General features: G+C 72.1%; 51 protein-coding genes, 2 pseudogenes and 1 riboswitch (1 of these 54 cut by a window edge). Of the genes and pseudogenes, 31 read left to right on the top strand and 22 right to left on the bottom strand.

From position 1 onward, the window contains the following. Both GTY67_RS00265 and GTY67_RS00260 read left to right on the top strand, forming a co-directional pair. Window positions 1–655 carry the 3' portion of a carbohydrate ABC transporter permease gene (locus GTY67_RS00265; protein WP_176727623.1) on the top strand. It extends 296 nt beyond the left edge of the window, so 655 of the gene's 951 nt are visible here — the last part of the coding sequence; the start codon falls outside the window, past its left edge; it ends in the stop codon at window positions 653–655. A 149-nt stretch (window positions 656–804) separates the two neighbouring features. Beyond that, entirely contained in the window at window positions 805–2,406 is a 1,602-nt protein-coding gene (locus tag GTY67_RS00260; RefSeq protein ID WP_161277330.1) for a glycoside hydrolase family 13 protein, read from the top strand. Between the two features lie 85 nt (window positions 2,407–2,491). On the opposite strand, the pseudogene GTY67_RS00255 reads toward GTY67_RS00260, so the two are convergent. After that, window positions 2,492–3,227 (bottom strand): annotated as a pseudogene (locus GTY67_RS00255) (aminoglycoside phosphotransferase family protein). A 238-nt stretch (window positions 3,228–3,465) separates the two neighbouring features. On the opposite strand from GTY67_RS00255, the gene GTY67_RS00250 reads away from it, so the two are divergent. Both GTY67_RS00250 and GTY67_RS00245 read left to right on the top strand, forming a co-directional pair. Beyond that, window positions 3,466–4,134 carry a lysophospholipid acyltransferase family protein gene (locus GTY67_RS00250; RefSeq protein ID WP_161277329.1) on the top strand — a complete coding sequence of 223 codons (669 nt, stop codon included), beginning with the start codon at window positions 3,466–3,468 and terminating at the stop codon, window positions 4,132–4,134. A 98-nt stretch (window positions 4,135–4,232) separates the two neighbouring features. Continuing rightward, on the top strand, window positions 4,233–5,036 hold the full coding sequence (locus GTY67_RS00245; RefSeq protein WP_161277328.1) for a VOC family protein: 804 nt from the start codon (window positions 4,233–4,235) through the stop codon (window positions 5,034–5,036). Window positions 5,037–5,052: 16 nt separating this feature from the next. Here GTY67_RS00245 and GTY67_RS00240 read toward each other — a convergent pair whose 3' ends face one another. The 4 genes from GTY67_RS00240 to GTY67_RS00225 form a co-directional block, all read right to left on the bottom strand. Further along, window positions 5,053–5,901, bottom strand: coding sequence for an endo alpha-1,4 polygalactosaminidase (locus GTY67_RS00240; protein WP_161277327.1), 849 nt, complete (start codon window positions 5,899–5,901; stop codon window positions 5,053–5,055). 72 nt (window positions 5,902–5,973) lie between these two features. Beyond that, window positions 5,974–7,353: a HAMP domain-containing sensor histidine kinase gene (locus tag GTY67_RS00235; RefSeq protein ID WP_161277326.1), complete on the bottom strand. Its 1,380-nt coding sequence runs from the start codon at window positions 7,351–7,353 to the stop codon at window positions 5,974–5,976. Beyond that, window positions 7,350–8,012, bottom strand: a complete 663-nt coding sequence (locus tag GTY67_RS00230; RefSeq protein ID WP_161277325.1) for a response regulator transcription factor — start codon at window positions 8,010–8,012, stop codon at window positions 7,350–7,352. The genes GTY67_RS00235 and GTY67_RS00230 overlap by 4 nt, the downstream gene beginning before the upstream one ends. An 87-nt stretch (window positions 8,013–8,099) precedes the next feature. After that, window positions 8,100–9,014: a LysR family transcriptional regulator ArgP gene (locus GTY67_RS00225; protein ID WP_161277324.1), complete on the bottom strand. Its 915-nt coding sequence runs from the start codon at window positions 9,012–9,014 to the stop codon at window positions 8,100–8,102. A gap of 66 nt (window positions 9,015–9,080) precedes the next feature. Here GTY67_RS00225 and GTY67_RS00220 point away from each other — a divergent pair, with 66 nt between their 5' ends. Then, the gene (locus GTY67_RS00220; RefSeq protein WP_093694465.1) at window positions 9,081–9,692 is read left to right on the top strand and encodes a LysE/ArgO family amino acid transporter; all 612 of its coding nucleotides are present in this window, start codon (window positions 9,081–9,083) and stop codon (window positions 9,690–9,692) included. A 9-nt stretch (window positions 9,693–9,701) separates the two neighbouring features. On the opposite strand, the gene GTY67_RS00215 is transcribed toward GTY67_RS00220, so the two are convergent. Beyond that, window positions 9,702–10,340 carry a ScbR family autoregulator-binding transcription factor gene (locus tag GTY67_RS00215; protein ID WP_161277323.1) on the bottom strand — a complete coding sequence of 213 codons (639 nt, stop codon included), beginning with the start codon at window positions 10,338–10,340 and terminating at the stop codon, window positions 9,702–9,704. 237 nt (window positions 10,341–10,577) lie between these two features. Here GTY67_RS00215 and GTY67_RS00210 point away from each other — a divergent pair, with 237 nt between their 5' ends. The 3 genes from GTY67_RS00210 (at window position 10,578) to GTY67_RS00200 (ending at window position 13,256) form a co-directional block, all read left to right on the top strand. Next, complete coding sequence (locus GTY67_RS00210) at window positions 10,578–11,447, top strand: ScbA/BarX family gamma-butyrolactone biosynthesis protein (RefSeq protein WP_272925725.1); 870 nt, start codon at window positions 10,578–10,580, stop codon at window positions 11,445–11,447. A gap of 83 nt (window positions 11,448–11,530) precedes the next feature. After that, window positions 11,531–12,391 (top strand): NAD(P)H-binding protein, encoded by an 861-nt coding sequence (locus GTY67_RS00205; RefSeq protein WP_161277321.1) that lies wholly within the window; start codon window positions 11,531–11,533, stop codon window positions 12,389–12,391. A gap of 178 nt (window positions 12,392–12,569) precedes the next feature. After that, window positions 12,570–13,256: a ScbR family autoregulator-binding transcription factor gene (locus GTY67_RS00200; RefSeq protein ID WP_161277320.1), complete on the top strand. Its 687-nt coding sequence runs from the start codon at window positions 12,570–12,572 to the stop codon at window positions 13,254–13,256. A 23-nt stretch (window positions 13,257–13,279) separates the two neighbouring features. Here the strand turns inward: GTY67_RS00200 and GTY67_RS00195 are convergent, their stop codons facing one another. Beyond that, entirely contained in the window at window positions 13,280–14,194 is a 915-nt protein-coding gene (locus GTY67_RS00195) for a helix-turn-helix transcriptional regulator (protein WP_161277319.1), read from the bottom strand. 153 nt (window positions 14,195–14,347) lie between these two features. On the opposite strand from GTY67_RS00195, the gene GTY67_RS00190 reads away from it, so the two are divergent. Next, window positions 14,348–15,388, top strand: a complete 1,041-nt coding sequence (locus tag GTY67_RS00190) for an NAD(P)-dependent alcohol dehydrogenase (protein ID WP_161277318.1) — start codon at window positions 14,348–14,350, stop codon at window positions 15,386–15,388. A gap of 73 nt (window positions 15,389–15,461) precedes the next feature. Here GTY67_RS00190 and GTY67_RS00185 read toward each other — a convergent pair whose 3' ends face one another. Continuing rightward, a complete protein-coding gene (locus tag GTY67_RS00185) occupies window positions 15,462–15,827 on the bottom strand; it encodes a metalloregulator ArsR/SmtB family transcription factor (RefSeq protein ID WP_161277317.1) in 366 nt (121 codons plus the stop codon). Window positions 15,828–15,983: 156 nt separating this feature from the next. Between GTY67_RS00185 and GTY67_RS00180 the strand changes: the two genes are divergently transcribed. Continuing rightward, window positions 15,984–17,117 (top strand): NADH:flavin oxidoreductase/NADH oxidase, encoded by a 1,134-nt coding sequence (locus GTY67_RS00180; protein ID WP_093694473.1) that lies wholly within the window; start codon window positions 15,984–15,986, stop codon window positions 17,115–17,117. A gap of 55 nt (window positions 17,118–17,172) precedes the next feature. Further along, window positions 17,173–19,491, top strand: a complete 2,319-nt coding sequence (locus tag GTY67_RS00175; RefSeq protein ID WP_161279905.1) for an FUSC family protein — start codon at window positions 17,173–17,175, stop codon at window positions 19,489–19,491. On the opposite strand, the pseudogene GTY67_RS00170 reads toward GTY67_RS00175, so the two are convergent. Continuing rightward, a pseudogene (locus GTY67_RS00170) lies at window positions 19,454–20,892 on the bottom strand (FAD-binding oxidoreductase); the annotation flags it as partial. The gene GTY67_RS00175 and the pseudogene GTY67_RS00170 overlap by 38 nt on opposite strands. Window positions 20,893–20,932: 40 nt before the next feature. On the opposite strand from GTY67_RS00170, the gene GTY67_RS00165 reads away from it, so the two are divergent. Continuing rightward, the gene (locus tag GTY67_RS00165; RefSeq protein WP_161279906.1) at window positions 20,933–21,316 is read left to right on the top strand and encodes a helix-turn-helix domain-containing protein; all 384 of its coding nucleotides are present in this window, start codon (window positions 20,933–20,935) and stop codon (window positions 21,314–21,316) included. Window positions 21,317–21,381: 65 nt separating this feature from the next. Here GTY67_RS00165 and GTY67_RS00160 read toward each other — a convergent pair whose 3' ends face one another. Further along, window positions 21,382–23,280: an RICIN domain-containing protein gene (locus GTY67_RS00160; protein ID WP_161277316.1), complete on the bottom strand. Its 1,899-nt coding sequence runs from the start codon at window positions 23,278–23,280 to the stop codon at window positions 21,382–21,384. Window positions 23,281–23,461: 181 nt separating this feature from the next. On the opposite strand from GTY67_RS00160, the gene GTY67_RS00155 reads away from it, so the two are divergent. Together GTY67_RS00155 and GTY67_RS00150 are read left to right on the top strand one after the other, a co-directional pair. Continuing rightward, on the top strand, window positions 23,462–24,124 hold the full coding sequence (locus tag GTY67_RS00155; protein WP_343238735.1) for a TetR/AcrR family transcriptional regulator: 663 nt from the start codon (window positions 23,462–23,464) through the stop codon (window positions 24,122–24,124). A gap of 78 nt (window positions 24,125–24,202) precedes the next feature. Continuing rightward, window positions 24,203–24,318: riboswitch (cobalamin riboswitch) on the top strand. 140 nt (window positions 24,319–24,458) lie between these two features. Further along, the gene (locus GTY67_RS00150) at window positions 24,459–24,947 is read left to right on the top strand and encodes a DUF4430 domain-containing protein (protein WP_161277315.1); all 489 of its coding nucleotides are present in this window, start codon (window positions 24,459–24,461) and stop codon (window positions 24,945–24,947) included. 57 nt (window positions 24,948–25,004) lie between these two features. Here the strand turns inward: GTY67_RS00150 and GTY67_RS00145 are convergent, their stop codons facing one another. Beyond that, complete coding sequence (locus GTY67_RS00145) at window positions 25,005–25,628, bottom strand: TetR/AcrR family transcriptional regulator (RefSeq protein ID WP_161277314.1); 624 nt, start codon at window positions 25,626–25,628, stop codon at window positions 25,005–25,007. A gap of 202 nt (window positions 25,629–25,830) precedes the next feature. Between GTY67_RS00145 and GTY67_RS00140 the strand changes: the two genes are divergently transcribed. Next, complete coding sequence (locus GTY67_RS00140) at window positions 25,831–26,601, top strand: SDR family oxidoreductase (protein WP_161277313.1); 771 nt, start codon at window positions 25,831–25,833, stop codon at window positions 26,599–26,601. Between the two features lie 18 nt (window positions 26,602–26,619). On the opposite strand, the gene GTY67_RS00135 is transcribed toward GTY67_RS00140, so the two are convergent. Next, the gene (locus GTY67_RS00135; RefSeq protein ID WP_161277312.1) at window positions 26,620–27,651 is read right to left on the bottom strand and encodes a MerR family transcriptional regulator; all 1,032 of its coding nucleotides are present in this window, start codon (window positions 27,649–27,651) and stop codon (window positions 26,620–26,622) included. Window positions 27,652–27,744: 93 nt separating this feature from the next. Here GTY67_RS00135 and GTY67_RS00130 point away from each other — a divergent pair, with 93 nt between their 5' ends. Beyond that, entirely contained in the window at window positions 27,745–29,262 is a 1,518-nt protein-coding gene (locus GTY67_RS00130) for an alpha/beta fold hydrolase (RefSeq protein WP_161277311.1), read from the top strand. A 26-nt stretch (window positions 29,263–29,288) separates the two neighbouring features. Here the strand turns inward: GTY67_RS00130 and GTY67_RS00125 are convergent, their stop codons facing one another. Then, on the bottom strand, window positions 29,289–29,699 hold the full coding sequence (locus GTY67_RS00125) for an Ohr family peroxiredoxin (RefSeq protein WP_093694481.1): 411 nt from the start codon (window positions 29,697–29,699) through the stop codon (window positions 29,289–29,291). Between the two features lie 116 nt (window positions 29,700–29,815). Here GTY67_RS00125 and GTY67_RS00120 point away from each other — a divergent pair, with 116 nt between their 5' ends. From GTY67_RS00120 to GTY67_RS00110, 3 genes are all read left to right on the top strand, one after another. After that, a complete protein-coding gene (locus GTY67_RS00120; RefSeq protein ID WP_161277310.1) occupies window positions 29,816–30,304 on the top strand; it encodes a MarR family transcriptional regulator in 489 nt (162 codons plus the stop codon). Window positions 30,305–30,367: 63 nt separating this feature from the next. Next, the gene (locus GTY67_RS00115; RefSeq protein ID WP_161277309.1) at window positions 30,368–30,994 is read left to right on the top strand and encodes a hypothetical protein; all 627 of its coding nucleotides are present in this window, start codon (window positions 30,368–30,370) and stop codon (window positions 30,992–30,994) included. Beyond that, window positions 30,991–31,827, top strand: a complete 837-nt coding sequence (locus tag GTY67_RS00110; protein ID WP_161277308.1) for a class I SAM-dependent methyltransferase — start codon at window positions 30,991–30,993, stop codon at window positions 31,825–31,827. Before GTY67_RS00115 ends, GTY67_RS00110 begins: the two co-directional genes overlap by 4 nt. Window positions 31,828–31,841: 14 nt before the next feature. Here GTY67_RS00110 and GTY67_RS00105 read toward each other — a convergent pair whose 3' ends face one another. Together GTY67_RS00105 and thpR are read right to left on the bottom strand one after the other, a co-directional pair. Beyond that, window positions 31,842–32,708 carry an isocitrate lyase/PEP mutase family protein gene (locus tag GTY67_RS00105; RefSeq protein ID WP_161277307.1) on the bottom strand — a complete coding sequence of 289 codons (867 nt, stop codon included), beginning with the start codon at window positions 32,706–32,708 and terminating at the stop codon, window positions 31,842–31,844. Between the two features lie 237 nt (window positions 32,709–32,945). Further along, window positions 32,946–33,566 (bottom strand): RNA 2',3'-cyclic phosphodiesterase, encoded by a 621-nt coding sequence (thpR, locus tag GTY67_RS00100; protein WP_161277306.1) that lies wholly within the window; start codon window positions 33,564–33,566, stop codon window positions 32,946–32,948. A gap of 443 nt (window positions 33,567–34,009) precedes the next feature. Here thpR and GTY67_RS00095 point away from each other — a divergent pair, with 443 nt between their 5' ends. The 3 genes from GTY67_RS00095 (at window position 34,010) to GTY67_RS00085 (ending at window position 36,128) form a co-directional block, all read left to right on the top strand. Then, window positions 34,010–35,248, top strand: coding sequence for a cytochrome P450 (locus GTY67_RS00095; RefSeq protein WP_093694487.1), 1,239 nt, complete (start codon window positions 34,010–34,012; stop codon window positions 35,246–35,248). Between the two features lie 5 nt (window positions 35,249–35,253). Next, window positions 35,254–35,451 carry a ferredoxin gene (locus GTY67_RS00090; RefSeq protein ID WP_093694488.1) on the top strand — a complete coding sequence of 66 codons (198 nt, stop codon included), beginning with the start codon at window positions 35,254–35,256 and terminating at the stop codon, window positions 35,449–35,451. 89 nt (window positions 35,452–35,540) lie between these two features. After that, entirely contained in the window at window positions 35,541–36,128 is a 588-nt protein-coding gene (locus GTY67_RS00085) for a DUF998 domain-containing protein (RefSeq protein ID WP_093694489.1), read from the top strand. A gap of 47 nt (window positions 36,129–36,175) precedes the next feature. Here the strand turns inward: GTY67_RS00085 and GTY67_RS00080 are convergent, their stop codons facing one another. Both GTY67_RS00080 and GTY67_RS00075 read right to left on the bottom strand, forming a co-directional pair. Beyond that, complete coding sequence (locus GTY67_RS00080; RefSeq protein WP_161277305.1) at window positions 36,176–37,360, bottom strand: SGNH/GDSL hydrolase family protein; 1,185 nt, start codon at window positions 37,358–37,360, stop codon at window positions 36,176–36,178. A 122-nt stretch (window positions 37,361–37,482) separates the two neighbouring features. Beyond that, window positions 37,483–38,055 carry a TetR-like C-terminal domain-containing protein gene (locus tag GTY67_RS00075; RefSeq protein WP_093694491.1) on the bottom strand — a complete coding sequence of 191 codons (573 nt, stop codon included), beginning with the start codon at window positions 38,053–38,055 and terminating at the stop codon, window positions 37,483–37,485. A gap of 82 nt (window positions 38,056–38,137) precedes the next feature. On the opposite strand from GTY67_RS00075, the gene GTY67_RS00070 reads away from it, so the two are divergent. After that, the gene (locus GTY67_RS00070; protein WP_161277304.1) at window positions 38,138–38,629 is read left to right on the top strand and encodes an FBP domain-containing protein; all 492 of its coding nucleotides are present in this window, start codon (window positions 38,138–38,140) and stop codon (window positions 38,627–38,629) included. 57 nt (window positions 38,630–38,686) lie between these two features. On the opposite strand, the gene GTY67_RS00065 is transcribed toward GTY67_RS00070, so the two are convergent. Further along, the gene (locus GTY67_RS00065) at window positions 38,687–39,280 is read right to left on the bottom strand and encodes an NAD(P)H-dependent oxidoreductase (protein ID WP_161277303.1); all 594 of its coding nucleotides are present in this window, start codon (window positions 39,278–39,280) and stop codon (window positions 38,687–38,689) included. 113 nt (window positions 39,281–39,393) lie between these two features. Between GTY67_RS00065 and GTY67_RS00060 the strand changes: the two genes are divergently transcribed. Next, the gene (locus tag GTY67_RS00060) at window positions 39,394–40,227 is read left to right on the top strand and encodes a helix-turn-helix transcriptional regulator (RefSeq protein WP_161277302.1); all 834 of its coding nucleotides are present in this window, start codon (window positions 39,394–39,396) and stop codon (window positions 40,225–40,227) included. A 34-nt stretch (window positions 40,228–40,261) separates the two neighbouring features. On the opposite strand, the gene GTY67_RS00055 is transcribed toward GTY67_RS00060, so the two are convergent. After that, entirely contained in the window at window positions 40,262–40,831 is a 570-nt protein-coding gene (locus GTY67_RS00055; RefSeq protein WP_161279903.1) for a DoxX family protein, read from the bottom strand. Window positions 40,832–41,070: 239 nt separating this feature from the next. Between GTY67_RS00055 and GTY67_RS00050 the strand changes: the two genes are divergently transcribed. The 4 genes from GTY67_RS00050 to GTY67_RS00035 all read left to right on the top strand — a co-directional run bounded on the left by GTY67_RS00050 (window position 41,071) and on the right by GTY67_RS00035 (window position 44,456). Then, entirely contained in the window at window positions 41,071–41,574 is a 504-nt protein-coding gene (locus GTY67_RS00050; RefSeq protein WP_093694495.1) for a toxin-antitoxin system HicB family antitoxin, read from the top strand. 82 nt (window positions 41,575–41,656) lie between these two features. Then, window positions 41,657–42,499, top strand: a complete 843-nt coding sequence (locus GTY67_RS00045) for a DUF4097 family beta strand repeat-containing protein (protein ID WP_161277301.1) — start codon at window positions 41,657–41,659, stop codon at window positions 42,497–42,499. Between the two features lie 89 nt (window positions 42,500–42,588). After that, window positions 42,589–43,659, top strand: coding sequence for an ATP-binding cassette domain-containing protein (locus GTY67_RS00040; protein ID WP_237502531.1), 1,071 nt, complete (start codon window positions 42,589–42,591; stop codon window positions 43,657–43,659). Next, a complete protein-coding gene (locus GTY67_RS00035) occupies window positions 43,656–44,456 on the top strand; it encodes an ABC transporter permease (protein WP_161277300.1) in 801 nt (266 codons plus the stop codon). The genes GTY67_RS00040 and GTY67_RS00035 overlap by 4 nt, the downstream gene beginning before the upstream one ends. A 97-nt stretch (window positions 44,457–44,553) precedes the next feature. On the opposite strand, the gene GTY67_RS00030 is transcribed toward GTY67_RS00035, so the two are convergent. Continuing rightward, window positions 44,554–45,816 (bottom strand): family 16 glycosylhydrolase, encoded by a 1,263-nt coding sequence (locus GTY67_RS00030; RefSeq protein ID WP_161277299.1) that lies wholly within the window; start codon window positions 45,814–45,816, stop codon window positions 44,554–44,556. A 545-nt stretch (window positions 45,817–46,361) separates the two neighbouring features. On the opposite strand from GTY67_RS00030, the gene GTY67_RS00025 reads away from it, so the two are divergent. From GTY67_RS00025 to GTY67_RS00015, 3 genes are all read left to right on the top strand, one after another. After that, on the top strand, window positions 46,362–49,199 hold the full coding sequence (locus GTY67_RS00025) for a PQQ-dependent sugar dehydrogenase (protein WP_161277298.1): 2,838 nt from the start codon (window positions 46,362–46,364) through the stop codon (window positions 49,197–49,199). Continuing rightward, window positions 49,196–50,953, top strand: coding sequence for a ThuA domain-containing protein (locus GTY67_RS00020; protein ID WP_161277297.1), 1,758 nt, complete (start codon window positions 49,196–49,198; stop codon window positions 50,951–50,953). The genes GTY67_RS00025 and GTY67_RS00020 overlap by 4 nt, the downstream gene beginning before the upstream one ends. Before the next feature lie 317 nt (window positions 50,954–51,270). Next, entirely contained in the window at window positions 51,271–52,467 is a 1,197-nt protein-coding gene (locus GTY67_RS00015; protein ID WP_161277296.1) for a glycoside hydrolase family 64 protein, read from the top strand. 670 nt (window positions 52,468–53,137) lie between these two features. On the opposite strand, the gene GTY67_RS00010 is transcribed toward GTY67_RS00015, so the two are convergent. After that, complete coding sequence (locus GTY67_RS00010; RefSeq protein WP_161277295.1) at window positions 53,138–53,695, bottom strand: XRE family transcriptional regulator; 558 nt, start codon at window positions 53,693–53,695, stop codon at window positions 53,138–53,140. Between the two features lie 3 nt (window positions 53,696–53,698). Then, window positions 53,699–55,681: transcriptional regulator (locus tag GTY67_RS00005; protein ID WP_161277294.1), on the bottom strand; the 1,983-nt coding region annotated here is incomplete at its 5' end.

The following is a 55,681-nucleotide window of genomic DNA, read 5'->3' as shown; positions in this document are numbered from 1 at the left end:
CTGGGACCTGATGCGGCTGCCGACCCACCTGTGGAACACGGTGGTCCAGGCGACGGGGGCGTGGGTGCTCCAGATCGTCTTCTGCACGGCCGCCGCCTACGCCCTGTCCAAGCTCAAGCCCGCCTTCGGCAAGGTGATCCTCGGCGGCATCCTCGCCACCCTGATGGTCCCGGTCCAGGCCCTCGTCGTACCGAAGTACCTGACCATCGCGGACATGCCGCTGATCCACGTCAACCTGCTCAACGACCCGCTGGCCATCTGGCTGCCGGCCGTCGCCAACGCCTTCAACCTCTACCTGCTCAAACGGTTCTTCGACCAGATCCCGCGCGACGTCCTGGAAGCCGCCGAGATCGACGGCGCGGGCAAGCTCCGTACGCTCCGGTCCATCGTGCTGCCCCTGTCCCGCCCGGTGCTCGGTGTCGTCTCGATCTTCGCGCTCGTCGCCGTGTGGCAGGACTTCCTCTGGCCCCTGATGGTCTTCTCCGACACCGACAAACAGCCGATCAGCGTCGCCCTGGTCCAGCTCTCCCAGAACGTGCCCCTGACCGTGCTGATCGGCGCCATGGTCATCGCGAGCATCCCGATGGTCCTGATGTTCCTGGTCTTCCAGCGGCACATCATCGCCGGGATCAGCGCGGGCAGCACCAAGGGCTGACCGCACACGCCGCCCACCCCGGACCCGCCGCCGCTTCCGGCCTTCCCGCCCCGCTCCGGGGCGGCGGCGCCAGAACCTCCAGCTCCTCCTTGTTGCGCGGACCGGCACACCCCGCCGGCGACCGCGCCCGTCCGAAAGGAACCCGCCTTATGGAAGGCAGCCAGCTTGCCGCCGACGACTGGTGGCGCTCGGCCGTCATTTACCAGGTCTACGTCCGCAGCTTCGCCGACGGCGACGGCGACGGCACCGGCGATCTGACGGGCGTGCGGTCCCGGCTGCCCTACCTGGCCGAACTCGGCGTCGACGCACTGTGGTTCACGCCCTGGTACCTCTCGCCGATGGCGGACGGCGGCTACGACGTCGCGGACTACCGGGTCATCGACCCGGCCTTCGGCACGCTCGCCGAGGCCGAGAAGCTCATCGCCGAGGCCCGGCAGGCGGGTATCCGCACCATCATCGACATCGTGCCCAACCACGTCTCCGACCAGCACGTCTGGTTCCAGGCCGCGTTGGCGGCGGGCCCCGGCAGCCCGGAGCGGGAACTCTTCCACTTCCGCCCCGGCCGCGGCGAGCACGGTGAACTGCCGCCCAACGACTGGGAGAGCGAGTTCGGGGGAGTGCCCTGGACCCGGGTCGCGGACGGCGAGTGGTACCTCCACCTCTTCGCCACCGAACAGCCCGACCTCAACTGGGCCCACCCCGCCGTACGCCAGGAGCACGAGGACGTCCTGCGCTTCTGGTTCGAACGGGGCGTCGCCGGGGTCCGCATCGACTCCGCCGCCCTCGTCGCCAAGGACCCCGCCCTGCCGGACGTCGCCGGACACCCGGGGCCCCACCCGTACGTCGACCGGGACGAGCTCCACGACATCTATCGGAGCTGGCGGGCCATCGCCGACGAGTTCGGCGGCATCTTCGTCGGCGAGGTCTGGCTCCCCGACTCCGAACGCTTCGCCCGCTACCTGCGCCCCGACGAACTGCACACCGCCTTCAACTTCAACTTCCTCAGCTGCCCCTGGGACGGCGAGCGGCTGCGCCGGTCCATCGACGAGACCCTCGCCGAACACGCCCCGGTCGGCGCCCCCGCCACCTGGGTCCTCTGCAACCACGACATCACCCGCACCGTCACCCGCTACGGCCGCGAGGACACCAGCTTCGCCTTCACCAGCAAGGCGTTCGGCGTCCCCAGCGACCCCGAACTCGGCACCCGCCGCGCCCGCGCCGCCGCCCTGCTCTCCCTCGCCCTACCCGGCTCCGTCTACCTCTACCAGGGCGAGGAGCTGGGCCTGCCGGAGGCCGACGTACCGCTGGACCGCATCCAGGACCCGATGTACTTCCGCTCCCAGGGCCGGGCACCCGGCCGCGACGGCTGCCGCACCCCGCTGCCCTGGGCGGCGGACGAACCGTACGCGGGCTTCGGTTCGACGGTGGAACCCTGGCTGCCGCTCCCGGCCGACTGGTCGTCCCGCGCCGCCGACCTCCAGGCCACCGACCCCGCCTCCATGCTGACCCTCTACCGCGAGGCGCTACGCCAGCGGCGCGCCCTGCCCGAGCTGCACACCGGTCAGCTGCGCTGGCTGAGCGAGGAGCGGGACGTCCTGACGTTCGCCCGCGGCGCCACCCTCATCTGCGTGGTCAACCTGGCCGACACCCCCGCCGAACTCCCGGCGCACACCGGCGTACTCCTGGCCAGCAACCCCCTGGACGAGGACGGCCGGCTGCCGAAGGACACGGCGGTGTGGCTGGCGGTCTGACCCCCGTACGAAGAACCCGGCCCCGGACACCGCGACGGCGTCCGGGGCCGGGATGCGGGCCGCCGCGACCGCACCCCGCGCCGGATCATCCGGACCGGTGTTCCAACAGGGTCGTGGCGAGAGCGACCTGGGAGGGCTCCAGCGCGGCCTTCCCGTCCTCGATGTCCCAGAGGGCGTTCTCCAGCACCCGGCCGAGCGTCCAGCCCGCGGCCCGCCGCCGGTCCAGGCCGAGCGCCTCCGTGAGCTGGTCGAACCGGTACAGGACCGGGCCCGTCACCCCGCCCGCCACCACCTTCTCCCGGCGGATGTCCAGGGCGGGCCACAGCTCGAACCCCGGGTCCCCGGCCAGTGGCTCGGGATCGATCGCCGGCCACGGCTCGCGCTCACCGGCCAGGACGTTGCCGTCGTGCAGATCCCAGTGGAGCAGCCGGTCACCCGCCTCGCCGGCCGGCTCGGCCACGACGGCCGCACACGTGCGTACGAGTTCCCGCTCCACCGGATCACGCAGCAGCACCAGCGCCTCGGGCGCCCGCGCCACCATCGCGGCGGCGATGTCGGCGAGCCTCCGCGGAGTTCCCCTCACTCGGAGGCTGGAGCTTGAGTACGGCGCGGGTGCCGTCCGCGCGGACCACCGGCAGCACCAGCCCGGCCATGCCATGGGCGACCGGCCCGTCCCTCCAAAGCTCCCAGCGGCCCAGGAGATCCGTGGCCAGCCGGGGCAGTGCGGCCACCCACGCCCGGCCCGGGGCGCCACCGGGCGCACCGTACGACGCGACCAGCGCGTCGGGGACATCGAAGGCGGGGGAGGGGGCGGGGTTCATACGGGCAACTCCTCGGGGAACGGCTCCGGACCGGGGCGGGGAGGCGTCACCCGCAGTCTGCCGCCGGGGCTGTACGCCCTGCGCGCGTTTTTCCGCCGGACAAGGGAGGGCACGGCGGACGGCCGAGCACCACACCCACCCCCGGCTGAGTATCCGGACTCAGGTCCGAGGCCCGCGCCGCCGCGACGATGAACGCGACCGCGAAGGTCACCTCACCGACCAGGACCACAGGAGAACCGTGCTCAGCAACGTCGCAGCCGCCGTCATCCCCTGCCTCGGCCGCCTCACGGTCACCTCCGACCACGGCAGCGCCCCGGCGCCCGGCTCCATCATCGTCGCCAACCACACCTCCCTCGCCGACCCCGGCGTCGTCCTCGCCGCGCTGCTGCGCCTCGACGTCGAACCGGTCGTCCTGGCCACCGCCGGGCTCTGGCGCATCCCGGTCCTCGGCCGGCTCCTGGAGCGCGGCGGTCACGTCCCCGTACACCGCAACACCCACCGGGCGGCCGGCGCCCTCGGCACGGCCGCCGCCGCGCTCGGGGCGGGGCGCCACGTCCTCATCTACGGGGAGGGCCGGCTGCCGCTGCGCAGGGACGCCGCCGAGGCGCCGCCGGAGAACTTCCGCAGCGGCCTCGCCCGCCTGGCCCACGTGTCGGGCGCGCCCGTCGTCCCCCTCGGGCAGGCCGGCGCACGCCGGGTGACCTCCGGGTCGGGCGCCAAGCAGATCGCCGGGTTCCTCACCACCCCGGCCCGCCGCCCCCGCCTCCACGTCCACCTCGGTTCGCCGCTGCACCTGCCCCCGGGCGTCGAGGCCGCGACCGCCATCGCCCGCGAAGCCGTCACCACCGCCTGGCGCACGGCCGCCCGGCACCTGGGCGAACCGGCGGCGGAGCTCGCCGTACGGTGAAAGCCACGGCGGTCGGGGGCCCGCGCCCGGGTGGCGCCGCCAACCCGGGCGGCGTAGGTATGTAGGGCATGTTGTTCCGGCGAGGAGACGGATCGGCGATGACGGAGGCAGAGCGGACCAGCCCTGTGCACGGCGTTCCCTGCTGGGTCAGTCTCATGACCCGGGACCTGCGCGCCGCACAGGACTTCTACACGGCCGTCCTCGGATGGACCTTCCGCTCCGGGACCCTGGGCGAGGGCTTCACCGTCGCCCACGCCGACGGCCTGCCCGTCGCCGGGATCGGCCGGATCAGCCCCGGCCTGCCCACCGCCACCACCTGGACCCCGTACTTCGCCGTCGCCGATGTGGACGCCACCGCCGCCCGCGTACGGGAACGCGGCGGCACCATCGCCGTCGGCCCGCTCCGGCTCGGCCCCGGCAGAGGAGCGCTCGCCGCCGACCGCGAAGGAGCCGGGTTCGGCTTCTGGGAGGGCCGCACCCCGCCCTGGTCCATCGGCCGGGGCAGCGCACCCGCCTCCCTCGAACTGCGCACGAGCCACGCCTTCGACGCCGCGATCTTCTACTCCGAGGTCTTCGGCTGGGACCCCCACGACCCCGGCGGCTGCGAGGTCGGCTATGTGTACCAGCAGGACACCGTGGTCGTCCGCCAGGGCGGCCACACCGTGGCCACCCTGCGCGGCGGTGGCGACGGGGCGTCCCCCGACCCCCGGCTGCGCCCCCAGTGGCACGTCCGCTTCCAGGTCGAGGACCTGACGGCGGCCACCGAGGCCGCACGGGCGGCGGGCGGCGAGGTCTCCCCGCCGACCGTCTCCCCGGACGACGGACCCGAGACGATGATCGGCGACCCCCACGGCGCCCTCTTCACCCTCAGCTCCCGCCGGTCACCCTCGCCCCCCGGGTGACGGGTGCCGGGGCGGATCAGCAGGTGCGGAAGACGTACCCCTTCCGCCCCGCCGGCCGCACGTCGAGGTCCCGGTGGACCACCGAGAGCTTCGAGCCCACGGCGGAACAGGCCTTGGTGAAGTCGCGGGCCGTGTACTCGATGACGAAGACCCTGTTGCCGTACGCGGCGGCGTAGTCGGCGCACTCGCCGTAGCGGCCGCACTCCTCGGCGACCGCGAAGTCGAAGCCGATGTTCTCGCGCCGGTCCAGCAGGTCGGTGGTGTTCTTCTGGCCGATCGCCAGCCCCGCCGCGTGCGCCCGCGTGGCCAGCAGCTTGGCGAACGCGGCGTTGTGCGCCCGCGTGAGCCTGCCCCCGGAGCGCTCGTACGAGTCGAGGTTGTCCGGCTCCACCGCCTGGAACCCGGACTTCGCGCAGCCGTCGATCCAGCCGCCGACGATCTTCGCGAGCCGGGTCCGCTTGGCGGCGGTCGAGGTGTCGAGAAGCGCCTCGCCCCAGGCCTCGTCGTTGACCGGCCTGCCGCTGCCGTCGCGCAGCAGCAGGTCCGGGTTCTGCTTCTGCCACCAGTCCATCGCGTCCGGCTGGGTCTGGAAGGCGTTGACGTAACAGACGTTGTACAGACCGCGTACGGGCTTGGCGCCCCGGTCGCGCGAGAGCGCCTTGACCCCGGTGGGAGGGGTGTAGGCCCCGCCGATCTGGTAGTCGAACGTGGCGTTGGCCTGGGGGAGTACGACCTTGGGCGCGGGTTCGGCCGCGAAGGCGCCGGACAGCAGGACCCCGGCGCCGGCCGTCACGGCGACCCCGCCGGCCAGGGCCGCGAGGGTGGAGCGGCGACGGAGGAACGGGGTGGCGGAGTGCTGGGGCATGGGGGCTCCTGTGCGTGGTCTTCGTACCTGCCCCAGCATCATGGACGGCCGATCATGAGCGAATCGTGAGCGTCAGTTCTCCGGACCTCTGCCTGCCCGCCTCCGCCGCGACCGGGCGGGCGCGAGCCGCAGCACGAACTCCGCGCCGCCGCCGGTCCGGGCGTGCACGGTCAGGCCGCCCCGGTGGGCGAGGGCCACCCGGTGCACCAGCGAGAGCCCGATGCCCGTACCGCCGCCCGGCGAACGGAAGCGCTCCATCAGCTCCGGCAGCCGCCCGGGCTCCACCCCAGGCCCCCGGTCGGCGACCGAGACCTCCGGCCCACGCACGGCCACGAGCAACTCGGCCCCGCCCGGCTCCCCGCCCCGCTCCCCGGGCTCCCCACTCGGCTCTCCGCCTGCCTCTCCAGGCGTACGACCGTGGCGTACGGCGTTCTCCAGCAGGTTCCGCACCGCCACCCGCACCAGTGCCGCGTCGGCCTCCACCACCGACTCCTCCAGCCGCAGCTCCAGCCGGTGCCCGCCCTCCGGCAGTTCGGCGCACACCTCCTCCACGAGCTGGTCCAGCCGCAGCGGCTCGGCCCGTACCGACTCCACGGCGGCCTCCAACCGCCCCCGGGTCAGCAGGTTCTCCACCACATGCCCCATCCGGTCCGCAGCCCGGCGGATCCTCGGCAGATGGTCCGCCGGCTCGCCCGAACCCTGCTCGGCCATCTCCACCGAGCCGCGCATCACCGCCACCGGGGTCCGCAGCTCGTGCGCCGCGTCGGCCAGCAGCCGCTCCTGCTGCTCCAGCGCCTGCCAGGCCGGCCGCATGGACCGCCCGGAGAGCACATGGCCGGTGAGCGCGGCAAGGGCCGTGAGGACGGCGCACCCGACGACGAGGGAGAGGACCAGGCTGCGGTGCTCGGCCGACCCGTAGGCCGGGTCCCCGACCGCGACGGCCGCGCCCGCCACCTCGTCGGTCGCGTCGTGGTAGAAGGGCACGGCCAGCAGCCGGACGGCCCCGCCCTTGCGGTCGTGCGCCTCCTCCCGCACCGTCTCCTCGCCGCGCATCGCCGAACGCGCCGCCCGCGCGAGCGCCGCATCCGGCACGTCGAACTGCTGGGCGCTGCCCCGGAACACCACGGCCGGACCGCCACCGGGCCGGTCCTCCAGCACCAGGATCTGGGGCGTGCCCGCGGTCGCCTCGTCGTCGGCCAGGCCGTCGAGGCGGATGCGGTCGTCCTCGTAGTAGACGAGCGAGGCGGCGACGGAGGCCCGGCGGCGCATCTCGTCGTACTCGGCGGCCTCCCGGGACCGGTCGTCGGTCCGGATCACCAGCCAGGACAGACAGCTCAGCCCGACGACGGTGATCAGCGTGTACGCGACGGTCAGGCGCAGTTGGAGCCGGCGCAGCCGACTCCGGGCGGGGGAGCCGCGCCGCGCGGAGCCGTGGCCTGTTCTCCGGGTCATGCCGCGCCCATCAGGAACCCCTGGCCGCGCACGGTGTGCACGAGACCGGGGGCGCCGAGCTTGCGCCGTACGCCGGCGATGACGGCGTCCACCACGTTGGAGACCGGGTCGGCCATCTCGTCCCAGCAGTGCTCCAGCAGCGCCGTACGCGTGACGACGCTGTCCCGGTGGACCAGGAGCTGCTGGAGCACGGCGTACTCCTTCGGGCTCAGCGACAGCAGCACCCCGCCCCGCCGCACCTCGCGCCGCGCCAGGTCCATCACCACGTCGGCGCAGCTCAGGAAGGCGGGCAGCCGCTCGGCCGCCCGCCGGGTCAGGCTGCGCACCCGCAGGACCAGCTCGCGCATCGCGAACGGCTTCGCCAGGTAGTCGTCCGCCCCGCTCTCCAGCCCGTGCAGCCTCTCGTGCAGGGCGTCCAGGGCGGTGAGGCAGAGCACGGGCACCGACCAGCCCGCCCGGCGCCTGCTCTCCAGCCGCGCGAGGGAGTCCCCGGAGGGCAGCATCCGGTCCAGGACCACACAGTCGTACGCGGTGACGTGCAGCATCACGTCCGCCTCCGGCCAGTCGTCCACCCCGTCCACGGCGAACCCCGCCTCGCGCAGCCCCGCCGCGACCACCGCCCGCAGGTCGTCGTCGTCCTCCACCAGCAGCACGCGCAAGGAGACGCCTCCGGGTCTCTCGGGATGGCCCCCGGGCACTGCCCGTACGGAGCCGGGAGCCCTGGCCTGGGGGAGAGCCCCGTCATCCTAAGGGGCCCCGTCGAGTGCCTCGGCGGCCTCCGCCACCACCGCCTCGGCCACGGTCGCGAGGGCCGGTGAGTCCAGCTTCCACTGCTGCCAGTAGAGGGGGACGTCGACATGACGGTCCGGGGCGAGGGCGACCAGCCGGCCGGCGTCCAGCAGCGGGCGCGCCTGGACCTCGGGCAGCATGCCCCACCCCATCCCCGCCACCACCGCGTCCACGAACCCCTCCGACGTGGGCACGAAGTGGCGCCGGGAGCCCGCCCGGCGACCGCACCCGAGCGCGCGGACGAAGGAGTCCTGGAGGTCGTCGCGCCGGTCGAAGTCCACCACCGGCGCGTCCGCGATCAGTTCGCGCAACGGGGTCCCCGCCCCCAGCCCGAGCCACCGCCCGGCGAACTCGGCGGTCGCCACCGGCAGATAGCGCATCCGGCCCAGACTCCGCACCGAACACCCGGTCACCGCCTCGGGCGACGAGGTCACCGCCGCCATCACCAGCCCCTCGCGGAGCAGCGCCGCCGTATGGTCCTGGTCCTCCCGGCGCAGTTCGTAACAGATGCCCAGCTCCTCCGGTACGCGGCCGAGGGCGGGCAGGAACCAGGTCGCCAGCGAATCGGAGTTCACCGCGACCGTCAGCCGCGTCGGCTCGCCGGGGCCCGACATCCCGAGGGCCGACTGCGCGTCCTGCTCCAGCCGGGCCAGCTGGCGGGCGAAGCGCACCAGGACCTCGCCGGACTCGGTGGGCCGCACCGGCTTCGTCCGCATCAGCAGCACCCGCCCCGTGCGCTGCTCCAGGGCCTTCACCCGCTGGCTGACCGCCGACGGCGTCACATGGAGGACGTCGGCCGCCGCGTCGAAGGTGCCTTCGTCGACGACGGCCAGCAGGGTTCGCACCTGATCAAGAGGAAGCTCCGACATCACGAAAGCTAATGATACGTAAGAATCATTAGCTGTACATGCATGTAAGGCCTCCCTAGCGTCTGGGGCATGACCAACGCTCTGACCACCGCGGCCGCCGGGTTCGGTACCGGCCTCTCCCTCATCGTCGCCATCGGCGCCCAGAACGCCCTGGTCCTGCGGCAGGGAGTGCGCCGGGAGGCCGTCCTCGCGGTGGTCGTCATCTGCGCCCTGTCCGACGCCGTCCTCATCACCCTCGGCGTCGCCGGGGTCGGTGCCGTCGTCGTGGCCTGGCCGTCCGCCCTGACCGTGGTCTCCCTGCTGGGCGGCGTGTTCCTGATCGGCTACGGCGTCCTGGCCGCGCGCCGGGCCTTCCGCCCCTCCGCCCTGCATGTGCGGGACGCGCCGTCAGGGGCGAGGCGAGGGGCGGTGCTCGCCTGCCTCGCGATGACCTGGCTCAACCCGCACGTCTACCTCGACACGGTGTTCCTGCTCGGCTCCGTCGCCGCCGACCGCGGCCCGCTGCGCTGGACCTTCGGGCTGGGCGCGGTCCTCGCCAGCGTCTGCTGGTTCGCCGTACTCGGCTTCGGCGCCCGGCTGTTGAGCGGGGTGCTCGCCCGCCCCTCGTCGTGGCGGGTCCTGGACGGCCTCGTCGCCGCGATGATGATCGGCCTCGGCGCCCGGCTGGCCCTGACCGCCTAGGGGGCGGGCTCAGTAGGCGGGGACGAGCCGGGCCAGGTCGGTGGTGCGCTGGGGGCTGAGGTCCAGGGCGGTGAGGATGGAGGGGGTGGCGATGCTGGGGAGGATGTGCCGCTGGAGCGTGATGTAACGCTGTTCCAGATCGCGGTAGTTGGTGAGGGTCTGGGAGACCGCCTGGATGCCGGTGAAGGCCGCGACGTAGAGATCGGCGGTCTCGGTGGGGTTGACGTGCGGGAGGAGTTCGCCGTTCTGTTTGGCTTGGGCCAGCAGATCGTGGGTCGTCCGCTGCCAGCGCAGGAAGGGGCCGGTGCGGTCCAGGCCTTGGGCCTGCTGGTCCATGGAGAGGCGGACGTTGGCACGGGTGAGGAGACTGGTGTGGAGGCGGTGGCTGAACAGCATCCCCATGTCCACGAGCTCCTGGAGCTTGAGGAGTTGGTCGGGAGCGGGCGGCGGGGGCTCCTGCGCCTCGATCACACCGAGCGCGAGCTCCTCCTTGGAGGGGAAATGGAAGTAGAGCGCGCCTTTCGTGACCCCGGCGATCTTGAGTATTTCGGTGATGGTGGCTGCTTGGTAGCCGTACTTCTCGAAAATCTCGGCCGCTGCCATCAGGATTGCCTGGCGGGTGCGGATCGCCCGGTCCTGCTTGGCCATCCCTGTCTCCTTCGTCGGGCTGTGCCGGTCGTGCGGCCGGGCGGGCGGGTGCGGGCGGGCTGTGGGCATAGAAAAAAAACCGCTTAGTCTGTATCTTATCAGCGCGTGCGCACCGCAGGAACGGCTCGCCCATCACATGACCCCTGGGGGGGAGTTATGCCCGAAGCAGCAGTGTTGACCGATCCTGGAGCGGCCTCGGCCGTGGGCTCGGAGGCCCGAGTGGTGCATCCGGTGGGAATGGAACTGGTTCACAGGAGCAGGGCGGAGGACGCGTTCCCGCGCAGTTGGGAACAGGTGGGCCCGGACCGCTTCCACGTGGAGGCGGTGCTGCCGCACGACCATCCGTTCTTCGCCCCCGTGGGTGCGGACCGCCATGACCCGCTGCTGGTGACGGAGGCGATGCGGCAGGCGGCGATGCTGGCCTTCCACGCCGGGTACGGAGTCCCCGTCGGCTACCACTTCCTGATGGCGGATCTGGACTACGCGACCCGCCCCGAACGCCTCGTCGTGGGCGGCCTGCCCACCGTGATCGACGTGGAGGTGACCTGCTCGGAGCTCAAGTGGCGCGGCAGGCTTCCGGTGCAGGGCCGGGTCGACTGGGTGGTGCACCGCGCGGGCCAGTTGGTCGCGACCGGGATGGGCGCGACACGGTTCACCAGCCCGCGGGTCTACCAGCGGATGCGCGGCGGATCGGCGGAGCCGGGCGTGGCGATACCGCGGACGGTGCCGGTCGACGCCGCCCGGGCGGGCCGTGACCGGGCGCAGGACGTGGTGCTCTCGGAGAGCACCCGCGAAGGGGTCTGGGAGCTGCGGGTGGACACCCGCCATCCGACGCTCTTCCAGCGGCCCAACGACCATGTGCCGGGCATGCTGTTGCTGGAGGCGGCGCGGCAGGCCGCGTGCCTGGCCGCCGGGGGCGGCGGGTTCGTGCCCGCCGAGGGGCGTACGCACTTCCACCGGTACGCGGAGTTCGGCAGCCCCTGCACGATCGCCGCGGAGGTCCTGCCGGGCGGGGCGCCGGGCGGCGCGAGGGTCCGGGTGACGGGCCGTCAGGACGGCGAGCCGGTCTTCGACACGGTGCTCTCGGGCCCTCTGGGCGCGGGGTGAGGGCGCGGCCGCACGGGGGCGTGCGAGCTGCGTGTCGTGTCTGTCCGGCAGGATGATGACGGTGTGTGAGGAGTGGGAGCGGCGTGATTCTGGTGACAGGGGCGACCGGGGCGGTGGGGCGCGGGGTCGCCGGTCTGCTGGCGGCCGCCGGCCCGGTGCGGATCCTGGCGAGGCGGCCGGAGCGCGTGACGGTGCGCGGACCCGAAGTCGACGTCGTAGCGGGGGAGTACGCCGACCGCGCCTCCCTCGACCGGGCACTGCGGGGGATCGACGCGGTGTTCCTCGTGACGAACAGCCCCACGGAGCCCGACGACGCGAGGGTCGCCGAGGCGGCCGCTGCGGCGGGGGTGCGCCACCTCGTGAAGCTGTCGATGATGGCGGTGGAGGAGCCGGACGCCGACGACTTCATCACCCGGCTCCAGCGGGGCAACGAACAGACCGTCAGGGAGTCCGGCGTGCCCTGGACGTTCATCCGCCCCAGGACGTTCATGTCCAACACGCTCTCCTGGGCGCCGGGCATTCGGTCGGACGGCGTGGTGCGCGCCCTCCACGGGGACGCGCCGGTCGCGTGCGTCGATCCGCGCGACATCGCGGCGGTGGCCGTGGCCGCCCTCACCGGTACGGGTCACGAGGGGCGGGCCTACGCGGTGTCGGGCCCGGAGGCGATCACCGCGCGGCAGCAGACGGCTCAGCTCTCCGAGCTGCTGGGCCGGCCGCTGCGCTTCGAGGAACTGCCCCTGGACCGGGCGCGCGAGGCGCTGCTCGCGAAGTATCCGCGGCCGGTGGCCGAGGCGTTCCTCGAAAGCGCGGAGCGCCAGCGCGCGGGGGCCAAGGCCGCCGTGCTGCCCACCGTCGAGGAGCTCACGGGCCGCCCCGCCAGGACGTTCCGTACCTGGGCCGCCGACCACACCGCGTCCTTCGCCGCCCTCGGCCGCGCCGGGTAGCGGACCGTGCGCGGACACGGATCCCGTCCGCGCACACGTTCCCCTGGAAATCAAACCGGTAAGTTGGTTTGATATTCCCCATGACGCTGCTGTACGGCTCCGGCGGAGAGCCCCCGGCCCTCGTGGCCCACGGCCCAGGGCTCCTGCATGCCCGCTCCCCCCTCCAGCGGGGGCGGCGGTGACCAAGCAGGTGCGCGCCGCGCGCACCCGCCAGGCGCTGATCCGCTCCGCGGCGATCGTCTTCGAGCAGCACGGCTACGGAGAGGCGCGCCTGGCGCTGATCAGCTCCGGCGCCGGCGTCAGCACGGGCGCGCTGCACTTCCACTTCGAGAACAAGGCCGCGGTCGCCCAGGCCGTGGTCGCGGAGGCGTCCCACGGTCTGCTGGAGGTGTCCACCAACATCCGCCACAGGACGGACACCGCTCTCCAGACCCTGGTCGACACCTCGCACGCCCTGGTGGACCTCCTCGGCCGCGACCCGGTGACCCGGGCCGGATTCCGGCTCAGCTACGACGGGGAGAGGTGCGGCGAGCCGGGTCTGCCCGCGCAATGGCGGCGTTGCGTAGGCGAGTTGCTGGACGAGGCGGCCACCGCGGGCACCCTCGCCGAGGGGCTGTCCCGCCATGACGTCACCGTCGCGACGGTGGCCGCGACCACCGGCTTCGAGGTGCTCGGACGCCACGACTCCGCCTGGCTGTCCGCCCGCACCCTCACCGGCTTCTGGCACCTGCTGCTGCCCCGCCTCGCCACCCCTGAGACCCTGCCCCTCCTGGACCCGTCAGGAACCGCCGCGGCGAAGGAGGCCGTCGCGGCGGGCCGGGCCGGCCACGAGACGTCCGGGGCCGGGGCGGCGGCGCCGAGCTGACGCCCGGCCCCCGCGGTTGGCCCTCAGCGCTCCCCGGCCAGGCCCCGGGGCGCGTCGCCGACCGCGTCCGCCCCCCAACTGGCCAGCAGGCGCAGCGCCTGGGCCGACTCCGATCCCGGTTCCGCGTGATAGGTGACCAGGCACTGCTCCTGGTTGTCCGGCAGATGCAGCGTCTCGTACGACAGGGACATGTCGCCGACGAGCGGATGCCGGATCAGCTTCGTGCCGTGGCCCTTCTCCTTCACGTTGTGCGTGGCCCACAGCCGCCTGAACTCGTCGTTCTTGACCGACAGTTCACCCACCAGCGCGGAGAGCTGCGGATCGTCCGGGTGGCAGCCCGCGTACAGGCGCAGATAGCTGACCATGTCAGAGGCCTTGGAGTCCCACTCCACGAACAGGTCCCGGTAGGCGGGGGAGAGGAACACCAGCCGCGCCCAGTTGCGCTCCTCGGGCGGCAGCGCACCCCAGTCGCCGAACACCGCCGCCGCCATCGGGTTCCAGGCGAGGATGTCGGAGCGCGCCCCGGAGACATACGCGGGAATGCCCTCCAGGCTGTCCAGGAGGTGCAGCAGACCCGCCCGCACCCGCTGCACCCTGGCCGGCCGCCGCTTCTTCTTGTGGTGCGCCGGCTTGGCCATGTGCGTCAGATGCGCGTGCTCGGCGTCGCTGAGCCGCAGCGCGCGGGCGATCGCGTCCAGCACCTCGGCCGACACATTGCGCCCGTTGCCCTGCTCCAGGCGCGTGTAATACGCCACCGAGACCCCGGCCAGCTGCGCCAGCTCCTCCCGCCGCAGCCCCGGCACCCTGCGCGCCCGTCCGAACTCCGGCAGCCCCACGTCCTGCGGCTGGAGCCGGGCCCGCCGGGTGCGCAGGAACTCGCTGAGCTCGGCGCGCCGGTCGAGCGGCTCGGGGGCGGAGGTGTCGGGCGAAACGTCCATGGCTCCCATTATTCCTGGTCGTACGCGCGGGAGCCTGTCCCCGCCAGTAGTAGGACCACTGGACGTAGGCAAAGCGGTGATCTGGGTAAACACTGGCCGCACCCTGATGCTGGGAGACGTTCCTATCGCATCACCCAGAGGAGAACCTCCGGCATGACCACCGTTGCCGCTTACGCCGCTCCCCGTGCCAAGGCCCCGCTGGAGCGCACCACGATCGAGCGCCGCCCGGTGGGCGAGTTCGACGTCCTGATCGACATCAAGTTCGCCGGTATCTGCCACTCCGACATCCACCAGGCCCGCGACGGCTGGGGCGAGGGCATCTTCCCGATGGTCCCCGGCCACGAGATCGCCGGGATCGTCGCCGAGACCGGCCCCGGCGTCACCAGGTTCAAGGTCGGCGACCGCGTCGGCGTCGGCTGCATGGTCGACTCCTGCGGAAAGTGCGACGCCTGTCTGATGGGCCGCGAGCAGCACTGCGCCGAAGGGAACACCCAGACGTACAACGCCCTCGACCGCGGCGGCGAGCCCACCTACGGCGGCTACTCGACCCACATCGTCGTGACCGAGGGCTTCGTCGTCTCCATCCCCGAGGGCATCGCCCTGGACGAGGCCGCGCCGCTGCTCTGCGCGGGCATCACCACGTACTCCCCGCTCCGCCGCTGGGGCGCCGGTCCCGGCAAGAAGGTCGCCGTCATCGGCCTCGGCGGGCTCGGCCACATGGCCGTCAAGATCGCGCACACCCTGGGCGCCGAGGTCACGGTCCTCTCCCAGTCGCTGCGCAAGAAGGACGACGGGCTCAAGCTGGGCGCCGACCACTACTACGCGACCAGCGACCCGAAGACCTTCGAGGAACTGGCCGGAACCTTCGACATCATCCTCTCCACGGTCTCGGCCCCGCTGGACTTCGGCGCCTACCTCGCCCTGCTGCGGACGGACGGCACCCTGGTCAACGTGGGCGCGCCCGAGGAGCCGGTCTCGCTCAACCTCTTCTCGCTGATCGGCGGCAACAAGTCGATGGCGGGCTCCGCGATCGGCGGCATCGCCGAGACCCAGGAGATGCTGGACTTCTGCGCCGTGCACGGCCTCGGCGCCGAGATCGAGGTCATCGGGGCGGGCCAGGTCAACGAGGCGTACGAGCGGGTCCTCGCCAGCGACGTCCGCTACCGCTTCGTGATCGACACCGCGACGATCTGAGCGGTCCGACAGCTGTACGCCGTCTGCCCCGGGCCCGCGAAAGGGCGCGGGGCAGACGGCGTACAGGCACGGCTCAGGCCGAAGGCGCGGAGGAGCGGGCGGAGCGCCGCGCCGCCTCCAGGACGGCCGGCAGAAGTCCCGGGAAGCGCGCCTCCAGGTCGGGCTCGCGCAGCCTGCTCATGCGGGAGGTGCCCTCGTAGTGCTGGCGGATGACACCCGCCTCGCGCAGCACCTTGAAGTGGTGGGTGGTGGTGGACTTGCTCACCGGAAGGTCGAACGCGATACAGGCCATGTCCGCGTGCCCGTCCGCCAGCTCGCGCACGATACGCAGCCGAACGGGGTCGGCCAGCGCGTGCAGGACGGCTTCCAGTCGGATCTCCTCCACGGACGGATGGGCCAGCTGCCGGCCGGACGTGGCTGCGCGCTCGGTCGTGGACATGGGTGGCCTCCTTGGGTGCTCGCCCCCCAAAGTACGAACATCCTCGTAGTTTGACAACTGCCGTACTACGAGGTCTATCGTACTGGCCATGGCGCTGCTGCCCGTCCCGTCCGGCAGGGCGCCCAGGCCGTGCCCCGACTCGGAGGAGACATACCGGTGAGTGCTCTGTTCACGCCCCTGACCCTGCGGTCCCTGGAGATAGCCAACCGCGTGTGGATGTCCCCGATGTGCATGTACTCCGCCGCCTCCCACGGGCCCGAGGCCGGGGTCCCGACCGACTTCCACCTCACCCACCTCGCGGGCCGCGCCGCCGGAGGCGCCGGACTCGTGATGGCGGAGGCCACCGGCGTACGCCCCGACGGCCGCATCAGCCCCTGGGACCTGGGCCTGTGGAACGACCGCCAGCAGGAGGCCTTCACCCGGATCGCCGCGGCCATCGCCTCCCACGGATCGGTCCCCGCGATCCAGCTCGCCCACGCCGGCCGCAAGGCGTCCACCGAGCGGCCCTGGCTCGGCGGTGCGTACGTCCCCGAGAGCGACGGCGGCTGGCAGCCCGTGGCCCCCAGCCCCGTGGCCTTCGACGGGCTGCCCGTCCCGCACGAGCTGACCGAGGACGAGATCCAGCAGCTGGTACGCGACTTCGCGGCGGCCGCCGAGCGCGCCCTCGCCGCCGGATTCCGGGTCGTCGAGATCCACGGCGCCCACGGCTACCTGATCAACTCCTTCCTCTCCCCGGCCGCCAACCACCGCACCGACGCCTACGGCGGCAGCTGGGAGAACCGCCTGCGCTTCCCGCTCCAAGTGGTCGACGCCGTCCGCGCGGTCTGGCCCGACGACCTGCCCGTCCTCTTCCGCACCTCGGCCACCGACTGGCTGACCGAGAACCAGGACGACCCGCGCGAGGGCTGGACCGGCGACGACACCGTCCGCCTCGCCAAGGAGCTGACCGCCCACGGCGTCGACCTCCTCGACGTCTCCACCGGCGGCCTGGTCCGCGACGCCCAGATCTCCGCCCACCCCGGCTACCAGGTGCCGTTCGCCGCACAGGTACGGCAGGCCACCGGCCTGCCCGTCTCCGCGGTCGGCCTGATCCTGGAGCCCGCCCAGGCCGAGGAGATCGTCGCCTCGGGCCAGGCCGACGCCGTCATGCTCGGCCGTGAGCTGCTGCGCGACCCGTACTGGGCCCACCGCGCCGCCGACGCCCTCGGGGCGGAGCCCCGCTGGCCCGACCCGTACGGCTACGCCGTGGTGCGCCGCCGCACCGCCGAGAAGGAGACGGCCAAGGCCTGACCACCGCCGGGCCGTCCGCATCGTGAGCGAGCGGGCGGCCCGGCGCGGGCCGACAATGGCCCATGTGATCCCCACCGGGCAGGAGAGGGCGACCATCGTCCGCCGGGCCGTCCGGGTCGCCGTCGCGGCGGGCGCCGGGTTCTACCCGCTGCTGTACGGCGCCGGGCTCCCGGTCATGGCGCTGTACGCCCTCTTCGCCCCCATCGCCGTCGGCCTGCTCTCACCGATCCCCGGCTCCGGCCGCCAGCGGGTCGGGGTCATGCTGCGGGCACTGCCCTGGGCCCTGGTCCTGGCGACCCTGGGCACGCTGCTCGCGGTGGACACCTGGGCCGCCGTCGGCGGCATGCTCGTCGTCGGCTTCCTGCTGGCGTTCGCCGCGGTGGGCGGCCCGCGCCCGGCGGGCATCGGGCCGGGACTCCAGCTCTTCTACATCCTGGCCTGCTTCCCGCCGTACGCCCCCGACACGCTCGGCCAGCGGCTGTCGGGGCTGACCATCGGCGTCCTGCTCCTCGCGGCCTGCGAACTCCTGCTGCCCGATCCGCCCGCCGCCTCCTACCGGGAACGGCTCGCCCGGGCGCTCGGCGAGGCGGCTCGCGGGGCCGCCCCCGGCGACGTACCGCCTCAGAAGCTGCGCGAGGCCGGAGCGCGGCTCCGGCTGGGGTCCGTACCCCCGGCGGAACGCCCGGCCGGCGCGGGCCGGAGGGACCGCGCGCTGGAGCAGGCGGGCCGCGCGGTCCGCAGACTGCTGGACCAGCTGGCCACCCTCGCCGACAAGTTCCCGGCCACCGCCGACCCCGCCTCCGCCGCCCTCCTGGACCGCGTCGCCGCTCTGTGCACCACCTGCGCCCGGTTCCTGCGCACCGGAGACGATCCGCCGGTGGCCGGGGCCCTGGAGCGGGCGATGCAGGACTTCCAGGCGGAGCGCCTGCGCCGGGCGTCCGGGCCGCCCGGCGAGCGGCCCCCGGTCGAGGTGGAGCGGCGGCAGTCACAGGTGCTTGCGCTGGCCGAATCGGCGCGGATGGTGGAGATCACCGCCGACATCGCCGTCCACGGCAGACCCACCGAGCCCGCCGTCCCGCGCCCGCTGTTCTGGTACGCGGAGCTGTCCACGCCGAGGCTCTGGGCCCGGCGGGTCGTCGGCAACGTGACGTTCAGGTCGGTGCTGTTCCAGAACGCCCTGCGGACCGCGCTCGGCCTCGCGGCGGCCCGCGCGGTGGCCGGTTCCCTCGATCTGTCCCACGGCTTCTGGGTGCTGCTCGCCGTCCTGACCCTGGGGCGTACGACGGCCGGCGCGACCTGGCGGGCGGTCCGCCTGGCGGTGGCCGGGAACGCGGCCGGAGGGCTCGTGGCGGGAGCACTCCTGGTCGGGCTGGGCCCGCACACCGATGTGTACGCCGCGCTGCTGGGCCCGGTGATGCTGGTGGCGTTCGCCCTGGGACCGCTGCTGGGCATCGCGTACGCGCAAGGGCTCTTCACGCTGGTCGTCGCCACCGCGTTCGCCCAGATCGAACCGGTCACCTGGCGGCTCTCCGAGGCCCGGATGATCGACGTCGTCACCGGCAGCGTGATCGGTCTGCTCTGCGGCCTCCTGGCCTGGCCGGCCGGCGCCCGACGGGAGGTCCACCGGGCCATGGCGGACCTGCTGCGCACCTGCGCCGAGCTGGTCCCCGCGACGGCCCGGGCACTGCTGGCACCGGAGGGCGGTGGACGGGCCTGGTCTCCCGCGCCGGGCGGCACTGGGGGTGATGGGCGGACCCCGCTGGACGGTTCAGGGGCATCGCCGGAGCCTCCGCCGGGCGGCTCCGTGGGCGATCCGCAGCCCCTGCCGGGCAGCGCCGGGGATGATCCGCCGACCTCGGCGGGCGGTTCCCGGTCCTCTCCGCCGCCTCCCCCAGGTGGTCCGCGGGCCGGGTCGCAGACCCTGCCGGGCGTCCACCGGCTGCGCCTCGCCGAGGCGGCGTACGCGCAGTACCGCACGGAGGCCCCGGGGGATGACACCCGTACCGACTGGCACGCCATCCTCATCGCGGCGAACCACATACTCCTCGGCACCCACTGGCTGCCCCGCTTCGGCCTGCGCCCCGAGTCCGGCGCGAGCGCCCCGGCCGCCTCTTGGGCCCGCACCACGGCCCAGGAGCTGGTCGCGGAGACGGACCGGATCGCCTCCCTGCTGACCGGGGACCACCCGGAGCCCGTACGGCGGCGGACCGCACCGGACGGCGACCCGCCGACGCCCCTCTCGGTCGACCTGGAGGTGTGGATGACGAGCCTCGCCCACCAGCTCGCCCGGATCGAGTCCTCGCTGACCCCACCGCCGGAGCCGGACGGCCCGCCGGTCACCTCGCCGCGGCGTCGAACAGCACCCCCGGGTTGAGGATCCCGGCAGGGTCGAGGGCCTGTTTCGCCGCCCGCAGCGCGAGCGCGAACGGTTCCGGGCGCTGCCTGTCGTACCCCGGCCGGTGGTCACGGCCGACCGCGTGGTGATGCGTGACCGTCGCCCCCTGCTCGCCGAGCGTCTCCATGGCCGCGGCCTTGATCTCGTCCCACATGGCGGCCTCCGACCCGCGCCGGCGGGCAGCGATCACCGTGAAATAGGGGCGGGCCCGTCCGGATAGACGTGCGTGAAGCGGCAGTTGATCAGGCCGGACGCACCGGTCACCTTCCGCACGGCCGCCCCGACGTCCCGGTGCACCGCCTCGTACAGGGCCGGGAACCGGTCCCAGGTGCAGGCCGTCTCGAACGTCTCGCTGATCACGCTCATCCGGGCCAGCCCGGCGCGGAGGTACGGCATGCGCAGGAACGCCGAACGCCAGGTGTTGGCAGCCGAGTCACCGTCGGCGGACGCCTCCTCCGCCGGGGAGCCGCCGCGTTCCCGCGCCAGCGCGGCGAGTTCGGCGAGCCGCCCCTCCACCGGCCCGTGCGCCGACTCCACCCCCAGCACCAGCACGCTCCCACCCTCTGGGGCCACCCCCGACAGGGACAGGGCCGCCTCACCCGGGTCCAGCAGACGGCAGTTGGCCGGGTGCAGGCCCGACTGCGCGATCGCACGGACGGCCTCCACCGCGTCGGGGAAACGCTCGAACACCACCGAGGCCGACGCCTTGTGGGACGGGCCGTCCTGGAGCCGCATCCACGCCTCCGTGATGATCCCGAGAGTGCCCTCCGAGCCGAGGAACAGCCGGTCCGGCGAGGGCCCGGCCCCCGAACCCGGCACCCGCAACGACTCGCTCACCCCCGCCGGTGTGACCACGCGCAGGGATTCGGCCAGGTCGTCGATGTGCGTGTGGAGGGTGGCGTAATGACCGCCCGCGCGGGTGGCGAGCCAGCCGCCGAGCGTCGAGAACGCGAAGCTCTGCGGGAAGTGGCGCAGCGTCAGCCCGTACGGCCGCAGCTGCGCCTCCGGGCCGGGCCCCAGGGCACCCGCCTGGATCCGCGCGGCCCGGCTGACCCTGTCGATCTCCAGGACCCGGACCAGCCCCGACAGGTCCAGCGAAAGGACGCCGGAATGCTGCCCGGCCCGGTACTCGACCCCGCCGACGACCGAACTGCCCGCCCCGTACGGGGCCACGGCGACGTCCGCCCCGGCGGCCCACTCCAGGAGGTCCACCACATCCCGCCCGTCCCGGGGGCGGGCGACTGGATCCGGAGCGGCCGCCATGTCCCCGTACAGCGCGCGGACCACATCCCGGAACGCCTTGCCGTAGGTGTGGGCCGCACGCTCGGCCGGGGCGGAGGACACGAGATGGGCGAGCGTCGCAGGGGCGCTCACCCGGACCCCGCCCGACAACGGCGCCCGGAGCGCCGGGACCAAGGGAATCCCCCGCGCGCGCCGTGAGGAGCAGATCCTCGCGGCGGCCATGGACGAGTTCGGCCGCCACGGCCGCGCCTCGGCGTCGATGGCCGCGATCGCGGGGCGCGTGGGCGTCACCAAGCCAATGCTGTACACCTACTTCGGCTCCACCGAGCTGCACACCGCCCCACACCGGCACCGGCGGGCCATCGACGACCTCGCCGCGTCCGGAACGGCGGACCTCCTGCGCGGGCACGGCAACGACGACCCGCTGGACGCCGACGCGCTGAAGCACGTGTGGACCGGCGCGGTCGGCGCACTCGTCGGCTGGTGGACCAACCACCCGGACCGGTCGGCGCAGGACATGGCGGCGCGCTGCGCCCGGCTGCTGACCGCGATCCGGGACTGAGCCGCCCTCGGACACGCAGTCGGGCCCCGCCGCGTACGACGGGGCCCGACAGGAGCGAGGCGCGGTCAGCCGGTCAGGGCGAACGACTGGGCGGCGGCTCCGTTGCACGGCTGCTGGGAGAGCCGGGCCCCGTTGGCGGTGGAGGAGTTGTCGACGGTGAGGCACTTGCCGCTGTGGCGGGCGACGAAGCGGTACCGCCCGCCGGTCGCCAGGGCCTCGGGCCGCCACTGCTGGTTCGTGGAGCCCACGTACGACCAGAGGTGGACCTTGGTGCCGTCGGCGGTGGCCCCGGCACCGCCGTCCACGTCCCACACCTTCGCGTTGTGCCGGTTCACCACCTGGTAGTGCCCGCCGCTGGTCGGCCGGAACTGCCAGCTCTGGTTGGCCCCGGTGCCGCACGCCCACTGCTGGAGCGCGGTGCCGTCGGCGGTGCCCCAGTCGGCGGCGTCCAGGCAGGCCCCGCTGTTGGTGTTCTGCACCCGGTACCAGGCGGCCGGGTCGATGGAACCCACGGGAGGCTCCGTCGTACCACCGTTCCCGTCCCAGGTGAACGTGGCGACGGCACCGGCGGGCAGGGTGTACGCGAGGGACCTGCCGTTGTCCGTCAGCGAGAACCGCTGCGCGCTGGAGGCGGTGTTGACGACGACGGCGGCCCGGGTGCCGTCGGGGTTCTGGAAGGCGACGTTCTGCACACCGCCCGCCCCCTGGCTGGTGGAGCCGATACGGGTCGCGCCGGGCTTGATGAACTTGGTGACGTGCCCCAGGACGTAGAACTCGGCGTTCCGGGTGACCTGGCCGCCGGCGATCTCGACGATGCCGTTGCAGCGGTTGGTGCAGTGCCCCTGATGCGGGCCGCCGTTCTGGTCCAGGGCGAGGTTCCAGTTGACGACCGTCTCGCCGCCGTTGCGCATGTTCTGCACGACGAGGTTCTCGGCGTGCCACTTGAGGGTGTCGCCGAACGTGGTGGCGGGGTTCGCGCTGTCGGTGCCGGAGCACTCGGTGAAGAAGACCCGCTTCCCGGCGTTGACGATCTGCTGCTGTGCCGCCGGGGCTCCGCCGTAGCAGTGGAAGGCCGCACCGATGATCCGCTGGATGCCACCCGTCCTGGCGAAGACGTCCAGCGGATAGTTGGGGTGGTCCCAGTTGTGGTCGTACGCCAGGAGGTTGGTCGGCAGGTTCGCGGCGGTCAGCGTACGGTCCAGGACCCGGAAGAAGTCCGCCTGCTGGGTGGCCGTCATGCTCATCGACGGGTAACTGGTCGCGAACTCGGGCTCGTTCTGCGCGGTGAGGTCGGTGAGTGTGATCCCCTCCTGCCCGTACGCCCGGATCGCCTTCACCAGATAGTCGGCGTACGCCTGGTAGTGCTCGGTCCTGAGGCTGCCCCCGTTCAGGGAGTTGTTCGTCTTCATCCAGGCCGGGGGAGACCAGGGCGAGCCCATGAACCGGATGGCGGGGTTGATCGCGGTGGCCTGCTTCAGGACCGGGATGATCTGGCTCCGGTCCCGGTCGATGGAGAACGAGCCCCGCGTGTCCTCGTACGTGTAGAAGTCGGAGTTGGCGTCGAAGTCGGTGCTGCCCAGCGGCTGGCGCAGGTAGTTCAGCCCGATGCCGTCGCCCTCCGCGGAGAACAGCGACCTGAGCAGCGTGGTGCGCTGTGCCTGGGGGAGGCCCTGGATGAGATGGGCCGAGGCGCCGGTCACGGAGGCGCCCGCGCCGGTGAACTTCTGGCCCTTGCTGTTGGCGTCGATCCGGATGTCGACGCCCTGCGGGGTCCCGGTGAACGGCACGCTTCCGTCGGCGGTGAGCTTCTTGCTGCCGTCGGTGGTGGTCACCCAGACCTGGGCGGCCGGGTCGGCGGCCCGGGCGGTGGTGACGGTGGCGTTGACGCCGAGTCCGGCGACGGCCAGGACGAGCGCGGCGCCTGCCGCGCGTGCTCTGAGGCGGCGGGGGTGGGGGTGAGGCATGTGCGGCTCTCTCCTTGGGTCGATACGTCGATACCTGGAGACATCGGCGGGGCAACGGCATGAAACCACACCCACTAAGTGGTTAGTAAGTAGTCGGGAACGGTGTTCTGCCGCCCCGGGAAGATCTCTCCCGGGTCACCCTCCCGAGCAGGCTTAAGCTGACCGGGTGAGCAACCACCCCGTGGGCAACCGGTCGGTCGGCAGGCCGCCGCGCCGTCCGGCCAAGCCCCGTACGCCGCGCAGTCCGGAAGCCCAGCAGCGCCAGCAGGACATCCTGTCCATCGCCATGGACACCTTCGCCGCGCGCGGCTACAACAACGCCTCGCTGGCGGAGATCGCGGACCGGGTCGGCCTCACCCAGGCGGGCGTCCTGCACTACTTCCGCTCCAAGGCGCTGCTCCTCACCAGCGTCCTCGAACTGCGCGACCGGGCCGACATCGAACAGCTCGGCCCGGACCGCCCCCAGGGGCTGGACTTCCTGCGCCACCTGGTGAACACCGCGCTCCGCAACGCCGAGCGCGAAGGGATCGTCCGGCTGTACGCGGTCCTCTCGGCGGAGTCCGTCACCGACGACCACCCGGCCCAGGACTACTTCCGCGACCGCTACGACGGACTGCGGGTCTTCGTCGCCGACGCCCTGCGCGAGGCATGCGAACTCCCCGCCGACCGCGCGGAGCTGACCGGGAACGCGGCCAACGCCATCATCGCGGTCATGGACGGCCTCCAGGTCCAGTGGCTGCTGTCGCCGGACTCCGTGGACATGGCCGCCTCGACGGATCTCGTGGTCACCTCCCTCCTCGCGACCCTGGCCCCCGAGCGCTTCGGCCCCTCCTCCCACCGCTGACCGCTGCGTATCGGGCCGTTCCACGCCCGCGCACGGCCAACTGGCCGTAGCATGCGAGGGCTTCGGTGATCCGGAGCGACAACTGAATGCGTGCGCGACTGGGGGAAGCCGGTGGGAATCCGGCGCTGACCTGCAACCGTGTGCGGCCCGCCGGGCCGCGAGTCGGACAGCCCGGCGCGTGACGTGTACCGCTTCCCCTGTCATGGTCTGCAGTGCGAAGCCCCGCGGCCCCGGTCCGCCGCGCGTACGCCGCGAGACGCGCGGACGCACGCGGCGCGGACGGTCGGGCTCCGGTGCGGCACGGCAGGCCGCCCCGCACCGGAAAGGCACCCTCGTGCACCTCACATCGGCCCGCCGCACCCTCGTCGTCACGGCCGCCCTCGGCCTCGCTCTCGCCTCCGCCCCCGCCGTCGCCCAGCAGCAGCCCAAGGCCTCCACCAACGCCCCCGTGAAGGTCTCCCTCACGGTGAAGGGGCCGGACGGCCGCCTCTTCAAGGGAAAGATCACGACCAAGGGCCATGACGTGACCACCGCCACCGGTGGCACGCACCGCTGCGACGGCACCAACGGCGGAGCCAACCCGAGCGCCGTACCCACGCCGACCGCCGCCCTCGACGACGCCGCCCGGAAGAGACACTTCACCTGGGACGGCACCTGGTACGCGTCGTTCGACGACTTCTCCGTCGACACGATAAAGAACGTCAGCGGCGGGGGCGTCGCCTACTGGAACATCGCCGTCAACGGCACCTCGATCCCCGTCGGCGGCTGCCAGTTCAAGCTGCGCGCCGGGGACAAGGTCGCCTTCACCTGGACCGCCTTCTAGGCCGGCGAAGCCCGGGAAGGACCCGGGACCCGGGGCGTACAGGCCCGGGCCCGGTGTTCAGCGGACCTCGGCCCGTTCCGCGCCGGCCGCCGCGTGGCGGAGCTGGTCGATCCCGCTGTCGAGTGCGGCCTTGAGATGGTCCGAGCTGCCGGTGGACATCATGATCGACACTCCGCCCTGGATCCCGGCCAGCAGGGCGGCGGCGTTCCGGTCGACGTCCACGGAGGCCGGGATCAGCTCGCGGGAGCGGAGCGTACGGATGCCCTCGGCGATGCGCTCCTGCCACTGGCGCATCAGCTCGGCCACGATCGCCCGCGCCCCCGGCTCCGAACGGCCGACCTGGAGGAACAGCGACCCCAGCGGGCACTGGTCCTGCTGGAGCTCGTACCGCTCCACCACCGCGTCCCGCCACCGGTACCAGGACTCCCAGGAGTCCAGGCAGTCCAGATGCGGCTGCTGGTCCTCCAGTACGCGCCCCGCCTCGAACTCGGCCACCGCCAGCAGCAGTTCGTCCTTGCCGCGCGGGAAGTAGTGGAAGAGCTGGCTCTTGCTCGTACGCGTACGGTCGCGGATGTCGTCCAGGGTGGTGAAGGCGACCCCCTGCTCGCGGAGCACCTCGGCCGCCCCCTCGACGATCCGCGCCCGCGTGGCGCGCCCCTTCGCTGTCGACGCCTCGGCCATCGGGCACTCTCCTCCAGAACTGGACCGGTGAGTCCAGTGTAAACGCACGCGGCCGCCCCCCCCCAGGAGTGGACTTGCCGGTCCATTTTCATCGGAGCACAGTCGACCGCGTGACCCGGACAGCCGGGCCGCCCGCGGAGCCGGAAGGCGACTTCCCCGGCCACCGCGGGGGATGCGTACGAGATCGAAGAGGAGAGACGTCATGGGCCGACGACTTGAAGGAAAGACCGCACTCGTCACGGGTTCCACGAGCAACATCGGGCGGGCCATCGCCATGGCGTTCGCCGCCGAGGGGGCCCACGTGGTCGTGTCGGGACGCAACGGCGAACGCGGCCTGGCGGTCGTCGGGGAGATCCGTGCGGCAGGCGGGTCCGCCGACTTCGTGGCGGCCGACCTGGACGGCACCGCCGCCGTGTCCGACCGGCTCGCCGGGGAGGCGTCCCAGGTGCTGGGCGGCCGCATCGACATCCTGGTCAACAACGCGGGCATCTTCCCGGGCTCCACCACCACGGACACCGACGAGGAGACGTTCGACCGCGTCTACGCCGTGAACGTCAAGGCCCCCTACTTCCTGACCGCCGCCATCGCCCCGGCCATGGTGCGGGCGGGCGGCGGGGCGGTCATCAACCTCGGGTCCTGGGTGGCCCGCCTCGGCATCCCGGTCGGCACCCTCTACAGCTCGTCCAAGGGAGCGGTGGAGACCCTGACGCGGGCCTGGGCCTCGGAGTTCGGCCCGCAGGGGGTCAGGGTGAACGCCATCTCGCCCGGTGTGATCGTCCCGCCCGCCGCCGACGGGGGCGAGGCCCACCCCGGCGAGATCATGATGAAGGGCACCCCCGCCGGTGGCATCGGCACCCCGGACGCCATCGCCCACGCCGCCGTCTGGCTGGCGAGCGAGGAGGCCGCCTTCGTGCACGGGACGGTGGTGGACGTCGACGGAGGGCGCGTGGGGGCGGCGGTCATCGCCGCCTGAGCGTTCCACCGGGCACCGTCACCCGGCGCGCCCACCCGTACCCGTCGTCGTGGACCGTGCGCCCCGTGCGCGCCTCTCCTCCAGCGGCTGCTCCCCGAGCGTCATCGACAGATGGGCGTCCAGCGCCGCAAGGAGCCAGTCGTGGGCCGTCCCGGGCGTCGGCTCCGGGCGGCCGTCCGGAGCGCCGAGCACCTCGGCCGTCAGCTCCCAGTACCGGTCGATGCGCGGATCGGCCGCGAGCTGACCGGCGAGCCGATGGCGGAACCCGGGCGTGTCGCGGGTACCGTACGTGCTCGCGTACGCGTCCACGAACCCGTCCAGCGCCTCGCCGGGGCCGGGTGCCCCGCCCCGGCGCAGCTCGCCGCCCGCCAGGTCGTACGCCGTCGCGAGCCCCGCGTACAGCACGGCCGACTCACGGGCCCCCGCAGCGGCGTGGGCACTGGGCTGGCAGGGGCGGCCGCCGCTCCCTCCGCACGGCCGGGTCACGAAGGCGTACAGCCGGGCGAAGGCGAGCACCTGCGCGGGCCGGGGGTCGTCCGGCGGCTGCGGTACGGCCACCTCCAGGAACGCGCCGACGGCCCGCGCGGGCATCCGGGCCGGCAGCCAGGCGCGCCAGAACCGGACCAGCGCCGAGGTGCTCGGCGGAGCGCCCACCGCGCCGACCAGACGCAGCCGGGCGGGCCGTTCCTCCTGCGGGCAGTCCCGCACCAACTGGAGCGCGGCCTCCCGCCAGCGCAGGGCCCTGAGTTCGGAGCCGAGCATGCGCAACCTGCCGTCGACCGCCGCCTCCAGCGCATCGGCCGCGTCCCCGGCGTCCTGCTCGTCGAGGACGCGGCGTACATCGGCGACCGGCAGGCCGAGACCGCGCAGCGAACGGATCAGGCCCAGCCGCTCCACGGCCTCCGGGGCGTACCTGCGATGCCCGCCCGCACTGCGGGACGCCTCCGGCAGCAGGCCGCCGTCCGAGTAGAAGCGGACGGTCTTGACGCTGACGCCCGCGTGCCCGGCCAGCTCACCGATCGTGCAGAGACCGTCGTGCGACGAGAACACTTGAACCTCCCCCAAGAGGAGTTCCTACGGTACCGGCGAGCGCTGCCGGAGAACCGGGCCGGTGCGCGCAAGAGCGTGTGACGAGGAGGAACCATGACCGCATTCGTCCTGGTGGCGGGGGCGTTCACCGGTCCGTACGTGTGGCGGGACACGGCCGCGCGACTGACCGCTGAAGGCGCCGAGGTGCATACGGTGGCGCTCACCGGACTCGGCAAGGGATCTGCCGGTCCCGGCGTGGCCGTCGACCTGGAGACGCACATCGGGGATGTCCTTACGGTGATCGACTCGGTGGTCGAGAAGGGGGACGGCGGCGACATCGTGCTCGTCGGCCACGACTACGGCATCCACCCGGCCCTGGGCGCGGCCGACCGGCGGGCGCGGTCCGTCGCCCGGATCGTCCACCTGGACTCCGGGATGCCGCAGGACGGCGTCCCGGCCCTGGCCGCCGTACCCGACCAGCGCCTGCGCGAGGAGCTCGCCCGAGGCGGGGGAGAGCCGACCGGTGAGCTGCTGCCCCCGGCCCGGGACGCATGGCCCCGCTGGGGAAGCACCGCCGGGCTCTCCGAGGCGGCGCTGGACGGGCTCACCGCCCTCGCGGCACCGCAGCCCCTGGCCACACTCCTCCAACCGCTGCGGCTCACCGGCGCCGTGACGGCGGTCCCCGTGACCGGGGTGCTGTGCACGGGCAACGGGCCGGGCATCGAGTTGGTCCAGCTGATGGTGGACCTCGGCGAGCCCGCGATCCAGGCCCTCGCCGACCCCCGGGTGACCTTCTTCGAACTGCCCACCGGCCACTGGCCGATGCTCTCCTGTCCCACCGGGCTGGCCGAGATCCTGACCGAGGCGGCGGCCGGCGGCGGCCACCGGCTGAAGCCCGCCGACGCCACCGAACCGCCCCCGCATCTGCGGCCGTTCCTCCTCGACGTACCCGAACGGCCCCGCGAACGCGCCGGCAACACCGACCTGTACCTGCCCGACGGACCCGGGCCGCATCCGGCCGTGGTGTTCGTCCACGGCGGCCCCGTACCCGCCGGGGTACGGCCGACGCCCCGGGACTGGCCGACCCTGACGGGGTACGCCCGGTACGTCGCCGGGCACGGAGCCGCGGCCGTGACCCTCGACCACCGGCTGCACGCCCTCACCGACTACGAGCGGGCCGCCGAGGACATCGCGGCCGCAGTGGAACGGGTCCGCGCCGACCCGAGGGTGGACGCGGACCGGGTCGCCCTGTGGTTCTTCTCGGGCGGCGGCCCCCTCGCCGCGGACTGGCTGGCCGCGCCCCCGCCCTGGCTGCGCTGCCTGGCCGCCAACTACCCGATCCTGGCCCCGCTGCCGAGCTGGGGCGTGGCCGACACCCGGTTCCACCCGGTGCGGGCGATCGCCCATGCGGGGAGACTCCCGGTCGTGCTGGTCCGGGCGGGGCGCGAGATGGCCGAGATCGCCGTCACCGTCGAGGAGTTCCTGACCGAGGCCGAGCGCCGCGGGGCCGATGTCGAGGTGGTCGACGTACCGGAAGGGCGCCACGGCTTCGAGACCCTCGACCGGACGGACAGCGCACGCGACGCCGTACGCCGGGCGGTCGAGGCGGTACTGGCCCGCCTGACCGCCTGACCTCCGGTTCGCCCGAATGAGGGGGACTACTCGATGACCAGCTCCACGTCGATGTTCCCCCGGGTCGCCTTGGAGTAGGGGCAGTAGGCGTGGGTGGCCTCGACCAGCTGCCGGCCGACCTCGCCGGTGAGGGAGTCCGGCAGCTCCACGCGCATGACGACCGCGAGACCGAAGCCCCCGCCGTCCTTGCCGATGGAGACCTCGGCGGTCACGGAGACGTCCTTGGTGTCGACCTTCATCTCGCGGGCGACCGCCGCCATCGCACTGGCGAAGCAGGCCGCGTACCCGGCTGCGAAGAGCTGCTCGGGGTTGGTGCCCTTGCCGTTCCCGCCGAGGGCCGGGGGCAGGGCGAGCGGCAGGTCGATCTGACCGTCCGAGCTCACGGCACGGCCCTCGCGGCCGTTGGCGGTTGCGGCGGCGGTGTACAGCGCGTCCATGGGGTGGCCCTTCCTTGTCGGTGCCGCGAACGGATCGGTCGCGGTCACGGATACAAAGATTGCACATCATTAAGTTGTGCACAACTCAATGGCGCGGTCGGCGGTACGCTGGTTCCATGACGTCTTCCCCGAACGCCTCGCCCGACCTCCCGGCCGTCCCCGACGAGGAGCTGCTGCGACTGGACCACCAGGTCTGCTTCTCGCTGCACGCGGCGTCGCGGGCGTTCGGCGGCTTCTACCGGCAGGCGCTCAAGGATCTCGGTCTCACCTACCCCCAGTACCTGGTCTTGCTGGTGCTCTGGGAGGAGGGTCCCCGGCCGGTCAAGGCCATCGGGGAGCGCCTCCGTCTGGATTCCGGAACCCTCTCGCCGCTGCTGAAGCGGCTGGAGGCGGCGGGGCTGGTCCGGCGTGAACGCAGCCGCGAGGACGAGCGGTCCGTCGTCATCGAACTCACCGACGACGGGGCAAGGCTGCGTGAACGCGCGCTGTCCGTCCCCCGGGGAGTCCTCGCCGCGACGGGCCTGTCGGTGGAGGAGGTTCTCGGATTGCAGGAGGTCCTCGGCCGCCTCACCGCAGCCTTGACGGAGGCTGCTGACACCCGGTGACGGCGCGGGCCTGACTGACAGTTTTCCCTGTCGCATGCTGCTCGCGACAGCTAAAGTTGTCGCATGGAGGAAACGAGAGCCATCCCCACCCCGTCCCGCGACGACGAGAACTTCTGGAACGTGGTCATGACGCCGGTCGAGCCCGCCTGGAACGAGCCCGGCGATGACGACGCGTTCACCATGGACGAGAAGGTGCTGGACGCGGTCCGCGCGCTGGCCGAGCGGATCTCGACGCGAGCGCTCGCCTACCGCGCCGCGAACCAGCCCTTCGACGCCGCGCTGACGGCCGCCCCCGACGTGCAACTCGCCACGCTGCGGGCCCTGTACGAGGCCAAGCGGTCCGTCGACCGCCTGGCCGAGAGCGCGGCCACCGCCGCCGGCCGCAGCGGAGCCACCTACACCCAGCTGGGCGCGGCCTGGGGCGGCATCAAGCGCCAGTCCGCCCGCCTCAAGTGGCCCCACGCCGTGGTCAAGAGGTCGGCGGGCGAATCCGTCCCGCTCCGCTACGCAGGGGGCTCCGCCGTCATCCACCACGACCCGGACGCGGACGCCTGGTGGTACACCGCCACGGCGGCGGACCGGCAGGAGGAGGAGTCCGAGGCCGTCCACGGCACATCGGCCGAGGCCATCGCACGGGCGACCGAGTTCCTGCTGGCGCACGCGCGGCCCGCGAGTGCGGAGTCCGCATGACCCGGGGAACGCCGCCCCGACGCGACGACACCCCCGAGGAGTCCCTGCGGGAGCGGCTGGCCGGCATCTTCGACGAGGACGCCGAGCTCTACGACCGGGCCAGGCCCGGATATCCGCCGGAGCTGTACGACGACCTGGCGGAGCTCACCGGTGCGGGCCCCGGCAGCCGCGTACTGGAGGTGGGGTGCGGGACCGGCCAGGCCACCGTGCCGCTGGCCGGACGGGGCTGCCGGATCACGGCGGTCGAGGCGGGGCCGCACATGGCCGCGATCGCCCGCCGCAACCTGGCCGGTGAAGCGGAGGCCGAGGTGGTGACGGCACGGTTCGAGACCTGGCCGCTGCCCCCGGAACCGTACGACATGGTGGTCTCGGCGACGGCCTTCCACTGGATCGACCCGGCGATCCGGGTGGCCAAGGCCGCCGACGCGCTCCGCCCGGGCGGAGCGCTCGCCGTGGTGCGCGGGCAGCATGTCATGGGCGGCACCGAGGAGTTCTTCGCCGAGGTCCAGCGCTGCTACGAGCGCTTCGACCCGCAGACCCCACCCGGGCTGCGGCCTCCCGCGGCGGCCGACGTCGACGCCTCGGACCACGTGAGGGAGGTGGCGCGCAGCGGCCGGTTCGGCCCCACGGTCCTGCGCCGCCACACGCAGGACCTCACCTTCGCCACGACCGGCTATCTCGACCTGCTGCGCACCTTCTCCGGCCACCGGGCCCTCCCGGAGGCCGCCAGGGACGGGCTGCTGGCGTGCGTCGCCGCCCTGATCGACGGCCGGTACGGAGGCAGGGTGACCAAGCGGTACCTCTTCGAACTGGCGGTGTCGCCCAGACGCTGACGCCGCGCGCCGTCTCAGGTGGTGGCGGTCCGGGGGCCGGGCGGGTGGTGGCGGCTGACGTTCTTCTCCAGCAGGGCGGTCGAGGCCCGCACCCCGACCGACGTACCGGGCGAGAACTCCGGGAGCCGCCCGTCGGCCCGCTTCAGCTCGCTGAGCGCGCTGTCGATGGCGGCGTGTGCGGCGAACAGGCAGGGCGTGCTGTAGATGGCCACCTGGCACTCCAGCTCGGTGAGTTCGGAGAGCGAGAGCCTCGGCGACCTGCCGCCCGCGATCTGGTTGAAGAGCAGCGGCTTGTCGTCGATGACCTTGCGGATCCGGCGGATCCACTCGACATCCCGCACCCCGTCGACCAGCACGACATCCGCATCGGTCTCCGCGAGCGCCTGGGCGCGGCGCAGGATGTCCTCGTCCTCGGTGGCGTCGGTACGGGCCACGACCACGAGGTCCTGCCGGCTCTCCAGGACGAGGTTCAGCTTCTCCAGGTACTCGGCCAGTGGCAGCACCCTCTTGCCGTCCGCGTGGCCGCAGCGGCGCGGCCGCTGCTGGTCCTCCAGGATGACGCCGGAGGCCCCGGCCCGCTCCAGCCGCTGCACCACGTGGCACGCCACCTCCGGGTCCACGTAACCGTCGTCGATGTCGACCAGCAGATGGTGGGAGGGGAAGGCGAGCCGGAGCCGCTCGGCGAAGGCGACCATGTCCGGCCACGCGATGAAGCCGATGTCCGGCAGCCCGTAGTGGGAGGCGGCGAAGCCGAAACCGGAGACGAAGAATCCGTCGTAGTGCCGGGCGGCGACCGATGCCGAGTACATGTCATAGATGCCGACGAGCGGGGTGGTTCCGGGTGTGTGGATCTGCTCGCGCAGCGCGCTTCCGTAGCGCATGTGTCTCTCTCCTTGGGTGCGGCCGTGAACCCCGGGCGGTGACGGGCGCACCCGGCGACGGCGTGGGCACTCGACGAAAACCATGATCTCTTTGCGAGTGCTCGCATACATATACCGGCCCGGGGCGAGCTCGTCGCGCGGCGACACGCGGCCCTCGACTCGGGCCGTGGAGCGCCGCGTTGGGGACCCTGCCGCACACCGGCCGCGCCGCACCCGAAGCACGGGGACAGGAGCGGATCAGGTGCCCTGGCCGAAACTCCAGGCCTCGATGTCCTGGTAGCGGATCAGCCCCGGCCCGCGGCCGATGTTGCTGCCGACCAGATGGAGCCGTCCGGCCTCCCAGACGCGGCCGGAGAACGCGGCGAGCCCCTCGGCGACCTCCACCACCGCGGAGTGGTCGCCCCGGCGGGAGCGGGCCAGGGTGAGATGGGGCCGCAGCGGCCGGTCGGGGAAGGAGACACCGCACGCCCTGACAACCTCGCGTACGTCGGTGGCCAGCCGGTGCAGCCCTTCGAGGTCCCCCTCGATCCCGCTCCACAGGACCCGTTCGTCGAAGTGCCCGCCGCCGCGCAGCGCCAGCCGCAGGGGCCGGTGCCGCGTCGCCAGCTCGGCGAGGCGGGGCATCAGGAGCGGGACGGTGGTGAGCGGGAGTTCACCGAGGAACGCCAGGGTGATGTGCCAGTCCTCGATCCGGTTCCACCGCAGGCGCGGATACGCCTCGTAGGCGGGACGCAGCGCCCGCTCCAGTTCGTCCTTGGCGTCGTCGGGAGGGGCGAGCGCCAGGAAGACCCGTATCGTCGCGGTCTGCCCGCGCTCGTCCACGGCAGGTTCGGTGACGGCTTCGGACGGTTCGTTCACCTGCCGTACCGTACGTGCCGACCCCGCTCCCGGTGCAACACGGGGCGGCACTCCTGACCGGCGGCCCGGCCCTTGTCGCCCCTCGTGACCGCACGGGGCGCGGCCGGGGCCGTAACCGTCACGGCTTCGGGGTCGGCCGGTGCCGCACCGGACATGCAGGGGAGCGCCGTCGCCGGACGGCATGATTCAGGCCCCGCCTTCCCGCCCGGTTCAAGCCGCCGACAGCCCGATGGCCACATCGGCGCGGACCGGCCGCCCCTCCGGAGCTGAGGGGATGCGATGCGGATCGAACGCGTACGAACGACACCGGCCAGATCCACGGGCGCGCCGAGCTGGCCGGTCTGCCCATCGACCAGATAGGTGCCTGAGGCATCCAATGGTGGGGAGGCGCGGAACGACCGGCTCCGCGCACACGAGCGAGCACTGCGAGGCGACCCGATCCCATGACGCAATCCACGACGGACCCGGCCCGCCAGAACCTCGACCCCACCTCACCGGCCCCCGCGACGTCCTTCCCCCAGGACCGGGGTTGCCCCTACCACCCGCCCGCCGGGTACGCACCGCTGCGCGAGGGCCGCCCGCTGAGCCGGGTCACCCTCTTCGACGGACGCCCGGTCTGGGCGGTCACCGGGCACGCCCTGGCCCGCCGGCTGCTGGCCGACCCACGGCTCTCCACCGACCGCACCCACCCGGACTTCCCCATCCCGGCCCGGCGGTTCGCCGGCGCGCAGCCGCGCCGCGTCGCTCTGCTCGGCGTCGACGACCCCGAGCACAACACCCAGCGCAGGATGCTCATCCCGACCTTCTCCGTGAAGCGGATCGGTGCGCTCCGCCCGCGTATCCAGGAGACCGTGGACCGCCTCCTCGACGCGATGGAGCGACAAGGGCCCCCGGCCGAGCTGGTCAGCGCGTTCGCCCTGCCGGTGCCGTCGATGGTGATCTGCGCCCTGCTCGGCGTGCCCTACGCCGACCACACGTTCTTCGAGGAGCGCTCGCAGCGGCTCCTGCGCGGCCCGGGAGCCGACGATGTGAACAGGGCCCGCGACGAACTCGAGGAATATCTGGGCGCGCTGATCGACCGCAAGAGGACGGAGCCGGGGGACGGCCTCCTGGACGAGCTGATCCACCGGGACCACCCGGACGGACCGGTCGACCGCGAACAGCTGGTCGCGTTCGCCGTGATCCTGCTCATCGCGGGGCACGAGACGACGGCGAACATGATCTCGCTCGGCACGTTCACGCTGCTGCGCCACCCCGAACAGCTGGCGGCGCTGCGGGCAGGCGAGACGACGACCGCCGTGGTGGTCGAGGAGCTGCTGCGGTTCCTCTCCATCGCCGACGGCCTCCAGCGCCTGGCGACCGAGGACATGGAGATCGACGGGGCGACGATCCGCAAGGGGGAGGGCGTGGTCTTCTCGACCTCGCTCATCAACCGCGACACCGATGTGTTCCCCCGGGCCGAGACACTCGACTGGGACCGCCCCGCCCGCCACCACCTCGCCTTCGGCTTCGGCATCCACCAGTGCCTGGGCCAGAACCTGGCCCGCGCCGAGCTGGACATCGCGATGCGCACCCTGTTCGAGCGGCTGCCCGGCCTCAGGCTCGCCGTGCCCGCGGACGAGATCCGTCACAAACCGGGGGACACGATCCAGGGCCTGCTCGAACTGCCCGTGGCCTGGTGAGCGGCATGGGAGTCCAGGTCGACAAGGAACGCTGCGTGGGCGCCGGCATGTGCGCGCTGACCGCGCCGGACGTGTTCACGCAGGACGACGACGGCCTCAGCGAGGTGCTCCCGGGCCGGGAGGCGACGTCCGGGGCCCATCCGCTGGTGGGGGAGGCCGTGCGGGCCTGCCCGGTGGGGGCGGTGGCCCTCTCCTCCGACTGACGCGCCACGGCTCGGGGTTCCGCCCCTGACCTCCGTGGCTCGGCGCGGAGGTCAACGACAGGCAATCTCGGGGCATTTATGATGCCTTGATGCGATCCGTCCCTTGGTGGGCCCTGCTCACCTCCGGTTGTGCGCCGTTGCTGCTGGTCGGTTCCTGGACGATCGCGCAACTGCGGCAGGGCCCGACGTACGACCCCGCGACGCAGACCCTGAGTGTGCTGGCCGCCTACGGGGCCGGCAGCTACTGGCTGATGACCGGTGCGCTGCTGGTGCTGGGCACGTGCTACGTCGTCACCGCGCACGCCCTCCGGGAAGCGGCGCTCGCCGGGCGCGTCGCCCTGGCCGGTGGGGGACTGTGCGCCCTGGCGCTGACGTTGGTTCCGGCGCCGACCAGCGGCGGGGCGCTGGAGCACGGAGCCGTGGCGACCCTGGGCCTCGTCCTGCTTGCGGTATGGCCTCCGCTGGCCGCCGTTCGCGGAAAGGGGGGCCCGGTCCCGTGGGGGCTGCGGCTGGACGTGTCGCTCGCGGCGAGCGCGTTGATGGGTGCGACCGCTTTCTGGTTCCTGGCCGAGTTGCAGAGCGCCGGGGCGCCCGGCATCGCCGAGCGGGTGGTGACGTTCGTCCAGGCGCTGTGGCCCTTCCTGGTGGTCGTCTCCTGTCGGCGGAGCACGCGTTGACGGGGGAGGCGGCGGCCGGGGCCCGGACGCGGGGCCGGGCTCCTGGGTCAGCGGTCCTTCACGGCGAAGGGTCCCGCGTCGCCGAAAGCCAGCCCGGCGAAGCGTTCGGCGATACGGCGGTGGGTGGCGGGGTCCGGGTGCAGGGCGTCGGGCAGCGGCAGTTCGGCGTGGTCGGTCTCGCCGTAGAGGGCGAGGCCGTCCAGGTGGTGCAGGTGGGGGTCGGTGGCCGCGCGCTGTCCGACGAGCCGGGCCAGCTCGTCCCGGATGACGGTGAGGGTCAGTTTCCCGGCGGCGGTCTCCGCGGGATCCCCGGTGGCGATGAACCGCAGCCGTCCCTCGCTCATCGCGCTGTAGTCCGGGGCGCAGGGGCCGGGCGTGTGCTCGTGGATGGGGCAGAGGATCGGCGAGATCACCAGCAGGGGCGTGGTGGGGTGCCCCTCGCGGATGGTGTCGAGGAACCCGTGGACGGCCGGGCCGAAGCCCCGCAGCCGCATCAGATCGGCGTTGACGAGGTTGATGCCGATCTTGACGCTGATCAGGTCGGCGGGGGTGTCCCGCATGGCGCGGGCGGTGAAGGGGTCCAGGAGGGCGCTGCCGCCGAACCCCAGGTTGATCAGTTCGGCCCCGCCGAGAGCCGCCGCCAGGGCCGGCCAGGTGCCGGTCGGCGTCGCCGCGTTGGAACCGTGGCTGATGGAGCTGCCGTGGTGCAGCCAGACCGGTCGGCCACTGGGCTGCGGGGTGCTGACAGGCGCGTCGGTGCGCAGGGCGACCAGTTGCGTGGTCTCGTCATGGGGCAGCCAGATCTCGATGCCCTTCTCGACGTCCGGCAGGCCGGTGAACCGCAGGGTCTCCACGGGACCCGGGCGGCTGTGCGCGGTCCCGGAGGCCAGGTCGATGGTGAGCATGTCGCCGTCGGGCGCACTGGCCCGGCCCGCGAGGCGACCGTCCACGAGGAGCTCGTACACCCCGTCGGGACGCGGCGGCGCTCCCGGGTAGACCCGCTTGGTGGCGACCACGTCCAGTTCGACGGCGGTGGCCCGGCTGCGGAAGGCCAGCCGTACGCCGGAGGGCTGCGACTCGGCCATGGCCAGCTGTCCGTCGGGGATCTGCTGCCGGGCGCGGGCGGGCAGCCGGTGGGGCAGCACGCCGCGTCCGGTGCGCTCCAGGTCGAGGGCGCCGCGCAGGATGTCGGGGCCGATGGGGGTGGTGGTCCAGTCGGGCCGGGTGTTCATCTTCTGGACTCTCTTCGCTGGAAAGGGTCAGGGTGGGTACGGGCTCTGCCGGGAAGGCGTCAGGAAGGGGCGGGCCTCGCTGGGCAGGGGCCAGGTGGGGGCGGGCTCTGCTGAGAGGCGGGTCAGGAAGCGGCGGGCCAGTTGCGCAGCAGGGCGTCGAGTGCGCCCAGGATCTCGGTCCAGCTCTCCTGGGAGGCGGGGGAGCTGTGGCTGAAGCCGCCGGCCGCCTCCAGGCCGACGAAACCGCTGAAGACGCTGCCCAGCAGCCGTACGGCATGGGTCTGCTGGCTCTCCGTCAGGTCGTAGCCGCGCAGGATCGCCCGCGTCATCCGGGCATGCCGTACGCCTGCGCTGGCGGCGGCCGCGTCCGCGTCCAGCCGGAACTGTGCTGCGGCGAAGCGCCCCGGGTGCTGGAGGGCGTAGTCGCGGTAGGCGTCGGCGAAGGCGGTGAGCGCGTCCTTGCCGGCCCGTCCCGCGATCGCGGCGGCCGCAAGGTCGGCGAGCTCCTCCAGCGCCAACAGGGCGATCTTCGTCTTGAGGTCGTGGGCGTTCTTGACGTGCGAGTACAGGCTCGCGGTCCTGACGCCCAGCTGCCGGGCGAGTTCGGACGGGGTCACCTGCTCGAAGCCGATCTCGTCCGCCAGCTCGGCCCCCGCTCTCACCACGCGCTCCGCGGCCGGTCCTGCCTTCGCCATGCCACCCTCCGAACACTTCCCAGTGATTACCTAAGGAAATATACGTTTGCCTAATGGCTTTAGGCAAATTAGCGTTGCTTTCATGAGACCGCTGACCGAGCAAGAGATCCGCACCGCGTTCGTGAACTGCACCAAGGGCGAGGCCAAGCGCCTGCACGTCCCCCGTGACCTGGCCGAACGGCCCTGGGACGACCTGGACTTCCTGGGCTGGCGCGACCCGCAGGCCCCCGACCGGGCATACCTCGTGGCCGGCTGGGGCGATCGTCCGGTCGGTGTGCAGCTGCGCTCCTCGGACGCGGGCTCCTGGCAGACCCGCCGCAGCATGTGCTCCCTGTGTGTGACCGTCCACACTGGAGGCGTCTCCCTGCTCGTGGCCCCGAGGTCCGGGAAGGCCGGCCAGCAGGGCAACTCGGTCGGCGCCTACATGTGCAGCGACCTCGCCTGCTCGCTCTACGTACGGGGGAAGAAGGACGCGGGCGTCGGCGGACGGCTCCGCGAGTCGCTCACCCTCGACGAGCAGATCCAGCGGACCGTGGCGAATCTCGCCGCCTTCATCGCCAAGGTGACCCAGTGACCCCTGGGAGTCGGCCGGGCCCGGCCGACTCCCAGGGGTCACATCCGGTCGCCGGGATCAACCGGGGAAGGGCTCCGCGTGGCGTGCCGAGCGGAGCGCCGTCGCCCACCAGGACAGCTGGTCCAGCAGCGTCATGGCGTAACCGGCGGCCTCGGGCGACAGCGGGCGGCCGCCCTGCCAGGTGGTGAAGTAGTTCGGGAAGGCGAGGCCTTCGCGGATGGTCACCGCGTGCAACTCGGTCAGCACGTTCTCCAGGTGCAGGGCCGCGTGCCGACCGCCCGCCGCGCCGCCGTAGCTGACGAAGGCGACGGCCTTGGCCGTCCACTGGGTGAAGTGCCAGTCGATGGCCGCCTTGAGCGACGCGGGATAGCTGTGGTTGTACTCGGGCGTGACGACGACGAACGCGTCGGCGCCGTCCAGGGCGGAGGTCAGCGCCGCCATCCCGGCGGGACGGGGGTAGCCGTCACCTGCGTACTTCGGTGACGCGGCGGGCAGGGCCAACGGGATGTCGAAGTCGGCCAGATCGACGACGGTCACATCGAAAGCGCCGTGCGTACCGGCCTGTTCGGCGACCCATGAGGCCACGGCCGGGCCGAACCGGCCCTCCCGGACACTTCCGACGATGATCACGAGCTGGGGCTTGTTGTCCATGGCCACCACGATCCGGACGCGGCGCGGCCCCCACCAGACCGTGCTCAGGCTGGCCCCCGCAGGGCCACCCTGGGCGCTCCCGCGACCGAGGGGCGGCGTCGTACTCTCCCCGTATGGGTTCACCGTTGGGGGATTTCATCCGGGCCAGGCGCGACAGCGTCCAGCCGCAGTCACTGGGGATGCCGGACTGGGGGCGCCGCCGGGCACCCGGGCTGCGGCGCTCCGATCTGGCCGCACGAGCGGGGGTCAGCGTCGAGTACCTGACCCGCCTGGAGCAGGGGCGTGACCGGAACCCTTCGATCGCCGTCGTGAACGCCCTCGCCGACGCACTCGCTCTGGACACCTCGGAGCGCGACCATCTGCGCTATCTGTCGAAGATCACCGGCGGCGAGTGCACCGCGCACACCCGGGCCGAGCCGCCGCGCCGCGATGTCCGCCCGACGGTGCTGCGGACGCTCGGCCTCCTGGAGCCGGGGATCGCCGTGGTGACCAACCGGCTCGGCGACATCCTCGCCCGGACCTCCGGCTTCGAGTCGCTGACCAGGGACACCGGCCTGCTGGACGCCGAGGCGCCGAACCTCACCCGTTACGTCTTCACCGATCCCCGGGCCCGTACGTTCTTCGCCGACTGGGAGGAGGTCGCGGACGAACGGGCCTTCGAACTGTGGTGCGGCCCTTCGGTGGCGGGCTTCGAGTGGTTCACCGCAGAGCTCGCCCCCGTCGCGGGCCCCGACTTCACGCACCGCCTGAACCGGCACGTGGTGCCGCGCCGAGGGCCGCTGCGGCTCCACCACCCGTCCGGGTGCGCACTGGAGCTGGCCCGCGAGACCCTCGAACTTCCCGAGGACGCCCAGCAGCTGGTGGTCTTCCTCCCGGCGGACGAGGCGACGGCCCAAGCGGTCGAAGGGCTCGCGGGCCGCTCCTCCGGCCGACTGCGGGCGGTCTGAATCCTCTACGGGCCGGCGCCTCCGGACGGAGCGGTTACGGCAGGCGCTTGCGGGCCGCTCCGACGGCGTCCGTAACGCTGTGCACGGCACTGCCAGCCACATCACCGACGCGGTCGACGGCCGAGTGCGCCTGGTGGGTGACGGCGTCGGAGGCATGGCCGGCGGCGTGGCGGGTGCGGTAGGCGAGCGAGGGCTTGCCGTGGGTGTCGGCGGCGGCGATGAGGAGCCCGCCGAGCAGGGACGCGTTCTTGAGGAACTGGACGCGCTGCGCCGCGCGCTTCTCCGGATCCTCGATCGTCCAGTACCGGTGGGCCGCCAGGGTCGTCGGCACCAGGGTCACGGCGAGAGCCGCCGAGGCCAGCCGGGGTGCGCGCCCCAGCGCGAGCAGGAGGCCGGCACCGAGCTGTACGGCGCCGTTGAGGCGTACGAGGCTCTCGGGATCCTCCGGCAGCAGGGACGTCCGCCGTCCGATCGCCGCGGAGACGCGATCGGTCACGGGTTCGGCGACAGGGACCAGGGGCGCGGGATTGCGCACGGCGTTGTATCCGCCACTGACGAACATCGAGGCCAGCAGGGGTCGGGCGACTTTACGCAGAACAGTCATGACGGTCGGCTGCCCCGCCACGAGGAGAAGCACACGCGTCCACGGCTGCCGTCCGTCGTTCGGCGGCAGTTCGGAGGCGCTTGTCTCTGTCACGACGCCCCTTGGCGCCACATGGCGCCAAGGGACGTACCGTGGTGCCATGTGGCGCCACATTCTGTCGTACGCACCGTCCGGCACCCCGATAGGGCTTGCGCCATAAGGGCTTGCGGGTGGCGCCACGATAGTGCCACTATGGCGCCATGGATCTCACCCCGTATGTCGACTCCCTCCGCCGTGAACTCGCGGTGGCCGCCGAAGCCGGCGGCGAAGAGGCCCGTGCGCTGGCGGAGAGGCTCACCGCCCCTCTGGAGTCGGCGACCAGGCTGGCCATGCTTCATGTGCTCTCCGCCGCGATGGACGAGGTCACGCGCGAACTCGCCCCCGGTTCGGTGGATGTACGGCTGCGCGGCCTGGACCCCGACTTCGTGGTGAACCTGCCCCAGCCCGGGGAGGGCGCGCCCGCCGAACCCGCCGAGCCGTTCAAGGCCCAGGCCGAGAGCGACGAGGGCGGTACAGCCCGGGTCAATCTGCGCCTGCCGGCCCACCTCAAGGCCCGCGCCGAGGAGGCCGCGGCCGGTGAGGGCTTGTCGGTCAACGCGTGGCTGGTACGGGCGGTGTCGGCCGCGGTCGACGGCGGCGCCCGGCCGCGTACGACGGAGAAGGCCCGGACCGTGGGGCAGAGCTTCACGGGCTGGGTGCGCTAGCCGCCCCGGCTCCGTACCACTTCACCCAACACCACGTCCCACCAGCAGGGACGTCTCCAAGACCCACGAGGACGGGACAGTCATGCCTTCTTTCGACACCCCCGAACCGATCTCCGTCGCCGCGCATGTGGAGGCCGGCTCCATCCGGTTCACCGCGGGCGAAGGCCCCACCACCGTCGTCGACGTGCGCCCCCGCGACCCGAAACGGGACCAGGACGTGCGGACGGCGGGCCAGACCGGGGTCACGTACGCGGGAGGCGCGCTCACGGTGAGGACGCCCAAGCCCGGACTGCTCGGCCGTATCGGCACCGTCGATGTGACGGTCGAACTACCCGCGGACTCGCACGTCGAGGCGACCGGCGCCTGGGTACAGGTGCTCGGTGAGGGCCGGCTCGGCGAGGTCCGCGTGAAGACCTCGGCAGGCGATGTCCGCCTCGACACGACCGGCCCGCTGAAGCTGACCGCGTCACACGGCTCCATCACCGTGGACCGGGTCGAGGGCGCGGCCGAGATCACCACCAGTTCCGGAAGCCTGCGCGTCGGCCTCGTGGACGGCCCCGCCGTCCTGAAGAACTCGCACGGCACCACAAGCGTCGAGGAGGCCAGGGGCGACCTGCGGGTGAGCGGCGCCAACGGCGACATCCTCATCGCACGCGCCGAGGGCTCGGTCACCGCCACCGCCGCCAACGGCACCCTGCGCGTCGCGGAAGTGTCCTGCGGAACAGTCCAGTTGGAGACCTCTTACGGTGCCATCGAGGTCGGCGTCCGCGAGGGCACCGCCGCCTGGCTGGACGTCAGCTCGGGCTCCGGCCAGGTGCGCAACTCGCTCACCGCGTCGAAGGCCCCGGAGGAGAGCGAAAACACCGTCAGGATCCGCGCCCGCACCCGCTTCGGCAACATCGACGTCCGCCGCGCCAAGCCCTGACCGGCAAGGGCCCGCTCGAACGGCTCGCCGGCTCACACGTCATCCGCATATGAACTCTCGCGGCATCCGCATACCAAGGGGAGAAGCCCATGCCTGTATCTGTCATGCCCACGCCCAGCAGGGGCGGTGTTCACCCGCAACCGCCCGCGGTCTCCGCCGTCGGTCTGCGCAAGGCGTACGGCGACCACACCGTCCTCGACGGCGTCGATCTGCACATCCCGGCCGGATCGGTGTTCGCACTGCTCGGGCCGAACGGCGCAGGCAAGACCACCCTCGTCAAGATCCTCTCCACGCTCGTCACCGCCGACGGGGGACAGGCCCAGGTCGCGGGCCACGACATCACCGCCTCCCCTGACGGGGTACGGGCCGCGATCGGCGTCACCGGCCAGTTCTCCGCCGTGGACGGGCTGATCACCGGCGAGGAGAACATGCTCCTCATGGCGGACCTGCACCACCTGCCGGGACGCGAGGGGCGCCGGATCGCGGCGGAACTGCTGGAGCGATTCGGCCTCACCGACGCCGCGCGGAAGCCCGCGCAGAGCTACTCCGGCGGCATGAAGCGCCGCCTCGACATCGCCATGACCCTCGTCGGCGCACCGAGGATCATCTTCCTCGACGAGCCGACCACCGGCCTGGACCCGCGCTCCCGGCACACCCTGTGGCAGATCATCCGGGAGCTCGTCGCGTCGGGCACCACCGTCTTCCTCACCACCCAGTACCTGGAGGAGGCCGACCAGCTCGCCGACCGTATCGCGGTGCTCGACGACGGGAGGATCGCCGCCGAAGGCACCGCGGACGAGCTGAAGCGGCTCATCCCCGGCGGGCACGTACGGCTGCGCTTCCTCGGCCCGGCCGCGTACCGGAGCGCCGCCGCCGCGCTCGGCGGCACCGTCCAGGACGAGGAGGCGCTCACGCTGCGGATCCCCAGCGACGGCAGCCAGCGCGAGCTGCACGCCGTCCTCGGCCGGCTGGCCGCGGCCGGCATCGAGGCGGACGAACTGACCGTGCACACACCCGACCTCGACGACGTGTTCTTCGCCCTGACCGGCTCCACGGTCCCCGACATTCCCGACCGTCCCGACCGGTCCGACCAGCTCGGCCAGTCCGGTCAGCCCCACCAGTCCAACGAGTCCCACCAGTCCGAGGAGGCCGCCCGATGAGCTCCAGCTCCCTCTCCCTCGCCGTACGCGACTCGTCCACGATGCTGCGCCGCAACCTCCTGCACGCGCGGCGCTATCCGTCCCTCACCCTGAACCTGCTGCTCACGCCGATCGTGCTGCTGTTGCTCTTCGTCTACATCTTCGGCGACGCGATGAGCTCGGTCATCGGCGGCAGCGAGGGCCCGGACCGTTCCGCGTACATCGCGTACGTCGTCCCGGGCCTGCTGCTGATGACGATCGGCAGCACCGTGGTCGGCACCGCGGTGTCCGTGTCCAACGACATGACCGAGGGCATCATCGCCCGCTTCCGTACGATGGCGATCCACCGCCCGTCGGTCCTCATCGGCCATGTCCTCGGCAGCGTGCTGCAATCGGTCATGAGCGTGATCCTCGTGGGCGTCGTCGCCGTGGCCATCGGCTTCCGCTCCGTGGACGCGACCGCCTTGGAGTGGCTGGCGGCGTTCGGGCTGCTCGTCCTCTTTGCCACGGCGCTCACCTGGATCGCGGTCGGCATGGGCCTGGTCAGTCCGAACGCCGAGGCCGCCAGCAACAACGCGATGCCGCTGATCCTGCTGCCGCTCCTCTCCAGCGCCTTCACGCCGGTCGGCTCCATGCCCGGCTGGTTCCGGCCGGTCGCCGAGTACCAGCCGTTCACCCCGGCCATCGAGACCCTGCGCGGCCTGCTGCTCGGCAGCGAGATCGGTGCCGACGGATGGCTCGCCGTCGCATGGTGCCTCGGGCTCGCCGTGCTCGGCTACTTCTGGTCGGCAGCGAAGTTCGACCGCGACGCGGGATGACCGCACCTGCCCGGCGACGGAGTTCCGCCGTCCGGGCAGGTGCGGGGTCAGCGCGCGGTGCGTGCGCTCCGGGAGCCGGCCCGGGCGGGGCCGTCGCTCACGCCACGGTCCACTTCTGGTTGGCGGCGCCGGTGCAGGTCCACAGCTGGGTGCGGGTGCCGTTGGCAGAGGAGTTGCCGATGGCGTCGAGGCACTTGTCGGCGGGGACGGAGACGATGTCGCGGGCGGCGGAGATGCCCCACCGTTGGGCGCCCGTCCCGTTGCAGTCCCACAGCTGGACGAGGGTGCCGTTGGCGGTGGCCCCGTCCTTGGCGTCGAGGCACTTGCCGAGCGCCCGGACGGTGCCGTCGGAGCGTACGTCCCACTGCTGGGCGTTCGTACCGTTGCAGTCGTAGAGCTGGACGGCGGTGCCGTTGGCCGAGGAGGCGCCCGCCACATCGAGACACTTCCCGCCGATGCCCCGGATGGTCTTGGCGCCGGTCGGCGGCGGCGTGGTGTCGGTGTTCACGCGTACGTAGTCCACCACGAGCTGCTGCGGGAAGCGGGTCGAACTGTCGGGGTCACCGGGCCAGTAGCCGCCGACCGCGAGGTTCAGGATGATGAAGAAGGGCTTGTTGAAGACCCACTGCCGGCCGCCGAGGTCGGCGGGGGTGCGGGTCTGGTAGACGTTCCCGTCCACGGACCACCTGATGGAGTTGGGGCTCCAGTCGATGGCGAAGGTGTGGAAGGCGTCCGCGAAGGCCGCGCCGCCGGGCAGGGTGTAGCCGGCGCCGATGCCGCCGGAGCCGGAGTAGCCCGGTCCGTGCAGCGTGCCGTGTACGGTGCCCGGCTCGAAGCCGACGTTCTCCATGATGTCGATCTCACCCGATGGGGGCCAGCCGACGTTGCCGAAGTCGTTGCCGAGCATCCAGAAGGCGGGCCAGATGCCCTGGCCGCGCGGGAGCTTCATGCGGGCTTCGACGCGCCCGTACTGGGCGGTGAACTTCCCGGCCGTGTTGAGGCGTGCCGAGGTGTACTCGCACCGCCCGTACCAACAGTTGTAGTTGGCCGGGTTCTCCCTCTTCGCCGTGATGACGAGGTTGCCCTGGCCGTCGAGGGCGGCGTTGTTCGTGCCCGAGGTGTAGAACTGCCGCTCGTGGTTGTTGACGTTGTCGCCGGTCTCCAGCTGCCACCTGGAGGTGTTGACACCCGAACCGGCCGGGCCGTCGAAGTTCTCGTCGAAGGTCACCGCGGCGGGCGCGACCGTACCGGAGTCCGGGGCCGGGGCGGCCTGCACGGCGGTGGGGGAGAGGGCGGCGAGAGTGAGACAGGCGGCCGCGGCCAGCCAGGTGAGGGATCTGTGGCGCCAAGGCGTACGCACGGGGCATCACATCGCTTTCGTGGGGGTGTGAGGGGGCGGTGGGAGAACGGGTCACTGCGACGTGTGCATGACAGAACGTCGGACGCGCTGACGGCCGTGCAATGGACACGAAGTGAAGTGATCCGGGGATCGCCGGGACAGCAGCGTTCAACAGTTGGCGATAATGATTTAAGGAGCGCGCCGCAGACCCGTCAAGACATTCGTCTGGACCAAATCCCTTCACCGCAGGCCGACTTGCCGTTTCACCGGTCGGCGCGAGAGCGGCCGCCGCTGCTCCGGAAGGCCCCCGCCGCTCCCTGCCCCGGCGACCGGCCCGGCCCGCGGCCGAGGAGCCCGGCGAGTCGCTTTGTCTCGCCAGTAGAGAAAGTTGAGGCCAGGTACGTCAAAGGGCTTTCTGGTCCACGGAAAAGCCATTACCTTCCTGCTCTGTACCGAACGACAAGACCTGGGTGCCCCTCCCTCCCCCTGGGGGCACCCAGGTCTCCCGGCGCGACGGCGCGCGCCTGTGCTCCAGACCTCACCCCGTCACCACACGGAGGATGCGCGTGCACAGGAGACTCACCCGGCCTCTCGCGGCGCTGGCCTGCACCTTGCTCGCCGCCGCGGGCGCCCTCACCGTCCAGCAGGGACCCGCGGCAGCGGCTCCCGAACCCGTGGCAAGCGTCGCGGCCGACGAATTCCAGCAGGTCACCCTCGCCAAGGGGGTGGCCGAGACCGGCGAGCCCATGACACTCGCCGTGCTGCCCGACCGATCCGTCCTGCACACCTCGCGGGACGGCACCCTCCGCCTCACCGACGCCGCGGGCACCACAAAGGTCGCCGGGAAGCTGGACGTCTACTCGCACGACGAGGAGGGCCTCCAAGGCGTGGGCGTGGACCCCGGGTTCACCACCAACCGCTTCGTCTACCTCTACTACGCCCCGAAGCTGAACACCCCCTCCGGCGACGCGCCCGCGACCGGGTCGGCGGCGGACTTCGCCCCGTTCGACGGTGTCAACCGGCTCTCCCGGTTCGTCCTCAGGACGGACGGCACCCTCGACACCGCCAGCGAGAAGAAGGTCCTCGATGTCCCGGCGAGCCGGGGTCTGTGCTGCCACGTCGGTGGTGACATCGACTTCGACGCCCAGGGCAACCTGTACCTCTCCACCGGGGACGACAGCAACCCGTTCGCGTCCGACGGCTACACCCCCATCGACGAGCGGGCCAACCGCAACCCCGCGTACGACGCGCAGCGCTCCTCCGGCAACACCAACGACCTGCGCGGCAAGGTGCTGCGGATCAAGGTCGCGGCCGACGGGAGCTACACCATCCCGTCCGGCAACCTCTTCGCGCCCGGAACCGCGAGGACCAGGCCGGAGATCTACGCCATGGGCTTCCGCAACCCCTTCCGGATGAGCGTCGACAAGCCCACCGGCATCGTCTACCTCGGCGACTACGGCCCCGACGCGGGCACGGCGAACGCGGGACGCGGACCGGCCGGACAGGTCGAGTTCAACCGGATCACCAAGGCCGGAAACTACGGCTGGCCCTACTGCGTCGGCAACAACAGCCCTTACGTGGACTACGACTTCGCCACGTCGACCTCGGGCGCCACGTTCTCCTGCGCCGCCCCGAAGAACACCTCGCCGAACAACACCGGCCTGACCGACCTGCCCCCGGCCCAGCCCGCCTGGATACCGTACGACGGCGGCTCCGTCCCCGAGTTCGGCAACGGCTCGGAGTCACCCATGGGCGGACCCGTCTACCGTTACGACGCGGCCTCGACGTCCACGGTCAAGTTCCCGCAGAGCTTCGACGGCGACTACTTCGCGGGCGAGTTCGGCCGCAAGTGGATCAAGCGTATCGAGCAGGGCGCGGACGGCACCGTACAGTCGATCAACGCGTTCCCCTGGCAGGGCACCCAGGTCATGGACATGGCCTTCGGCCCGGACGGCGCGCTGTACGTCCTGGACTACGGCACCGGGTACTTCAACGGCGACGCCAACAGCGCGGTCTACCGCATCGAGTACGTCACCGGCGGGCGCGCCCCGCTCGCCAAGGCCTCCGCGAACCGAACCTCGGGCCAGGCGCCGCTCGCGGTGGCGTTCTCCTCCGCAGGGACCTCCGACCCCGACGGCGACCCGCTCACGTACGCCTGGAAGTTCGGTGACGGGGGTACCTCCACGGCCGCGAACCCCTCGCACACCTACACCGCCAACGGCCGCTACACCGCCGAACTGACCGTCTCCGACGGCACCGGCAACACCGCCACCGCCTCCGTGACCATCACCGTCGGCAACACCGCGCCCGCCGTCACCCTCAACCTGCCCGCCGACGGCTCCATCATCGACCCGGGCGCCGCCGTCCCCTTCACGGTCACCGTCACCGACCCCGAGGACGGCACGATCGACTGCTCCAGGGTGAAGGTCACCTTCATCATCGGCCACGACAGCCACGGTCACCCGCAGACCTCCGCCACCGGCTGCTCCGGCACCGTACAGACCATCGCCGACGGTGAGCACGACCCCAACGCCAACATCTTCGGTGTCTGGGACGCCGAGTACACCGACAAGGGGGCGAACGGGCAGCCCGCCCTGACCACGCACGACCAGAACATCAGCCAGGGCAGCAAGCGCCAGGCCGAGCATTTCAGTGCCTCCGCCGGCATCCAGATCGTCGACAAGGCCACGGCGAACGGCGGGAGGACCGTCGGCTACATCGACAACAACGACTGGATCTCCTTCACCCCGTACCTCCTCGCCAACGCCACCAGGCTGACCGCCCGGGTCTCCTCCGGCGGCTCGGGCGGCACGCTCGAAGTACGGGCAGGCTCACCCACCGGCACCCTGCTCGGCTCGGCGGCGGTCCCCGTCACCGGCAGCTGGGACACGTTCCGGGACGTGAGCGCGGACCTGACCAACCGCCCGGCGTCCACCACCACGCTCTACCTCGTCTTCAAGGGCGGCAGCGGCTCCCTCTTCGACCTGGACGACTTCACCTTCACCACCACCGGAGCCACCGCGCCCGGCCGCGACCTGAAGGGAATCGGCGGCAAGTGCGCGGAAGCCGCAGGCGGAGCGAGCGCGGACGGCACCCAGATCCAGCTGTGGACGTGCAACCAGACGGCAGCCCAGAAGTGGACGCCCGGCACGGACGACACACTGCGGGCGCTGGGCAAGTGCCTGGACGTCAGCGGAGCCGGTACGGCCGACGGCACCAAGATCCAGCTGTACGGATGCAACGGCACAGGCGCCCAGAAATGGGTGGCACAAGCCGACGGAACGTTGAAGAACCCGTCCTCGGGCAAGTGCCTGGACGCATCCGGTGTCTCCTCGGCGGACGGCACCAAGCTCCACCTGTGGACCTGCCACACCGGCGCCAACCAGAAGTGGACCCTGTCATGAGCCGAAGACTCACCCGTCTCGCCGGCTGGGCCGCCTGCGGGCTGCTCGCCGCCGCCGCTCTGCCCGCGACGGTCTCCACGGCCTCCGTGCCGAGCCAGGAGGCGCCGCCCGTCCGCGCGTCGGCGGCCGCCGACCCCGCGTACGACGTCCTGGTCTTCTCCAAGACCGCCGGTTTCCGCCACGACTCCATCCCGGCGGGTATCACCGCCCTGCGCCAGCTGGGCGCCGCCAACAACTTCACCGTCACCGCGACCGAGGACGCGGCCGCGTTCACCCCCGCGAACCTCACCGGATACGAGGTGGTGGTCTTCCTCTCCACCACGGGCGACGTCCTCAACGCCTCCCAGCAGTCCGCCTTCGAGGGGTACATACAGTCGGGCGGCGGCTACGTGGGCATCCACGCGGCGGCCGACACCGAGTACGACTGGACCTGGTACGGCGGCCTGGCCGGCGCCCTGTTCAAGTCCCACCCGCACATCCAGCCGGCCACGGTCAAGGTGGAGGACCGTGCCCACGACGCCACCGCGCACCTCGGCCCGACCTGGCAGCGGACCGACGAGTGGTACGACTACCGCACCAACCCGCGGAGCACGGCCCATGTCCTGGCCTCCCTGGACGAGTCCACGTACAGCGGCGGCACCATGGGCGGCGACCATCCCATCGCCTGGTGCAAGGAGTACCAGGGCGGACGCGCCTTCTACACCGGTGGCGGTCACACGCAGGAGTCTTACGCCGAGCCCGCGTTCCGCCGGCACCTGCTGGGTGGCATCCGCTGGGCGGGGGAGAGGACGCAGGCCGACTGCCGTCCGGAGACGGGCTACACGACCCTGTTCGGTACCTCCGGAACGACGGGCTGGAAGCAGGCGGGCCCGGGCTCCTTCACCCACGCCGACGCCACCCTGACCTCCCAGGGAGGCCTGGGCCTGTACTGGTACCAGGCGAAGGAGTTCACGTCGTACTCCCTCAAGCTGGACTGGCGCCAGGCGGGTGACGACAACTCCGGTGTCTTCGTGGGCTTCCCGGCCTCCGACGACCCGTGGTCGGCCGTCGACAGCGGTTACGAGATCCAGATCGACGCCACGGACACGCCCGATCGCACCACGGGGGCCGTCTACGGCTTCAAGTCGGCCGACCTGGCCGCCCGGGACGCGGCTCTGAACCCGCCGGGGGAGTGGAACACCTATGAGATCCAGGTCGAGGGCGAGCGCCTCCAGCTCTTCCTCAACGGCCGCAAGATCAACGACTTCACCAACACCGACCCCGCCCGCAGCCTCCAGCAGGGCCACATCGGCCTGCAGAACCACGGCGAAGGCGACAACGTGTCCTTCCGCAACATCCGCATCAAGGAGCTAGGAGGCACGACCGGCCCCCGGGAGGGTGCTGTCACCGGCATCGGCGGCAAGTGCGTCGACGTAGCGGGCGGATCGAGTGCGGACGGCACGCAGATCCAGTTGTGGACGTGCAACCGGTCGGCAGCCCAGCGATGGACGGCGGGCACGGACGACACGCTGCGCGCGCTGGGCAAGTGCCTGGACGTGAGCGGCGCCGGCACAGCGGACGGTACGAAGATCCAGCTGTACGGGTGCAACGGCACGGGCGCCCAGAAGTGGGTGTCGCAGCCTGACGGAACGTTGAAGAACCCATCGTCGGGCAAGTGCCTGGACGCGTCCGGTGTCTCCTCGGCGGACGGTACGAAGCTCCACCTGTGGACCTGCCACTCCGGCGCCAACCAGAAGTGGGTTCTCCCCAGCTGAGGGGACCTCTCGACTCCGGGGCCGCCGCGGGAGGCGGTAGGCCCCGGAACCGGCCGCCACACGGGGCCGGTGACGGCGGCGGGGCGCAACGCCGAAACGCACCGCCGCCGTTCTTCGCCCTCCACCCCCACACCCCGTGAGCGGTACATCCGCACCGTTCACCACCCCCTCTGCCCTCTCTCTGGGCTTCCGTGTCAAAGAAGTCGACCCAACCTCGTTGACACCTCCCCTTCTCCGCAGGACTCTGAGAGCGCTCTCAAGACCCAGCAATGTGCGCACCGTTCCACCCACGGATCCAACCGATGAGGAGGACGAGCATGCCCGCTCCATGGAGAGGCCTCGCTTCACTGACCGCCGCACTGGCCCTGGCCGCAGGTCTCATGACCGCCGTCGGCCCGGCCACCGCCCAGGCCGCGGTCCCCGCGACCATCCCGCTCACCATCAAGAACGACTCCGCCCGCGGCGATCAGGTCTACATCTACAACCTGGGAACGGAACTCTCGACGGGCCGGCAGGGCTGGGCCGACGCGAACGGCACGTTCCACCCCTGGCCGGCCGGCGGCAACCCGCCCACCCCCGCGCCGGACGCGTCGATCGCCGGGCCGCGCAACGGTCAGTCGATGACGATCCGGATGCCGAAGTTCTCCGGCCGGGTCTACTTCTCGTACGGTCAGAAGCTCGTCTTCAAGGTCACCACCGGTGGTCTCGTCCAGCCCGCGGTCCAGAACCCGAGCGACCCGAACAGGAACATCCTGTTCAACTGGACCGAGTACACGCTCAACGACGCGGGCCTGTGGATCAACAGCACCCAGGTCGACATGTTCTCCGCCCCGTACTCCGTCGGGGTCAAGGCCCCCGGCGGATCGGTCAAGACCACCGGCCGCCTCAAGCCGGGCGGCTACAACGCCGTCCTCAACTCCCTCAGGAACCAGCCGGGCGGCTGGGCAGGCCTCATCCAGACCCGGTCCGACGGAACGGTCCTGCGCGCTCTCTCCCCCGGCCACGGCGTCGGCGTCGGCGCCCTGCCGTCCGGCATCTTGAACGACTACATCAACCGGGTCTGGAGCCGCTACAGCAGCTCCGTCCTCACGGTGACCCCGTTCGCGCACGAGCCGAACACCAAGTACTACGGCCGGGTCTCCGGGAACGTCATGAACTTCACCAACAGCGCCGGTGCCGTCGTGACCTCGTTCCAGAAGCCTGACTCGGGCAGTGTTTTCGGTTGTTACAAGCGCCTGGATGCCCCTAACGACCTGGTGCGCGGTCCGGTCTCCCGCACGTTGTGCGCGGGTTTCAACCGCTCCACCTTGCTGAACGGCGCGAACCACCCCGACAGCAACGCGGCGAATTTCTACCGGGACGCGGTCACCAACCATTACTCCCGCGCCATTCACGCTCAGATGGCGGATGGCAAGGCGTACGGCTTCGCCTTCGACGATGTGGGCGCTCACGAGTCTTTGGTCCACGACGGCAACCCGCAGGAGGCGCTGATCACGCTTGACGGATTCAGCTGACGGGTCCCTCTTCCCCGGCTCCGGGGGCCGGCGGCCGTGGTTCCCGTACGAACCGGCCGCCGGTGCCTGGGGCCGTTGCTTTGATTGCGGCCGGGGCCTTCTGCGGCCGGAGTTCCGTGGGCCTGGTGGGGGGCCGGCGATTGTGGGTGGGCTTGTCGGTGCCCGTCATGGGGCTCTGCCTTCCGGTATGGCCGTGGCTGCTGTGACGGAGCAGTGATTTTGAGGGGACTGGGCTGCTTTGGCCTGCTGTCCCTTGGGCGGTTGTTGTTCGTGGGTGTTTTCAGTGGTGGCGCCAGGGACAGCGACATCGAGGTCGTGTTCTGCCTGGGTGACTACTTCAAGTTGTGCAACGCCGTTTTCGGTACCGGGTTCAGGGCCCGGTGATGTCAACGGTTCGGGCCGGATCGTTGCGTGCCTCGCTCGCGGGACCGAGGCACGGTTCACCGGACACGGCCGTCCGGCCGACGCTCTTGTGTGTAAGCGAGACGTCGTCCTGTCCGGGGTTTCCGAGGCGGTCCTGAGTCGCTTCGAGCGACTTTTCACCGCCATCAACGATATTCTCGCCCTGATCTTGGCCGGGCACGCCATGAACCCGGACCGCTGGGGGGCTGCCGTGAGGTCCCAGGAGTCCGGTACAGGGGGTCGTCACGGCACAGGGGTCGGTGTCGGGTCAGTAGTCGAGGTCGAGGTAGTCGATGTCGTTGAGGGTGACGTCGGAGAGGCCTGTGGCGCGGTCTCCGCCGTCCTGGAAGTAGATCTCTTTGAAGCCTTCGGCGATGATTTTGCGCATCTGCTGGTCGCTGGCACCGGATTTGCGGGCGTCGAAGAGGCGTTGTGCGTAGGCCGGGGGGAGGTGCACGGTGAGGCGGCGGAAGCGTCCGTCGTCGGTGGTGCCGACCGGCGCGGTGTAGCCGAACCGGGCCCGGGTCTCCACGGTGATCCCGCCCGTGGCGGCGGCCTGCTTCTGCCGGCGTTTGCGCACCTGCGGCTGCCAGCGCTGGCGTACGGCGTCGTTGATCTTCGCGGCGATGTCGGCGCGGGCGTGCTTGCGGGCGCCGCGCCGGTAGCGGTTGACGGAGTCGGCGGTGACCCCGAGCTCCGCTGCGACGGCCTTGGCGCTGCCCATCTGCTTGAGCAGGTAGCCGATCTGGCCTTTGAGGGTCTTGGGCGGCTGTCGGGTGAAGGCTTCCCGGTCGGCCCGCTCGATGGCGTCCTCGATCTCCCCCACGGTCTACTCTCCTTCGTCCAGGACGGCGTCGCCGCCCTTGATGTGGCGGGCCGGGTTCAGGCCCTTCTCCATCAGGTCGACCGCCCACAGCATCGACTGGACGCCCTCCAGTTTCGCCAGCCCCGGGGTGGGCCCGAGGCGGAAGGCGCCGGGCTGCGGCTTGCCGGACGCGGCGTAGGGGAGGAAGTCGAGCGGGCTCTCACCGGGGCTGGGGTAGACGACGCAGTCGGAGAGCACGGCGAGCGGGTAGAACCCGGTCATCCTGGCCATGTTGTTGAGCTTGCGGTGCATGTTGACCCGGGCCTTGCTGATGACGGCGGCCCGGATGTCGGGGCGCCACGTCGGCCGGGACAGGGCCGGCCATGTCTCGCCCTCCTTGTAGGACTTGCCCTGCGGGCGCTCTCGGAGCTTGCCGACACCGCCCTTCACCGTCGCCTTGATCGCGGACAGGACGGCGGCCAGGGCCGGGTCGTTCTGCTTGTGCTGCTCCATCGCCGCCAGGAACTCCACGTCGGTGAGGTCCTTGGTGACCCCCATGTCCGCGAGGGTGTCGACGTAGGCGTTCTTCAGCCGATCGTGCCACGGGTCCAGGTACGCCCCGGTCTCCCTGCGCAGGTACGCCTCGATCGGGTGCACGTCGTGCCCGAGCTCCTGGGCGTAGGCGAGGGTGTGCGTCTGGTACCAGGCCGGGCCCGTCGGCCGGGAGCCGTCCGGGGTGAACGGGCTGGGCAGGCGCGGGTCCAGCTCGATGTGGGACAGGTCGGCCAGCCAGCTCCCGGGAATCTTCGGGTTGAACTTCGGGGCGTGGAAGTGGTCCGGAGCGGAGAGGCCGACGACCAGGCGGGCCGCGGCGGCGAGGAACGCGGTGTTGAGGTCGAGGCCGACCGCGTACGGCAGCGTGCACTCCTCATCGGACAGCGTCTGAACCGACCGCACCCACTGATAGGCCTCTTCGTTCAGGAAGCCGCCCGTCCAGCCCGAGTTCACGACGACGGGGTGCTCCGGGGTGGCCTCCGGCGGCGCCGGGTCCATCGGCTCCGTCCCCAGCGAGCCCGCGTTGTGGCCGGACACCCAGTTCCCGGTCTCTTCGTCCCGCACGGCCTTCGTCGGCGGGCGCAGCGCCGTCATCAGCTCCAGCCCGGACACGGCGGTGGAGCCGCGAGGCGTGATGACCCGCATCGCGTACACCCCCAGCACGCGGGCGATATCGGCCGGCTCCATCTCGCTGACGCCGGGCCAGGACCGCTCATCGAGGGCGTCCCACGACAGCACTGCCAGCTGCACGCACTGCCGCTCACGGCCCTGCGCGTTGCGGTAGATCCGGGCCCACGGCCCGAAGCCCCGCTGAGTGAGCTGCCACTTCGCCTTCGTCACCTGCTTGACCACAGGGTGGTCCTCCGGCAGGCGCAGGGAGCGGCGCTGCTCGTGGCCCTCCAGACGCTCCGGCAGCCCGAGCTTCACGGCGGCGGCCGCGGTGAGCACGACCAGGGGGTCGGAGTCCTTGCCGTACCGGTTGAGCTTCGCGGCACCGAGGCCGGACTCCTTGAGGGTCCACTCCACCAGCTCCGGGATCGTGGTCGCCGGGCAGTCCAGCACGAGACCGTCCGTGCCGTACGCGCAGCCGTCGCCATCCAGGACGGCGAGCGGGCCGTGAGGGAAGCGCGGGTCGACAGCGGGCGCGGCAGCCTTCTTGGCCGCCGGACGCCGCGACATCGCCGAACGTGCGGGACGTTCGGGCGCCGCCAGGGCGGCCGGGGCCTGAACCGGCGCGGCAACCTCCGCCTGCTCCGGGGCGGCCGAGCCGGTGAACGTCCCGGGCACCTCCGGCTGCGGCGCGACAACTGGCGCGGGCGCGGCCGAGGAAGCGTGCGCGGGGTACTTCGCTGCCCACCCCCTCAGGAGCCGCTGGTAGGCCTCCAGGCGCGGCGACTTCGGTTCTGAGCGGCCGTTCTCGTAGTTCTTCACCGTCTGCGTCGACGTTTTCAG

Source organism: Streptomyces sp. SID8374 (assembly GCF_009865135.1).
Lineage (GTDB): Bacteria > Actinomycetota > Actinomycetes > Streptomycetales > Streptomycetaceae > Streptomyces.
Note: the sequence above shows the minus strand (reverse complement) of the source record. Positions and strands in the feature narration are given on the sequence as shown.

Excerpts from the sequence above, each read along its gene's own strand:
- GTY67_RS00260 (WP_161277330.1), top strand. The coding sequence starts at position 805 with ATGGAAGGCAGCCAGCTTGCCGCCGACGACTGGTGGCGCTCGGCCGTC.
- GTY67_RS00245 (WP_161277328.1), top strand. The coding sequence starts at position 4,233 with ATGACGGAGGCAGAGCGGACCAGCCCTGTGCACGGCGTTCCCTGCTGG.
- GTY67_RS00240 (WP_161277327.1), bottom strand. The coding sequence starts at position 5,901 with ATGCCCCAGCACTCCGCCACCCCGTTCCTCCGTCGCCGCTCCACCCTC.
- GTY67_RS00235 (WP_161277326.1), bottom strand. The coding sequence starts at position 7,353 with ATGACCCGGAGAACAGGCCACGGCTCCGCGCGGCGCGGCTCCCCCGCC.
- GTY67_RS00220 (WP_093694465.1), top strand. The coding sequence starts at position 9,081 with ATGACCAACGCTCTGACCACCGCGGCCGCCGGGTTCGGTACCGGCCTC.
- GTY67_RS00215 (WP_161277323.1), bottom strand. The coding sequence starts at position 10,340 with ATGGCCAAGCAGGACCGGGCGATCCGCACCCGCCAGGCAATCCTGATG.
- GTY67_RS00210 (WP_272925725.1), top strand. The coding sequence starts at position 10,578 with ATGGAACTGGTTCACAGGAGCAGGGCGGAGGACGCGTTCCCGCGCAGT.
- GTY67_RS00195 (WP_161277319.1), bottom strand. The coding sequence starts at position 14,194 with ATGGACGTTTCGCCCGACACCTCCGCCCCCGAGCCGCTCGACCGGCGC.
- GTY67_RS00190 (WP_161277318.1), top strand. The coding sequence starts at position 14,348 with ATGACCACCGTTGCCGCTTACGCCGCTCCCCGTGCCAAGGCCCCGCTG.
- GTY67_RS00185 (WP_161277317.1), bottom strand. The coding sequence starts at position 15,827 with ATGTCCACGACCGAGCGCGCAGCCACGTCCGGCCGGCAGCTGGCCCAT.
- GTY67_RS00175 (WP_161279905.1), top strand. The coding sequence starts at position 17,173 with ATGGCCCATGTGATCCCCACCGGGCAGGAGAGGGCGACCATCGTCCGC.
- GTY67_RS00160 (WP_161277316.1), bottom strand. The coding sequence starts at position 23,280 with ATGCCTCACCCCCACCCCCGCCGCCTCAGAGCACGCGCGGCAGGCGCC.
- GTY67_RS00145 (WP_161277314.1), bottom strand. The coding sequence starts at position 25,628 with ATGGCCGAGGCGTCGACAGCGAAGGGGCGCGCCACGCGGGCGCGGATC.
- GTY67_RS00140 (WP_161277313.1), top strand. The coding sequence starts at position 25,831 with ATGGGCCGACGACTTGAAGGAAAGACCGCACTCGTCACGGGTTCCACG.
- GTY67_RS00130 (WP_161277311.1), top strand. The coding sequence starts at position 27,745 with ATGACCGCATTCGTCCTGGTGGCGGGGGCGTTCACCGGTCCGTACGTG.
- GTY67_RS00125 (WP_093694481.1), bottom strand. The coding sequence starts at position 29,699 with ATGGACGCGCTGTACACCGCCGCCGCAACCGCCAACGGCCGCGAGGGC.
- GTY67_RS00120 (WP_161277310.1), top strand. The coding sequence starts at position 29,816 with ATGACGTCTTCCCCGAACGCCTCGCCCGACCTCCCGGCCGTCCCCGAC.
- GTY67_RS00115 (WP_161277309.1), top strand. The coding sequence starts at position 30,368 with ATGGAGGAAACGAGAGCCATCCCCACCCCGTCCCGCGACGACGAGAAC.
- GTY67_RS00110 (WP_161277308.1), top strand. The coding sequence starts at position 30,991 with ATGACCCGGGGAACGCCGCCCCGACGCGACGACACCCCCGAGGAGTCC.
- GTY67_RS00105 (WP_161277307.1), bottom strand. The coding sequence starts at position 32,708 with ATGCGCTACGGAAGCGCGCTGCGCGAGCAGATCCACACACCCGGAACC.
- GTY67_RS00095 (WP_093694487.1), top strand. The coding sequence starts at position 34,010 with ATGACGCAATCCACGACGGACCCGGCCCGCCAGAACCTCGACCCCACC.
- GTY67_RS00090 (WP_093694488.1), top strand. The coding sequence starts at position 35,254 with ATGGGAGTCCAGGTCGACAAGGAACGCTGCGTGGGCGCCGGCATGTGC.
- GTY67_RS00085 (WP_093694489.1), top strand. The coding sequence starts at position 35,541 with ATGCGATCCGTCCCTTGGTGGGCCCTGCTCACCTCCGGTTGTGCGCCG.
- GTY67_RS00080 (WP_161277305.1), bottom strand. The coding sequence starts at position 37,360 with ATGAACACCCGGCCCGACTGGACCACCACCCCCATCGGCCCCGACATC.
- GTY67_RS00075 (WP_093694491.1), bottom strand. The coding sequence starts at position 38,055 with ATGGCGAAGGCAGGACCGGCCGCGGAGCGCGTGGTGAGAGCGGGGGCC.
- GTY67_RS00070 (WP_161277304.1), top strand. The coding sequence starts at position 38,138 with ATGAGACCGCTGACCGAGCAAGAGATCCGCACCGCGTTCGTGAACTGC.
- GTY67_RS00065 (WP_161277303.1), bottom strand. The coding sequence starts at position 39,280 with ATGGACAACAAGCCCCAGCTCGTGATCATCGTCGGAAGTGTCCGGGAG.
- GTY67_RS00060 (WP_161277302.1), top strand. The coding sequence starts at position 39,394 with ATGGGTTCACCGTTGGGGGATTTCATCCGGGCCAGGCGCGACAGCGTC.
- GTY67_RS00055 (WP_161279903.1), bottom strand. The coding sequence starts at position 40,831 with ATGACTGTTCTGCGTAAAGTCGCCCGACCCCTGCTGGCCTCGATGTTC.
- GTY67_RS00050 (WP_093694495.1), top strand. The coding sequence starts at position 41,071 with ATGGATCTCACCCCGTATGTCGACTCCCTCCGCCGTGAACTCGCGGTG.
- GTY67_RS00045 (WP_161277301.1), top strand. The coding sequence starts at position 41,657 with ATGCCTTCTTTCGACACCCCCGAACCGATCTCCGTCGCCGCGCATGTG.
- GTY67_RS00040 (WP_237502531.1), top strand. The coding sequence starts at position 42,589 with ATGCCTGTATCTGTCATGCCCACGCCCAGCAGGGGCGGTGTTCACCCG.
- GTY67_RS00035 (WP_161277300.1), top strand. The coding sequence starts at position 43,656 with ATGAGCTCCAGCTCCCTCTCCCTCGCCGTACGCGACTCGTCCACGATG.
- GTY67_RS00020 (WP_161277297.1), top strand. The coding sequence starts at position 49,196 with ATGAGCCGAAGACTCACCCGTCTCGCCGGCTGGGCCGCCTGCGGGCTG.
- GTY67_RS00015 (WP_161277296.1), top strand. The coding sequence starts at position 51,271 with ATGCCCGCTCCATGGAGAGGCCTCGCTTCACTGACCGCCGCACTGGCC.